At 60.7% G+C, this 57,671-nt stretch carries 43 protein-coding genes, 1 pseudogene and 1 CRISPR repeat array (1 of these 45 running past the window's edge); of the genes and pseudogenes, 31 read left to right on the top strand and 13 right to left on the bottom strand.

Annotated features, from left to right (window positions below; genetic code table 11):
* Positions 1-815 precede the first annotated feature (815 nt).
* From NAT23_RS05340 to NAT23_RS05360, 5 genes are all read left to right on the top strand, one after another.
* Positions 816-1,199 carry a hypothetical protein gene (locus tag NAT23_RS05340; protein WP_251926214.1) on the top strand — a complete coding sequence of 128 codons (384 nt, stop codon included), beginning with the start codon at positions 816-818 and terminating at the stop codon, positions 1,197-1,199.
* Between the two features lie 196 nt (positions 1,200-1,395).
* The gene (locus NAT23_RS05345) at positions 1,396-2,064 is read left to right on the top strand and encodes an AEC family transporter (RefSeq protein ID WP_251926215.1); all 669 of its coding nucleotides are present in this window, start codon (positions 1,396-1,398) and stop codon (positions 2,062-2,064) included.
* Positions 2,065-2,118: 54 nt separating this feature from the next.
* The gene (locus NAT23_RS05350; RefSeq protein ID WP_251926216.1) at positions 2,119-2,259 is read left to right on the top strand and encodes a hypothetical protein; all 141 of its coding nucleotides are present in this window, start codon (positions 2,119-2,121) and stop codon (positions 2,257-2,259) included.
* 202 nt (positions 2,260-2,461) lie between these two features.
* Entirely contained in the window at positions 2,462-4,333 is a 1,872-nt protein-coding gene (gene fliD, locus NAT23_RS05355) for a flagellar filament capping protein FliD (protein WP_251926217.1), read from the top strand.
* A 387-nt stretch (positions 4,334-4,720) separates the two neighbouring features.
* A complete protein-coding gene (locus tag NAT23_RS05360; RefSeq protein ID WP_251926218.1) occupies positions 4,721-6,091 on the top strand; it encodes an N-acetylmuramoyl-L-alanine amidase in 1,371 nt (456 codons plus the stop codon).
* Between the two features lie 31 nt (positions 6,092-6,122).
* Here NAT23_RS05360 and NAT23_RS05365 read toward each other — a convergent pair whose 3' ends face one another.
* Complete coding sequence (locus tag NAT23_RS05365) at positions 6,123-6,356, bottom strand: hypothetical protein (protein WP_251926219.1); 234 nt, start codon at positions 6,354-6,356, stop codon at positions 6,123-6,125.
* Between the two features lie 99 nt (positions 6,357-6,455).
* Positions 6,456-7,643 (bottom strand): MFS transporter, encoded by a 1,188-nt coding sequence (locus NAT23_RS05370; RefSeq protein WP_251926220.1) that lies wholly within the window; start codon positions 7,641-7,643, stop codon positions 6,456-6,458.
* Positions 7,644-7,805: 162 nt separating this feature from the next.
* Here NAT23_RS05370 and egtB point away from each other — a divergent pair, with 162 nt between their 5' ends.
* The gene (gene egtB, locus NAT23_RS05375) at positions 7,806-9,104 is read left to right on the top strand and encodes an ergothioneine biosynthesis protein EgtB (RefSeq protein WP_251926221.1); all 1,299 of its coding nucleotides are present in this window, start codon (positions 7,806-7,808) and stop codon (positions 9,102-9,104) included.
* Positions 9,105-9,216: 112 nt separating this feature from the next.
* Positions 9,217-10,239, top strand: coding sequence for an L-histidine N(alpha)-methyltransferase (egtD, locus tag NAT23_RS05380; protein WP_251926222.1), 1,023 nt, complete (start codon positions 9,217-9,219; stop codon positions 10,237-10,239).
* Positions 10,240-10,969: 730 nt separating this feature from the next.
* Here the strand turns inward: egtD and NAT23_RS05385 are convergent.
* The 6 genes and pseudogenes from NAT23_RS05385 to NAT23_RS05410 form a co-directional block, all read right to left on the bottom strand.
* On the bottom strand, positions 10,970-11,839 hold the full coding sequence (locus NAT23_RS05385) for an ATP-grasp fold amidoligase family protein (protein ID WP_251926223.1): 870 nt from the start codon (positions 11,837-11,839) through the stop codon (positions 10,970-10,972).
* A gap of 309 nt (positions 11,840-12,148) precedes the next feature.
* Positions 12,149-12,964: an ATP-grasp fold amidoligase family protein gene (locus tag NAT23_RS05390; RefSeq protein ID WP_251926224.1), complete on the bottom strand. Its 816-nt coding sequence runs from the start codon at positions 12,962-12,964 to the stop codon at positions 12,149-12,151.
* An 851-nt stretch (positions 12,965-13,815) separates the two neighbouring features.
* Positions 13,816-15,393: an aldehyde dehydrogenase (NADP(+)) gene (locus NAT23_RS05395; protein ID WP_251926759.1), complete on the bottom strand. Its 1,578-nt coding sequence runs from the start codon at positions 15,391-15,393 to the stop codon at positions 13,816-13,818.
* Positions 15,394-15,459: 66 nt separating this feature from the next.
* Positions 15,460-16,572: pseudogene (gene araD1, locus NAT23_RS05400) on the bottom strand (AraD1 family protein); the annotation flags it as partial.
* Positions 16,460-18,214 carry an IlvD/Edd family dehydratase gene (locus tag NAT23_RS05405; protein ID WP_251926225.1) on the bottom strand — a complete coding sequence of 585 codons (1,755 nt, stop codon included), beginning with the start codon at positions 18,212-18,214 and terminating at the stop codon, positions 16,460-16,462. The gene NAT23_RS05405 and the pseudogene araD1, both read right to left, overlap by 113 nt.
* Positions 18,215-18,246: 32 nt before the next feature.
* Positions 18,247-19,644, bottom strand: coding sequence for a GntP family permease (locus NAT23_RS05410; RefSeq protein ID WP_251926226.1), 1,398 nt, complete (start codon positions 19,642-19,644; stop codon positions 18,247-18,249).
* A gap of 184 nt (positions 19,645-19,828) precedes the next feature.
* Here NAT23_RS05410 and NAT23_RS05415 point away from each other — a divergent pair, with 184 nt between their 5' ends.
* From NAT23_RS05415 to NAT23_RS05430, 4 genes are all read left to right on the top strand, one after another.
* Positions 19,829-20,794, top strand: coding sequence for a LysR family transcriptional regulator (locus NAT23_RS05415; RefSeq protein ID WP_251926227.1), 966 nt, complete (start codon positions 19,829-19,831; stop codon positions 20,792-20,794).
* 38 nt (positions 20,795-20,832) lie between these two features.
* Positions 20,833-21,558 (top strand): trimeric intracellular cation channel family protein, encoded by a 726-nt coding sequence (locus tag NAT23_RS05420; protein ID WP_251926228.1) that lies wholly within the window; start codon positions 20,833-20,835, stop codon positions 21,556-21,558.
* Positions 21,559-21,630: 72 nt separating this feature from the next.
* Positions 21,631-22,038 carry a thiol-disulfide oxidoreductase DCC family protein gene (locus tag NAT23_RS05425; protein WP_251926229.1) on the top strand — a complete coding sequence of 136 codons (408 nt, stop codon included), beginning with the start codon at positions 21,631-21,633 and terminating at the stop codon, positions 22,036-22,038.
* A gap of 9 nt (positions 22,039-22,047) precedes the next feature.
* Positions 22,048-22,692: a DNA-3-methyladenine glycosylase gene (locus NAT23_RS05430; RefSeq protein WP_251926230.1), complete on the top strand. Its 645-nt coding sequence runs from the start codon at positions 22,048-22,050 to the stop codon at positions 22,690-22,692.
* Positions 22,693-22,835: 143 nt separating this feature from the next.
* On the opposite strand, the gene NAT23_RS05435 is transcribed toward NAT23_RS05430, so the two are convergent.
* The 4 genes from NAT23_RS05435 to NAT23_RS05450 form a co-directional block, all read right to left on the bottom strand.
* On the bottom strand, positions 22,836-23,792 hold the full coding sequence (locus NAT23_RS05435; RefSeq protein WP_251926231.1) for a PLP-dependent cysteine synthase family protein: 957 nt from the start codon (positions 23,790-23,792) through the stop codon (positions 22,836-22,838).
* A gap of 288 nt (positions 23,793-24,080) precedes the next feature.
* The gene (locus NAT23_RS05440) at positions 24,081-25,325 is read right to left on the bottom strand and encodes an NAD(P)/FAD-dependent oxidoreductase (RefSeq protein WP_251926232.1); all 1,245 of its coding nucleotides are present in this window, start codon (positions 25,323-25,325) and stop codon (positions 24,081-24,083) included.
* Positions 25,326-25,382: 57 nt separating this feature from the next.
* Positions 25,383-26,297, bottom strand: a complete 915-nt coding sequence (locus NAT23_RS05445; RefSeq protein ID WP_251926233.1) for an MBL fold metallo-hydrolase — start codon at positions 26,295-26,297, stop codon at positions 25,383-25,385.
* A gap of 216 nt (positions 26,298-26,513) precedes the next feature.
* The gene (locus NAT23_RS05450; RefSeq protein ID WP_251926234.1) at positions 26,514-27,140 is read right to left on the bottom strand and encodes a TetR/AcrR family transcriptional regulator; all 627 of its coding nucleotides are present in this window, start codon (positions 27,138-27,140) and stop codon (positions 26,514-26,516) included.
* Between the two features lie 74 nt (positions 27,141-27,214).
* On the opposite strand from NAT23_RS05450, the gene NAT23_RS05455 reads away from it, so the two are divergent.
* From NAT23_RS05455 to NAT23_RS05550, 20 genes are all read left to right on the top strand, one after another.
* Positions 27,215-28,336, top strand: a complete 1,122-nt coding sequence (locus tag NAT23_RS05455) for an HlyD family secretion protein (RefSeq protein WP_251926235.1) — start codon at positions 27,215-27,217, stop codon at positions 28,334-28,336.
* 6 nt (positions 28,337-28,342) lie between these two features.
* Positions 28,343-29,866 (top strand): DHA2 family efflux MFS transporter permease subunit, encoded by a 1,524-nt coding sequence (locus tag NAT23_RS05460; RefSeq protein WP_251926236.1) that lies wholly within the window; start codon positions 28,343-28,345, stop codon positions 29,864-29,866.
* 173 nt (positions 29,867-30,039) lie between these two features.
* On the top strand, positions 30,040-30,576 hold the full coding sequence (locus NAT23_RS05465) for a (2Fe-2S)-binding protein (RefSeq protein ID WP_251926237.1): 537 nt from the start codon (positions 30,040-30,042) through the stop codon (positions 30,574-30,576).
* Positions 30,577-30,578: 2 nt separating this feature from the next.
* Positions 30,579-31,577, top strand: a complete 999-nt coding sequence (locus tag NAT23_RS05470) for an FAD binding domain-containing protein (RefSeq protein ID WP_251926238.1) — start codon at positions 30,579-30,581, stop codon at positions 31,575-31,577.
* Positions 31,574-33,790 carry a xanthine dehydrogenase family protein molybdopterin-binding subunit gene (locus tag NAT23_RS05475; RefSeq protein ID WP_251926239.1) on the top strand — a complete coding sequence of 739 codons (2,217 nt, stop codon included), beginning with the start codon at positions 31,574-31,576 and terminating at the stop codon, positions 33,788-33,790. Before NAT23_RS05470 ends, NAT23_RS05475 begins: the two co-directional genes overlap by 4 nt.
* A 50-nt stretch (positions 33,791-33,840) precedes the next feature.
* The gene (locus NAT23_RS05480) at positions 33,841-34,506 is read left to right on the top strand and encodes a (2Fe-2S)-binding protein (RefSeq protein WP_251926240.1); all 666 of its coding nucleotides are present in this window, start codon (positions 33,841-33,843) and stop codon (positions 34,504-34,506) included.
* A complete protein-coding gene (locus NAT23_RS05485; protein WP_251926241.1) occupies positions 34,506-35,510 on the top strand; it encodes an FAD binding domain-containing protein in 1,005 nt (334 codons plus the stop codon). Before NAT23_RS05480 ends, NAT23_RS05485 begins: the two co-directional genes overlap by 1 nt.
* Positions 35,507-37,705, top strand: coding sequence for a xanthine dehydrogenase family protein molybdopterin-binding subunit (locus NAT23_RS05490; protein WP_251926242.1), 2,199 nt, complete (start codon positions 35,507-35,509; stop codon positions 37,703-37,705). Before NAT23_RS05485 ends, NAT23_RS05490 begins: the two co-directional genes overlap by 4 nt.
* Positions 37,706-37,837: 132 nt before the next feature.
* On the top strand, positions 37,838-40,021 hold the full coding sequence (gene yccS, locus NAT23_RS05495) for a YccS family putative transporter (protein WP_251926243.1): 2,184 nt from the start codon (positions 37,838-37,840) through the stop codon (positions 40,019-40,021).
* A 166-nt stretch (positions 40,022-40,187) separates the two neighbouring features.
* A complete protein-coding gene (gene cas3 / locus NAT23_RS05500; protein WP_251926244.1) occupies positions 40,188-42,860 on the top strand; it encodes a CRISPR-associated helicase Cas3' in 2,673 nt (890 codons plus the stop codon).
* An 84-nt stretch (positions 42,861-42,944) separates the two neighbouring features.
* Positions 42,945-44,657, top strand: coding sequence for a type I-E CRISPR-associated protein Cse1/CasA (gene casA, locus NAT23_RS05505; protein WP_251926245.1), 1,713 nt, complete (start codon positions 42,945-42,947; stop codon positions 44,655-44,657).
* Positions 44,654-45,319 carry a type I-E CRISPR-associated protein Cse2/CasB gene (gene casB / locus NAT23_RS05510; protein WP_251926246.1) on the top strand — a complete coding sequence of 222 codons (666 nt, stop codon included), beginning with the start codon at positions 44,654-44,656 and terminating at the stop codon, positions 45,317-45,319. Before casA ends, casB begins: the two co-directional genes overlap by 4 nt.
* 87 nt (positions 45,320-45,406) lie before the next feature.
* Positions 45,407-46,501, top strand: coding sequence for a type I-E CRISPR-associated protein Cas7/Cse4/CasC (cas7e, locus tag NAT23_RS05515; protein ID WP_251926247.1), 1,095 nt, complete (start codon positions 45,407-45,409; stop codon positions 46,499-46,501).
* A gap of 11 nt (positions 46,502-46,512) precedes the next feature.
* Positions 46,513-47,295 carry a type I-E CRISPR-associated protein Cas5/CasD gene (gene cas5e / locus NAT23_RS05520; protein ID WP_251926248.1) on the top strand — a complete coding sequence of 261 codons (783 nt, stop codon included), beginning with the start codon at positions 46,513-46,515 and terminating at the stop codon, positions 47,293-47,295.
* Positions 47,295-47,993: a type I-E CRISPR-associated protein Cas6/Cse3/CasE gene (cas6e, locus tag NAT23_RS05525; protein ID WP_251926249.1), complete on the top strand. Its 699-nt coding sequence runs from the start codon at positions 47,295-47,297 to the stop codon at positions 47,991-47,993. Before cas5e ends, cas6e begins: the two co-directional genes overlap by 1 nt.
* Before the next feature lie 3 nt (positions 47,994-47,996).
* Positions 47,997-48,917, top strand: coding sequence for a type I-E CRISPR-associated endonuclease Cas1e (cas1e, locus tag NAT23_RS05530; protein ID WP_251926250.1), 921 nt, complete (start codon positions 47,997-47,999; stop codon positions 48,915-48,917).
* 1 nt (position 48,918) lies between these two features.
* Positions 48,919-49,215: a type I-E CRISPR-associated endoribonuclease Cas2e gene (gene cas2e, locus NAT23_RS05535; protein WP_251926251.1), complete on the top strand. Its 297-nt coding sequence runs from the start codon at positions 48,919-48,921 to the stop codon at positions 49,213-49,215.
* Positions 49,216-49,325: 110 nt separating this feature from the next.
* A CRISPR array of direct repeats spans positions 49,326-52,957; the repeat unit is 29 nt; unit sequence CCGTTCCCCGCAGGCGCGGGGATGAACCG.
* A gap of 574 nt (positions 52,958-53,531) precedes the next feature.
* The gene (locus NAT23_RS05540) at positions 53,532-54,911 is read left to right on the top strand and encodes a GntP family permease (RefSeq protein ID WP_251926252.1); all 1,380 of its coding nucleotides are present in this window, start codon (positions 53,532-53,534) and stop codon (positions 54,909-54,911) included.
* Between the two features lie 12 nt (positions 54,912-54,923).
* Positions 54,924-55,700 carry an SDR family oxidoreductase gene (locus tag NAT23_RS05545; RefSeq protein ID WP_251926253.1) on the top strand — a complete coding sequence of 259 codons (777 nt, stop codon included), beginning with the start codon at positions 54,924-54,926 and terminating at the stop codon, positions 55,698-55,700.
* A 53-nt stretch (positions 55,701-55,753) separates the two neighbouring features.
* Positions 55,754-56,773 carry an L-idonate 5-dehydrogenase gene (locus tag NAT23_RS05550; protein WP_251926254.1) on the top strand — a complete coding sequence of 340 codons (1,020 nt, stop codon included), beginning with the start codon at positions 55,754-55,756 and terminating at the stop codon, positions 56,771-56,773.
* Positions 56,774-56,926: 153 nt separating this feature from the next.
* Here the strand turns inward: NAT23_RS05550 and NAT23_RS05555 are convergent, their stop codons facing one another.
* Positions 56,927-57,671, bottom strand: the 3' portion of a protein-coding gene (locus tag NAT23_RS05555; protein ID WP_251926255.1) for a YncE family protein. The gene runs 389 nt beyond the window's last position; only the last 745 of its 1,134 coding nucleotides appear in the window; its start codon lies beyond the right edge, outside the window — the gene reads right to left on this strand; it ends in the stop codon at positions 56,927-56,929.

Consider the following 57,671-nt stretch of genomic DNA (forward strand, 5'->3'; position numbering starts at 1 on the left):
GAATGCGTGGCTCGCATCATCATGATGGCGGCCCGGTCTTCAGCAGAAAGATGGCGATAGCAGTGGTTCATGGCAACACCGTACCTGATGGCTCACGTGTTGCACTTGGTCATTGAGACCGCCGTCTATACCCCTGGGAATATTGCATTTATAGTAGCTTTCCTAGCCTGGATACCTATTAGTGTTATTAACCATTGATCCAAGTTTAAGATGACTATCAGGCCTCTCAAATTATGAGCGCTCATAGAATCATCACATCAAAAGCAAAAGAATAGGAAAATGAGTAGTATTGTAGAACACCTTAGTATCATTTCCGGTGCAGCAATGATTGGCCTCGGACTGATTGGAATAATCTTGTCCCCGTTCTTCATTAAGGCGACAGATCGATTGTTTACGGGAGAAAGCGACAATATAAATGTTTGGTTTCCGCTTTGCTTTTGGGGGATGTCTCAATATGCATGGCATCTATTGCTATTCAAAAAGGATAAATTTGAGGCGGAGTGCCCTATTTATCTAGAAAAAACAAAATCACCAATAAATAAGTACGCTTTAATAAAAAATCTTACTTTTCACTATTTACATACCTGCAAACATCGCACTTTTAATCACAGCTACACTGTATGCCCTAAGAGTTCTTTTATGAAGTCTGAAGTATCGCACTCCGAAAATAATTTAGCTTAGACCGGCTGATTGTATTGCCAGCATAGTTGTTTGTGCTTACTTAGGCAGCGTTGTAGAAAATAGCTTCGGAGACAAGTCAGGTGAGCTGATTTACAACGCGTTGCGGAACGAGAAAAACGACCAAGAGAAGAAAAATGAAAGCCCTGATTGATGTCGCTAATTATATAGGCATGAGTAGCGCAATAATAATGGGTATATTTTTTATAATAGGACTCCCTGTTTCATTTTTTACGATAAAAGAAACAGACAAGATGTTTACTGATAAAAGTGATAGCTCAAAAATGTGGTTCCCAACTTGTATTTGGGGCATGTCCTCTTACGCTTGGGATCAGGCATTTAAAAAAGACAGCCTTCATAAAAAATATAAAGCACTGAACTGCAACATAGAAAAAAGTCCTAAGAAATTTATATTCATAAAATATATCTTGCTCTGCATATATCTACCTGCAAGCTTGGGCCTCTGTGTGACGGTTATAGCTTATGCTGCTAAATGTGTCCTAGAGTTATTTTGTAAATAAGATTATTAAAGTGCTGGCTCGAATCGTGAAACGGCAACTTTTCCACGGGTGACCTGGAGGTATCAAATTGGTCTAATTTAATGGCGACGGGTTGGGCGTGGGCCACGCCTAGAGACCATCGCGCCTCGTCAACTCAGCCGGCTGGTTTGGTTCGCGTCTTAAATTCACCCATGGCTCAAGGATCGACCAACTTACGATGAGTGCACTACTTCCGCTTTTTTACATGATTGGTGGGTTGATGGTCGGGAAGTACCTACCCGACGTGAGCGCACTGCTTTCGAAGGTGCTCACCCGGGTCTTGATCCCGTATGTGATTGTCTTCAACCTGGCAACCTATGAAGCTGGCACCGGCACCATCGCGGTTGCCTCGCTCCTTTTCTGCCTTACCCTGTTCGGCGTGGGCACGCTGATCTGGAAGGATCGGCTCACGCCGATACTTTTCAGCTACCTCAATATCGGCTGGTTGGGCTTGCCGGTCGCCATGGCGATGTTCGAGGACGAGGCCAGTCGCGTTCTCATCGCGGCCTACATTGGCAGCTCCATCTTTGGAAACGTCGCCGCCGTCATGGCCATGCAGACCGAGGCCCGCTGGAAAGACGTCTTCAAGCGAACGCTACGCTCGCCACCGGTAATGGCGGTGCTTGTCGGGGTGTGCCTGCACGTCATGGCCCCCGCGCTGATCGAGGTTTCAGTGATCGAACAGCTCTACCCGGTGGCGAAGCTACTCATGTCCGTGCTTGGGATGTGCATTCTGGGCATCTGGCTGTATCAGTCCAGAATCACTCGAGCATCGATTCAACGGGCCGTTCCGATTGCCGTGGCAAGAGCGTTGCTGGGTACGGGCATTTTGGCGGTTTTCTGGTAGGTACTTGGTATAACAGGCCTTCTGCCTACACAAAGTCTGCTTGCTCTGTTGGTTTTGCCGCTGCTTCCTCCGGCCGCCAACATCGTTGTGCTTGAAACGTTCTACCTCAATACAGGAACGTCAGCTCAACGCATCGCAAGCAGTACGCTTGTGTCGCTTATCATGCTTGGCGTACTGGCGCTGCTGTGTGCGTAACGGGGCCTGCCTTTGGAAAGACGCTGTACTTTCGAGTGGCGCAACAATAAAAATTCGGCATTACTTTCAATGGCCTTTATAAATTACTTGTTAATTTAAGTTTGCCTAAAGAAAGGGCCTGCTATTTCGGCGTTATTGAATATACGTATCGTCTTAATAGTGAGTGAGGTAAGTAACCCTCATTCCTTATGAGGGGTCTTGAATGGCATCAATTAAATCGCTTGGCGTGGGGTCGGGCCTGGACCTTTCCAGCCTGCTTGCCAATCTCAAACAAGCCGAGAACGCTCGGCTTCAACCATTCCAAATCCAGCAGCAGAAGAATCAGGTACAGCTCTCCAGCTATAGCGGCCTGGTCAGCACGATAGACCGCCTGAAGGAACAGGCGGCCAAGCTGTCCGATGCCGAGGTTCTCAATACCCTTGGGCTTCAATACGACAGCAAGCATCTCGATGCCGCCCTGACGGGGGCGGCCCATGAGGGAAGCTACTTCCTGAACGTCAAGGCAGTGGCTCAGGCGCACTCCATTGCAAGTCAGGGCGTGGGGTCGATCCACGAATCTCTTGGAAAGGGTGGGCAGCTCACGTTAAGCCTGGGGGGCCGAGACGGTACGACGCACTCCAAGGTCGTTCTCGACCTGAGTGAAGGGCAAAGCACTCTGAGCGGCCTGCGCGATGTTATCAATCGCTCCGGACTCGGTATCTCCGCCTCCATCATGAATGACGGCAGCAACACGCCGTATCGGCTGATGCTGACGTCCAGGGAAACCGGCACGAACCATCACATCGGCATTCACGTTCTGGACGCTGACCCGACGCACACCGCATTGAGCGAGTTTTTGAATTTTGACCCGGCAACCCAGGCCGTGGCCGCCAAACCAACGTTTCCGGCACACTCGGAAACGCCTCAATCCACGCCCGCGCCTAAATCCACGCCCGCGCCTCAATCCACACCTGGGACACCGGCCCGTGCCGATGACGCCTCAGCCGTGCCGGCAAGCGAGACCGGTTCGGAATCCGCGGGGGCGGCAACGTCGTCAGAGACCGCCACGGCAGGTACAGCGAGCGCAACGACAGCGTCTGAGCCGGCTCCCACGGCGCCAAAGAACTCGCCGAGCCGTCTCGGAAAAATCAGCGATGGTGTTGGCACGATTGGCGAGGGTGTCGGTGAGGTTGTAGGCGGTATCGGAGACGCTATTGGTGGAAAGACGCCCACGCCACCACCGACCGAGCCGACAGCGCCGGAGGAGCCAACGCCCGAGACACCGCCCACGGAAACACCGGAAACGCCGCCGCCGGGCACACCGGAAGCGCCGGGAGTGGAAGACCCTGAATCGCCGGTGCCTTTCCCTACGTCGGGCATGTTTCAGACCGTGGCGGCCAGAGATGCACGCGTGAATATCAACGGGCTGGATATCGTGCGGCAAAACAACGTCATCGAGAATGCGATCGAGGGCGTGATGATCAAGCTGAAAAACGTCACCGAAACCCCACAATCGTTGGTGATCGCTCCTGATTCCGAAGCGGTGAAGAAGACACTCGATGACTTCATCGAGACCTACAACAGCTATCGAACACAGTCCAACGCCATGACTGATTTCAACGGGAGCAAGGGCGGAGCACTGATCGGTGATGGCACCCTGCGAAGGCTCGAAAACCACCTGGTGGATGCGTTGCTGACGACAGGCAGTGGCAGCTTGAAAAATCTGTCCGACATCGGCGTCAAGCTTTCCAGCAAGGGCATGCTGGCGATTGACTCAAGTGCGCTCACCGAGGTCGTGAATACGAAGCGAAAGGACCTCGAGCGAATGATGATCGATGGCGGCGTGTTCGAGCAGATTAATCAGACGCTTGACGCCTACAGTGGCGCCGATGGACTGATTGCACAGATGAGAGACAGCGTGAAGGATCGTATCTCGAGCACGGATACCCGGATCGGTGCGATGAAACAGGCGATCGAAGCCACCATGGGTCGGTATCAACGGCAGTTCGAAACACTTGATAAAACCATGTCCATGATCTCAAGCACCCAGAACTATCTGGATCAGCAGCTCAAGGCGATGAACAGGAAGGGTTAACCCGATCGATCGTGACGGCGTTGGTCATCAAAAATGAGTTGCTGCATCTCTGAGCTCCAGGCAGTGAAGCATCGCTTGAGCGCTCGGAGTTCCTGGTGCCGGAAAAAGGATTCGAGCCACCGGGCTATGCATTACGAATGCGTTGCCCTGCCAACTGAGCCATATCGGCCAGACGTCCATGGGTCCGTTAGGCTCCATGAGGCTTTCAGTTGATGGCCAGAGCCTTGAACTTTATGGAGAAATAAGCGCCAAAGGAGTGCGCTAACGCAACATGGACTGACAGTCTGGTCAGAATTGCTGACAGAAAGGCCGTAGGCGCAGTTGCACGGAGAGTGTTACCGTCGCCGCTTTTGTGCGGTCCAAGCAGATAAATAGAAAGCTAGTGATATGTCGAACGTAAAACAGGCAGTGATCGGAGCGCTGGTCTCGTTGGTTATGGTGGCGGGGTCAGCGTTTGCAGGGCAGGTATCGGGCATCGATATTGAACATGGCAGCGGGTCAACTGCCATCGATATCACTACCAACGAGACGATCAAACCGTCGATGTTTACTCTGAGTAACCCCGCGCGGCTGGTGGTGGATCTTCCAGAGACGACCCTAGGCGAAAGCAAGGTTCCGGCCGAGCAGTTCGACGGCACCGTCATCAAGAACATGCGCTCAGGGGTGCGCAAGGGCACCGATCTCCGGCTGGTGTTCGATCTGCGCTCGACGCCTGGTACCCCAGAGCTTTCCACCGAGCGGGCCGGCGGGCATCAGACCACCCGCATCACCATGACCTCGACCGACCCGATCGAGGCCATCGCCGAGCGTCAAAACACGTCACGTACCGTTGCCAAGCGCGCACGCGGTGAAGGCACTCGTGACGTCGTCATCGCGATCGACCCAGGCCACGGCGGCCACGATCCCGGAGCGCACGGGGCGGATGGCGTCAAGGAAAAAACAGTAGTGCTCGCGATCGCTCGCCACATCGTTGCCACATTGAATCAACGCCTTGGGTTTCACGCGTTTCTGACCCGAACCGGCGATACTTTTATTCCGCTGGAAGATCGCGTCGAGATCGCACGTCAGCACAAGGCGGATTTTTTCGTGTCGGTGCACGCCAACACGGTCGACTCGCCGCAGCCACGGGGCACCATGGTCTTTGCGCTTTCCCCGCATGGCGCCACGTCAACCATGGCAAGCTGGATGGCGGCGAAGGAAAACCATTCGAGCATGGTGGGCGGCGATGGCAGTTCGCTCTCGCTCAAGGGGCGCAGCAAGGTCATTCGACAGACGCTGGTGGATTTAAGCCTTGAGAGCAAGATCAGTGACTCGCTGGTTGCAGGCGGGGATGTGCTCAACGCGATCAAGACGGTCAATCCTGTGTTCAAGTCAGACGTGGAACAGGCCAATTTCGCGGTACTGCGCTCGCCGGATATTCCTTCGCTGCTGGTCGAGACCGATTTCCTATCCAATCCGACCGGAGAGCGCCGACTGGCCTCGGCCAAGTTCCAGCGCAAGATGGGCCGGGCTATTGCGCTTGGGCTTGAGCATCACTTCACCTCGTTGCCGCCGATGGGCACTTTGCTTGCCTGGCAGAAAAACCACCCCGACGAGGCGCCGCCGGGCGCGGGCCGCTACAAAGTCCGCTCGGGTGACTCATTGTCGGTGATCGCGGCGCGACTTGGCACCAGCGTTACTGCGCTTCGCAAGGCCAATGATCTTTCAGGCGGGGCGCCCATCCATCCCGGTGATGTGCTGAGCGTGCCGCAGGCGTGAGGGCGTAAACCGAAAGACTCGGGCGCTCGGCTCAATGGTCCTGATGGTGGCGGTGATGGCGGACTCGCAGATTGCGGCGCTTGGTCGAGAGCGCAAGGGTGATCAGCGAGCAGACAAACGCCGTACCGGAAAGCGCGATCACCTGCCAGCGCGTGGCGGTGGGCCAATCGAGGAAAGCGTAGGCGCCGAGGGCGTCGCCGGAAACGAGGTAGCCGAACAGCAGCACAATGGCGCCGATGAAGGTGGCGTAAGTAAAGGTGTTCATGATGGACTCCCGACGGTGCGCGGTGGTGTGTCCCGTGGGGCGTTACACCCCACAAGGCCTTTGAAGCTATTACGGCACCGCCAAAGGGAGATTGAGCGTTCAGCGCACGCGTGAGCGCAGTTGGATCTTGGTCGGGCGGCCGATCAATACGCCGAACACGACCTGGAAGCCGAGCAGAACCATCATCATGACCAGCGAGGCGTTCCAGTCACCGGTGGCCTCCTTGAAGGCACCGAACACCAGCGGGCCGCTGGCGGCCATCAGATACCCGATGCTTTGTGACATGCCCGACAGCGCCGAGGCATCGGCCGAGCTTTGCGAGCGCAGCACGATCAGCGTCAGCGCAAGCGTAAAGCACCCCCCCTGACCCGCCCCGAGACACAGCGCCCAAAAGAGCGGCAGCGTCGAGGGAGACCACATCAGACCAACAAGCGCAACGCCGATAAGTCCGGTCAGCGTCAGTGCCAGCGCGCTGTGACGCTCGCACCGCGCCGCGATGCGGGCAACAAGGTAGCTGACCGGCATCGAAATCAGGTTGGCGGTCGCCAGCATCCAGCCGGCCATGTCATGACTCACGCCCCCCTCGGTTGCAAGGGTCGGCAGCCAGGTTTGAAAGGTGTAGAAGCTAAACGATTGCACCCCGAGAAACAGCGTCAACATCCACGCGACTCGACTCCCCATCATCGCCCGGATGGTGGTGGCCTCGGTTGTGCTCGCTCGCGTGTCGGCGTGAGTACTTCGAATGCCCCACAACGCCGCCGGGACAACGGCGATCACGGCCCACAGCCAGATCGGCGCTGACCAGCTTCCGGCAAGCTCCATGGTAGAGACGGCAAGGCCGGAGGCAAGCGTCGCGCCGACCCCCATTACCATTGTATAGATCCCCATGGTCTGGCCCAGCCGGTCAGGGCGGTCGCGCTTGACCACGCTCGGCATGAACACGTTCGCGCAGGCAATACCGAACCCGACTAAAAGCGTGCCGATCAGCATGATGTCGTAGTGGGCGACCCCTCTAAGCACGCCGCCGAGGGCGACGGCGGCCATGGCGATCGCGAGTGCCCGATCGAGTCCGAGACGGCCGGCCAGCGTTGGCGCAATGGGCGAGAGCAGTCCGAAGCACAGGATGACCAGCGTCGTTAAAAGGCTCGCCTCGCTGGAACTGAGCGAGAGCGTCGACATGATCGGTGCCAGTACCGGCCCCAGCACGACAATCGGCGCACGCAGCAGGAGGGCCGCGAGCATGAAGGCAATGAGCCAGAAACGGCGGGAGCGAAGGAGCGCGGACATGAGCGTATCTAGTTGGTGACCATAAGCGCGCAACGGTAGCACAGTTTAGTGTGGCCGATAGCCATGCACCGGGTTACGAATTGCTACGTGCAATGGAAAGGCAGCTTGCTACGCTGAAAATTACGCATACATCAACGGTACGAACCCGGATGGGAGACCCCGATGGAACACCTCGGTTCGACTCGGCCGACCTCAAGTGAGGCGCAGGCGCGCTCGAAGCCCTGGCTTGCTCGGTATCAACACGTTCGGGCAACCATGGAGGCGCTCTGTGAGCCGCTTGAGCATGAAGATTACGTGATTCAAAGCATGCCGGACGTAAGCCCACCGAAATGGCATCTGGCCCACGTCAGCTGGTTTTTCGAAGCCTTTCTCCTGAAACCCTATCTTTCCGGCTACACCCCGCTCGATCCCGCCTTCGATTATCTGTTCAATTCCTATTACGAAACCCACGGTGAGCCGTTTCCACGACCAAAACGGGGGCTGATGTCGCGCCCGAGCGTGGAGGACGTGCAGCGGTTTCGAGCCCACGTTGACGAGGCCATGACCCGGCTTTTGAGCGCACCGCCACCGGAGCAACTCGATGAGCTGCTGACGCGTCTGGAACTTGGGCTTCACCATGAGCAGCAGCATCAGGAGCTTCTGGTCATGGACATCAAGCACATACTTGCCCAGAACCCACTGCACCCGGTCTACGCCCCGAATGCGGCGCCGGCATCAAGCATACCGGCGCCCGCGCTTGAGTGGGTCCGCTTTCCCGAAGGCGTGCGTCAGATTGGCCGCATGCCCGGTGATGGATTCACCTTCGACTGTGAAACCCCGCGCCACCGTGTCTATCAGCACGGCTTTGAGCTTGCCAATCGTCCGGTCACCAACGCCGAGTACATGGCGTTCATGGCCGATGGCGGCTACCAGCGCACCGAGCTCTGGTTGACGGAAGGGTTTCACGGCCTCGATCAGCAGCCGCAGCACGCGCCGCTTTACTGGGTCTGTCGCGACGGCCAGTGGCATCACATGACGCTTGGCGGCTTGACGCCGGTCGACCCGGAGGCGCCGGTGTGCCACATCAGTTTCTTCGAAGCTGATGCCTACGCCCGCTGGGCGGGGTGTCGTCTGCCGACCGAGGCCGAATGGGAGATCGCGGCGCAGGACGCGCCGGTTGACGGCCAGTTCATGGACGCCGGTCATTATCAGCCCAGAGCGCAGCCGGTCAACGGCACCTTCAGTCAGCTCTTTGGTGGCGTGTGGGAGTGGACGGGCAGCGCGTTTCGTCCATACCCCGGCTTCACTCCGCTACCGGGAACGCTTGGTGAGTACAACGGAAAGTTCATGGCCAACCAGATGGTGCTGCGCGGTGGCTGCTGTGCGACCCCTGAAGGTCACATTCGTGAAAGCTATCGCAACTTCTTTCCCACATCAGCGCGCTGGCCGTTTACCGGCGTAAGGCTTGCCCGAGACGCATGAGGTTATAAGGGCCGGTGTGATGATGTGCCCCCTGACACGATAAAAACGAGCGCTACGACAAACGCGAGAATGCAATTACGAGCTTGACCCCGTGACGTAATGACGACAACCCATGAGCGAGGCCCCCATGACCAGTGCCGTATGTTTTCATGATCAGCATTACACGCTTGATATAGGACAGGATTTTCTGGACGACGCCATAGCCGGTCTGTTGAATTCCCCAAAATGGGCCTCGCCCAAGTACTTCTACGATTACCGAGGGTCTCAGCTGTTTGATGCGATTTGTACGCAGCCCGAGTATTACCTCACCCGGGCCGAGGAGAAGGTGCTTACCGACCGCGCCAGTGAGATCGCTGAAGTGGTGGGGGAGAACGCAACCCTGATCGAGCTTGGCAGTGGGGCGAGCCGCAAGGTGCGAACGCTTTTGGAAGCGGTCAAGCCCAGGCACTACCTCGGCGTCGATATCTCACGCGACTTTCTGATTCAAAGCACCGAGCGGCTGGCGGCGGATTACCCCTGGCTTGACGTGCACGCTGCCTGGGCGGATTTTACCTCCCCGATGCACCTGCCCAGCGGGCTCGATGCCGGTGGTCGGCCGGTGGTGTTCTTCCCGGGGTCGAGCATCGGTAATTTCACTCCGGCGCTGGCGCGCACGCTTCTGAGCAACCTTGCCAACATGCTGCCGCCCGGGGGCGGGCTTTTGATCGGTGTCGATCGCATGAAGGACAGGGAAATTCTCGAACAGGCGTACAACGACGCCGCCGGTGTAACGGCAGCATTCAACCGCAACCTCTTGACCCGTTACGAGATCGAGCTTGGCAGCGACATTGACCCGGAGCAATTTGAGCACCGTGCGTTTCTGAACGAGGCCGAGCAGCGCATCGAAATGCATCTGGTCAGTCGCAAGGCGCAGACCGTTGCGTTGGGTGGGCTTCGGATCCCGTTTGACGCCGGTGAAAGCATTCACACCGAGAATTCCTATAAATACAGCGACGAGGATTTCAAGACGCTCGCCGCTCATGCGGGGTTCGAATCCCGTGCGCTGTGGCACGACCCGGACCGCCTTTTCAGCGTTCACTATTTCGAGCGAGGCAGCACGCTTGAGTTCCTGCCGGAATCGTTGATTCCAGGCTAGGTTCTCGCCTGTATGCCTTTGCCCCGGCTTTCATCGAGCGGCTTTTATGGCGCGATTTCATGGCGCGGCTTTCATGGCGAGAAGGCATGCGCGGATGGCTCGATATACAGGGCAAACGGCTTGGAATTGAGAGGGGCATTGCGGCAATTTAGATGCGGTAAAGCCAGGCAAAGGAAAAATAGGACCAAATCGGTCTTAAATGACTTGCATCCTTTAATGAGAATGGTTATCTTTTGTTTGCGGTGGCGGCAACGCCCCGCAGGATCCACTCGATTCGGGTGATCCACCTCCTCATCAAGCTAGTCACGGTCCTTATCGAGCCATCCTCTTGGATGGCTTTTTTTTTTGCGCGTGCGTCAGAGCGCTCATCAAGAACACGCGCGGCACTCTTCATCTTCAAGACCCGAAAATAGGCCACCGTGTCTGGACGTGCGTGTACGTCTTGTATGAATGCGCCATCAGGCCGTTTGAGCGCGGTGCGGCGACACGGTGTGGGGGCTATGAGCGTACGCGAGGGGAGGGTTACGTTCGCTTTCAAAAAAAAGAGGACCAATTTGGTACTCAATGGTTGCGTTAATAAATGAGAATGGTTATCTTTTATTTGCGGTGACGGAAACGGCGCCGCAGGGCCCACGAATCAGGGCGATTCGTACGGTCCATCTCCTCATCAAGCTAGTCACGGTCCTTATCGAGCCATCCTCTGGATGGCTCTTTTTTTTGTCTTTACCGCTTAAGCCTTGATCTGCGCGAGTGCATCGTTTGAGGGCGCCGTGAGGGCATGAGCCGTATCCGGCCATGGAAACAGGCTACCGAGTCGCTTGTCCCACGCATCATCGATGAAGGTGATGTTGCCTCCGGCCGGGGTAAACGTGATCTCGCCGAAATAGATTCGATGATCTAGAAGATAGACATCGATGCGTGCGTACCCAAACGGGGCAGCCAGTGTTTCGGCCAGCGTCATCATGGTGTCCAAATTGGCTGGTCGACCGATGACCTCGGAGTTGGTGCTGGGAGGCCACGGGCTGAACGCATTGAACGGCGCTGGCGTCCAATCGGGCATGAAGAAATTCTGGGTGCGGTGGTCGAACCGGCCATCGATGACCTGAATGAATTGATACTGCTCGCGTTCACCGTTGAACACATGGATCTTGTAGTCCGCCGGCGGCTGATTATCGCCTCGAAGCATGAGCTTCTCGAACAAAATGCGAGGGTCAATGCGCGCATAGTGTTTCTCATACGACGAATAGGAGGTTTTAAGCCAGTCATTGGCAAGCGTTGCCAAGGCTTCCCAGTCCTCGAGGTGTTTATTGCGCACGATTTTGACCTGGCCTGCGCCGTGGTTGGATTTCATGACAAAAGCATCGGGCAGGGACGCGATCAGATCAGCCGTCACGTGTTGTGTGCAGGCGTAAAGCGGAATCAGATACGTGTCGCCAATGGTTTGAGCCACGTACTCACGCACGAGGTATTTGTCGGCGAGTGTGGTGAACATGGCTTGAGGGCGCTGCATGCGGCAATAGAGCTTCTCGGTAAACCGCTTGGGCGCATCCAGATCGAGCCACTTTTTCCGGTGGCGGGCATAAAGAATGCGGTAACGCATTCGTTCTGATAGCAGCTGGGTTGCTAAGCGACGCATCTGAATTTGAGTGGCCATGGAGGTTTAGGAGTGTCGTGGGAGTGTTGTCTAAGTTTAAAGAGGGTTTGTAGGCATGAGTATGATGACGTCTACCAAAGGATATATGGCGATTACAAAATTAATAATAAAGTGCCTGGGCTTTTTAATGATTTTATAAAGAAACGCTGATTAAAAGTTCTAACAGGGCACGTTAGTGAGATCAGGGCCGGATCATAATAAAAAAAGGCCTGCACCCAAGAATGGGGTAGGCCCTTGCGAAAGCGGGGTTATGCGTTAGTTGGTACGCTGATGTAGCAGTCCGGTCATGTGCTTGAGACGGCGGCTGAACCGGTAACTACTCGTTAGTGGAGTACCGAATTCCGGCTCATCGGGCCAGGCGAAGTAGCTGCCAAGCACGGTGTCCCAGTACGGGCTGATAAAGCGAAGATTGCCTGCGCCCGGGGTAAAGGTCATCTCGCCGAAGTAGATGGCGCCCTCGAAACAATAGAAATCGACGCGGCAGTAGCCGAACGGGCCTGCAAGTGTCTTGGCCTTTTGAATCATGTCGTTGAGCGCTTTCGGCGGCTCGAGGATCTCGGGGGCGTCGCTTTTCGGAAGCCGGCTGTCATGATCGAACGGCACCTTGCCCCAGGTTTCGGAGAACAGGTTCTGCGTGGTCTCACCAAACCGGCCGTCGATGACCTGCACGAAGCAGTAGTTGTGGCTGCCGTTATTGAATACGTGCACCTTGTAATCCGCCGGGGGCTGTCCGTTTTTCTGGCTCAGAAGACGCTCAAACAGAATACGCGGCGTGATTTTCTTGTAGTGCTTTTCGAAGCGGTTATAAGGCACTGTCAGCCAGGCATTGGCCTGCTCCGCCAGAGCGTCAAGGTCTTCGGCGTTCTTGTCGCGCACGATGTAGACCTGGCCTGCGCCGTGCGTCGACTTCATGACGAACTGGTTCGGCAGATCCTCGAACGTCTCACGGGTGACGTGGCGCGTACTTTTGTACAGCGTGATCAGCGGATCATTGCCCAGCTTTTCCTGAACATAGGCTCTTACCGCAAACTTGTCGGCAAGGCGCGAAAATTCAGGCAATGGGTTCTGCATCCGACAATACAGCTTTTCGGTAAAGCTTGTCGGCGCTGAAAAGCTCAATCGTCTTTTATGATTGAGGTAATAGAGAACTCTGTAGCGCATCCGCTCGCTCAGCAGTGTTAAAAATATTTGGCGCATGATAGTACCCGCTTCCCTGGAACATGCCTGCGCATTCATAAACGCTGCTTTGGTTATCTGAATGCCGAGCAATGTATGAACACCGTCTCGTTACTTAACGAAACGATATAAGGGTGCGGGCGAGAAAAATGTGCCGTTTTGCTTACAAAGCGGCTTGTCTGAAGGCAAACAGTAGTAATTAACTAATGTAACTAATCAGCGGTTTTTAATGTCTCTAATGCATGGTTCTTTAGCGCTATTTTGCTCTGAGCTAAATTTTCCCGATAAGCAGATATCTCAAGTCATTAAGTACTATCCGACCTCTGGTACTATTTCGCGTCTTATCTAGTTGATAATATTAGTTAAATTTAAAATTGCCGTTAATGACCTCAATGATCAAAGCGCGCCTGAGTAAATGCTTTGCCGATGTGACGCTGCCTCAACGCGGTTAAGGTCGGTTTTAGAAAGGGGGATTCATCTCTCATCGTATAGGCCTGTGTGATGAGAATTCATGATAATGGAGGCCACCGGTAAAAAATTCCGGCGACACTGACACGATTTAGCCATGCCCACCCGTTAATCAAGAAATGCTTATATTTTCGACCTGAGTATGATCTTGAGAAAGATTGTGAAACGGGTTTCATTTGATGGAAATAGAATGTAATCACGTCGTAACTCCCCGCTGCGGGACGTTACGGCATGATGTGTTCAATTACCGGGCAGATAACCCTGCCCGGTAGATAAAACTACCGTGCTCGTTGACCATCGACCAAGCGAGTCAGCGACAAGGGATTGCCTTCGCGCAGTGCCGTAGGCAGAAGCGCGTCAGGAATATCCTGATAGCAGACCGGACGCAGAAAGCGCTCAATAGCCTTGGTGCCGACCGACGTGGTGCGGCTGTCGGATGTGGAGGGGAACGGGCCGCCATGCACCATGGCGTCACACACCTCGACCCCGGTCGGCCAGCCATTGGCCATCACTCGGCCGGCGCGGCGCTCAAGCGTCGGCAAGAGCTTGGCGGCGTCGTCGTGGTCGGCCTCATCCATCTGAAGCGTTGCCGTCAACTGCCCCTCGAGGGCGCGGGCGAGCGAGTGCATTTCTTCCTGTGAGGCGCACTCGACAATCAATGAGCTGGCGCCGAACACTTCTTCCTGTAACGCACGATCATTAAGCACGGCCTCCGCCCGGGTAATGAAAAGCCTAGGCTTGCAGGCATTCGGTGCGCTGGTGGTCTCGCCGTGGGCAATCTCGCGCACATTCGGGTGACCCGCCAGTGCGGCCGCGCCTTGCTCATAGCTTTTGTGGATGCCGGGGGTGAGCATGGTGTGCGCCGGCTGTTCTTTAAGGGCCTGAGCCGCATGCTCGATGAAGCGATTGAGCGCAGGGCCTTCACGTGCGATCAAAAGCCCGGGGCTTGTGCAGAACTGGCCGGCGCCCATATTGAGCGAGCCGACGAACCCCTCGGCGAGTGCCTTGGTGCGGGCCTCAAGCGCCTCGGGCAGTACGAACACCGGGTTGATGCTGCTCATCTCGGCGTAGAACGGAATGGGCTCTGCGCGGGTGTGGGCCAGATTCCAGAGCGCAAGCCCGCCCTTGCGTGAGCCGGTAAACCCGGCGGCCTTGATGGCCGGATGGCTGACCAGCGCCTGGCCGACCTCGGTGTCGGCGTCATAAAGCAGTGAAAACACGCCTTCCGGCAGGTTGCAGCGGTTGACGGCGGTGGCAATGGCGCGGCCGATCAGCTCGCAGGTGCCTGGGTGGGCGTTGTGCGCCTTGACCACCACCGGGCAGCCAGCGGCCAAGGCCGAGGCGGTGTCGCCGCCGGCCACCGAGAAGGCCAATGGGAAGTTGCTGGCGCCAAACACGGCCACCGGGCCGAGGGCGATGCTGCGCTGGCGCAGGTCCGGGCGGGGCATCGGTGCGCGCTCGGGTTGGGCCGGATCGATGCGCGCGTCAAGCCAGTTGCCGTCACGCACGACCCGGGCGAACAGGCGCAGCTGGTTACAGGTGCGTCCGCGTTCGCCTTGAATGCGGGCTTCAGGCAGGCCGGATTCGGCGACCGCGCGTTCGGTCAATGCATCACCAAGCGCGTCGATCTCCTCGGCCACCGTCTCGAGAAAGCGTGCCCGGTCCTCGAGCGATGTCTCCCGGTAGGTGTCTAATGCTTCCTCGGCCAGGCGGCAGGCGGTGTCGACGTCGTTGAGTGTACTTGCCGACCACGTCGGGGTGAGCGACTCGCCGGTGGCCGGGTTGAGGGCCGTGATCGGCGCGCCTGAGCCTTGGGTGATGGTGCGTCCGATCAGGTGATGGCCTTCGGGCTGCATGGTGCGTCCTCCGTCAGAGGTGGATGAAAGCGAAGTGGTGGTGCTTTGAAGGGCGTTGACGCGAGCCGGCGGCGTGTCGTCGAGCCGGGTCAACGGGTTTCGAAGGGCTCGGCCGAGCGGGGGCAGTTCGATCTCGAAGCGGTCGCCCGGCTCGGTGCGAATCTGGTCGCCGAAGCTGAGCGTTGCGGTGCCGAAAAAGTGCAGATTGACATCGCCCGGCCGGCGAAACAGCGCGTACTTGAAGTGGTGGTACTCAAGGTTTGCAAGGCTATGGGACATGTTGGCCTCGCCGGTCAGAAACGGCTTTTCCCAAAGCGTCTGGCCGTCTCGAACGATGCGACTGGTGCCCTCGAGGTGCGCCGGCAGCTCGCCGACCACAAGTTCCGGGCCGATGCTGCAGTGACGAAGCTTCGAATGGGCAAGCCACAGGTAGTTCTGACGCTCGGTCACGTGATCGGAGAATTCGTTGCCGATGGCGTAGCCGATGCGCCAGGGCTTTCCTGTGTGGTCATTGACGTAGATGCCGACAAGCTCTGGCTCTTCACCGGCATCAAGACCAAATGCCGGCCCCGGCAGCGGCTGCTCGGGCGCGACCACGATGCTGCCATCGCCCTTGTAGAACCATTCCGGCTGGGCGCCGACCTGGCCCTGTTCCGGCTTACCGCCGTCAAGCCCGAGCCGGAACATCTTCATCGAATCCGTCAGCTCGCTGTCCTCGAGCGCGCCATGCATGGCCGCCCGGGTGTCGGCGCTGCCTAGGTGCGTAAGCCCAGTGCCGGTCACGTAGCAGTGGGCCGGGTCGGGGTGGGTAATCGGCGGCAGCAGCTGGCCGGCCTTGATCAGGGTGTCGTAATCAAGGGGCGTGTCGAGCAGCAGTCCTTCAACCACGGCCTCGATTGGCTGCTGGCTGTCGATGGCGAGTCGCACAAGCGACAGCGTGCCGCCGTCGAGGTCGATCTCACGTACGGTCGAGGCGTTTTCGACGAGGCCGGCCCGGGGGCCGGCGGCGCTCATGAACTGGATCAATCGCATGGTGTTGCTCCTTTGCGCCGAATAAGTGGCGGGCTCAGTGGGAATGGCGCGGAACGTCCGCACCGCGGCAGCCGCGCAGGAAGTCGAAGTCGCACCCTTCATCGGCCTGCAGAACGTGTTCGATGTAGAGCCCGCGGTAGCCGCCATCGCTTGCGATGGTGCGCGAGGCCTGGGTCGGGTCGCTGGCCTCCAGACGGCGCGCGATTTCGTCCTCGGCCACGTCCAGATGCAGGCGGCCGGTGTGGCAGTCGAGCTCGATCCAGTCGCCGTTTTCGACCGCAGCCAGTGGCCCGCCGGCCCCGGCCTCGGGGGAAACATGCAAAACGACCGTGCCGTAGGCGGTGCCGCTCATGCGGGCATCCGAAATCCGCACCATGTCGGTCACGCCCTGCTCGAGCAGCTTGGCAGGCAGCCCCATGTTGCCGACCTCGGCCATGCCGGGGTAACCGCGGGGGCCGCAGTGCTTCATGACCAGAATGTCGTCCTTGGTGACATCAAGCTCGGGGTCGTTGATGCGGGCCTTGTAATCCTCGAGGTTCTCGAACACCACGGCGCGGCCGCGGTGCACCATCAGCTCGGCCGTGGCCGCCGACGGCTTCAGCACCGCGCCCTTGGGGGCGAGGTTGCCGCGCAGGATGCAGATGCCGCCATCGTCGATCAGCGGGTTGTCGAGGGGGCGAATGACCTCGTCGCTGTAATTGGGCGCTTCCTTGACGTTGTCCCAGAGCGTCTTGCCGTTGGCGGTCAGCGCGCCGGGGTGGGGCAGACGGTCACTTTCCCCAAGGCGCCTGAGCACGGCCGGCAGGCCGCCGGCGTCGTAGAACTCTTCCATCAGAAAGCGCCCGGAGGGCTGAAGGTCGACCAGCGTCGGCGTGCCTCGGCCGATGCGGGACCAGTCGTCCATTTCAAGGTCGACGCCGATGCGCCCGGCAATGGCCTGCAGGTGAATCACGGCGTTGGTGGAACCCCCGATGGCGGCGTTGGTGCGAATGGCGTTTTCGAACGCGCCCCGGGTCAGGATTTTCGAAAGCTTCAGGTCTTCATGAACCATGTCGACGATGCGGTTGCCGGACAGGTGCGCCAGCACATAGCGCCGGGCGTCGACGGCCGGAATGGCGGCGTTGTGGGGCAGCGTCACGCCAAGAGACTCCGCCATGCAGGCCATGGTCGAGGCGGTGCCCATGGTGTTGCAGGTGCCGGCGGAGCGGGACATGCCGGCTTCGGCGCTCATGAACTCATCGAGGCTGATCTTGCCGGCCTTCACCTGCTCGGAGAGCTGCCAGACGATGGTGCCGGAGCCGATGTGCTTGCCGTGGTGCTTGCCGTTGAGCATCGGCCCGCCGGAGACCACGATGGCGGGCACATCGCAGCTTGCCGCCCCCATCAACAGCGCAGGCGTGGTCTTGTCGCAGCCGGTCAAGAGCACCACGCCATCGATGGGGTTGCCACGAATGGCCTCCTCCACGTCCATGCTCGCAAGGTTTCGGGTCAGCATCGCGGTCGGGCGCAGATTCGACTCGCCGTTGGAGAACACCGGAAATTCCACCGGTAGACCGCCGGCTTCCCAGATGCCGCGCTTGACGTGCTCGGCGAGCTGACGGAAGTGGGCGTTGCAGGGCGTGAGTTCCGAGAAGGTATTGCAGATGCCGATCACCGGCTTGTTGTTGAATTCGTGATCGGGAATGCCCTGGTTTTTCATCCAGCTTCGGTACATGAAGCCGTTCTTGTCCGCGGTGCCGAACCATTGGGCGCTGCGGAGCTTAGTGGTCTTGGGATCTTGGTGACTCATGGGTGCCTCCTCAGGCAGGGTACGGTCGAAAATCAGGCGATGAACGCGAACAGAAGCCAGGCCAGGCCAAAGGCCATGAGCGAAATACCCACCGACACCACGCTCCAGGTCGTGAGCATCGTGCGGGTCGAGACGCCCAGAAACCGTCCGACCAGCCAGAAGCCGGAATCGTTGACGTGGGAATAGCCGATGGCGCCGGCGACGATGGCGGTGACAATGCAGGCGGCCGGCAGGCCCGCGAGTTCCGGTGCGGCAAGTACCGCCGGAGCCATGATGCCGGCGGCGGTGGTACCGGCAACGGTTGCCGAGCCCTGGGCGATGCGGATGACCGAGGCGATCACATAGCCCGCAACGATCAGCGGCATGCCGATCTCATTGAGGCTGCCGGCCAGGGCCGTGCCGATGCCGCTTTGGGTCAATACGGTGCCGAACATGCCGCCGGCGCCGGTAATCAAAATGATCGAGCACACCGGGGCCATCGCGTTTTCGACGATGTCGTTGATGGCGTTCATGCCGCCGTTCCGGGCGCGCTTCAATACCAAAAGCCACATCGCGACCAGGGTGCTGATCAGAAGCGCCATCGGGGTTTCACCGATCAGCATCAGCACATCAAGCAGGGGGTTATCCTCAGGCAGCGTGCCGCTCGAGATCAGGGTAGAAAGCCCGGTGTTCATGAAGATCAGAAGAAGCGGCAGCAGCAGAACCAGCAGTACGGTCGAAAAGGCCGGCGGCTCGGCGTCGTCTGTGTGGGCATCACCCAGCATGTCCGGCACGCTCTGGTAGGGCGTGCGGTTGGCCAGAAACACCGAGAGGCGATAGCCCATCACGTACCAGGTCGGAAGTCCGACCAGAAGGCCCACGAACAGCACCTGGCCGATGTCGGCGTGAAGGAAGACCGCCGCAGCCACCGGACCCGGGTGCGGCGGCATCAGGGCGTGCATGACCAGCCCCGCGCCGCCGACCGGCAGGCCGAACAGCAGGATCGAGCTTTTAAGCTCGCGGGCGATGGCGTAAATGATCGGCAGCATCACCACGTAGGCGGCGTCGAGAAAGATCGGGAAGCAAAACAGCAGCGCGGCGACCGAAAGCCCGAAGGGGGCGCGGTCACGGCCGCAGGCGCGGATGAGCGTATCGGAGAGCACACGCGCCCCGCCGGAGGTAGCGACAATGCGCCCGAGCACGGCGCCGAACCCGATCAGCAGCGCAACGTTGCCAAGCGTCTTGCCGAAGCCCCCGATCAACGTGTCCATCAGGTTGGAAACATCGATGCCGGTGGCGATCGCCGTGCCGATGCTGACCAGCACCAGGGCGAAGAACGGGTGCAGCTTGATCCGAATGATCAGGGTCAAGAGCACCGCGATGGCTACAGCGCAAATGATCAACAGCGTCGGCGTCGAGAGTGCCGTGTTGGCAGCCTCTTGTGGGTTCATATCGATCTCCCGATCCTTGAATGGGCGTCGCCACCGCGTTTTGCTCGGTGATGACGAAACGCCGAGCCGCCAGGTGGCGAGGGCGTGCCGGGAAACATACGCCCAAATGGCTATATCAGAATAATGTTGAAAATGACTTAATCCGATACCGTTTACGTTATGACTCGAGGGAATGGGCCACGCCATGGGCGATCTGGATGAGCATTGGTTTTTCAAGGCGCGACTAAAGTTGCGCCACCTTTACCTGTTCGTCGTAGTGGGCGAGCAGGGCAATCTGCATAGGAGCGCGGAGCTGATGGGCATTTCCCAGCCCGCGGCCTCGCGGCTTTTGGCCGAGATCGAGCAGCGCCTCGGGCAATCGCTGTTCGACCGTCACGGCCGGGGGCTTGAACCCAACGCCTACGGTGAGCTGATGATTCGTCGCGCCCGCGCCGTGCTCGATGAGCTGATTGGTGCCGGCATGGAATTCAATGCGCTTAAGGCCGGGCTTGCCGGCGTAGTCAACATCGGCGCGGTGATGGAGCCGGCCATTTCACAGGTGCCGCTTGCCATTGAGCAGGCGCACAACACCAGCCCGGCACTCAAGCTGACGCTTCAGGTCGCCAACAGCCACACCCTGGTGCAGGGGTTGATGGAAGGCCGGTTCGATTTCGTGATCGCCCGCGTGCCGGCGGGCTTTCCCTCTGAGGCGTTCGTGTTCGAGGAGATCGATGAGGAAGAGCTTTGCTTCGTGTGCAGCCAGCGTCATCCGCTCGCTGCAAGCGACGACCCCGACCTTGCCGAGCTTGCAGCCTCGCCCTGGTCGATCCAGCCGCCCGGCACGCTCATGCGTCAGCGCATCGAGGATCTGTTTCGCCATCGGGGCGTGGCGTTTCCGTCCTGGGTGGTGGACACCTCGGATTTGCCGGCGGCGCTTGCCCTGGTCGACCGCTCCGAGTTCATTACCGTCACCATTCGTCGAGTGGCCGAGCTTCTGTGTGACCCGACCCGCTTTGCGATCCTGAGTGCGCGCAGCCGCTTGAGCGTGCAGCCCTATGGCTTGGTGAGCCTTCGACGCACCAGGCTCTCGCCGGCGGTGGCCCGGGTCATGGACATCTTTCGACACAACATGGCAGCGTCTCGCACCGACACGCTGCCCGGCGTACATTGAGCGCCATTCGTTAACGGGCGACCCAGGGGGAGAGGGACGTGCATCACTGGATATATCTGCTGGATCTGGCCGGGGTGGTCGTGTTCGCGCTGTCCGGTATCGCGCTTGCGTGCCGCGTACGGATGGATCCGATCGGCATGCTGGTGCTGGCGGCGGTCACCGGCATCGGTGGGGGCACGCTGCGGGATCTGCTGCTCGGGGTGCGTCCGGTGTTCTGGGTGACCGACCCGACCTACCTCTGGGTCATTTTGGCCACGGTGATCGTGTCGATGGTGGGGCTTCATTTCGTCCACCACCTGCCAAAGCGGCTGCTGTCGATTCTCGACGCCTTCGGGCTTGCGCTTTTTACCGTGCTTGGGGCCAACAAGGCGATGATGCTTGACTACACCGGCATCGTCGCGGTGCTGATGGGGCTTTTGACCGGTGTGGCCGGGGGCGCCTGCCGAGATGTGCTGGCCGGGCGTATTCCGATGGTGCTCAGACAGGAGATCTACGCCACCGCCTCGATTCTGGGGGCGGCGGCCTATGTGGCGCTGGTTGAGGTCGGCGCCTTCGAGGGCCTCGCCCTTGCCCTTGGGCTCGGGGTCACGCTGATGCTTCGCTTGAGCGCGATCTACTGGCATCTGGCGCTGCCGACCTTCGTGTGGTTGCCGCGGCCGGAGGAGGAGCGCTACGACCCCGAGCGTGACCCGTTGCCGCCGGGGGATCAGCGTCGACACAAGCGGGTGCAGGTGGTGGCCTCCCGCCCGCGGCGCCGGCAATGACAATGATGAGAACGCAGGGGGCGTGCCAAGCGACTACGCTTGGGGCATCACTTTCGACTCGAGGCTTTCATCATGCCGGAGCTTACGCTGTTCTATGATGGCGCCTGCCCCCTGTGCGTGCGCGAAGTGCGCCACCTCACCCGGCTGGATATCCACGGGCGCATTTGCTGTGAGGACATCCAGCAGCCGGATTTCTCAACGCGCTACCCCGACATCGACCCGGACGAGGCTCGAACGATCCTGCTGGCTCGTGACGGCAACGATCACACCTTGAAGGGGCTTGATGTGACGCATCGCGCCTGGTCGCTGGTCGGGCGGGGGGCGCTTACCGCGCCGCTTCGCTGGCCGCTCGTGCGTCCGGTCGCCGACCGGGTCTATCTATGGTTTGCCCGTAACCGCTACACCATCTCCGGCGTGCTGACCGGCAAGCGCCGCTGCGACAGCTGTGCGTCCGGCCAGTGCGACATCGATAAGAACTAGGAAATGCTCTTGTCCGCGTTTGAACTGACTTCCGAGGCGCCCTCTTCGGGGGCTGCCCAACCCACGCCGCTCGAGCGCGCGTTCTACGCCCGCGATACACTCGAGATCGCCCGTGAACTGCTCGGCTGCCGGCTGGTGGTCGAGCGCGACGGCGAGCGCCTGGTCGGGCGCATTACCGAAACCGAGGGCTATCTCGGCTTTGCCGACACCGCCTGCCACTCCTCCCACGGGCGCACGCCCCGTACCGAGGTGATGTTTGGCCCGCCGGGGTACGCCTACGTCTACCTGATCTACGGCATTCACGACATGCTCAACCTCGTCGTTGGCCCCGAGGATGATCCCTGTGCGGTATTGATCCGCGCCATCGAGCCGCTCGAGGGCGAGGCCACCATGATCGCCCATCGGCGAGGCAAGAAGGGTCGGGAGCTTGCCAACGGGCCCGGCAAGCTCACCCAGGCGCTCGGCATCACCAAGGCGCGCTTCAACCGCCATGACGTCTGTCTCGGTGACGGGCTTTGGGTCGAGCCGGGCGAGCCGATCGACGACGCCGACGTGGTGACCGGCCCGCGCATCGGCATCGACTACGCCGAGCCCGAACACCGCGACGCCCCGTGGCGGTTTCTGGTCAAGCGACGCAAGACGGGGCGTGCGTGACTTATCCTTTGGCGCTTACAGGCGCCCTCACAGGCTTAATTTGAGCTCTGAACGAGCAGTATTTTTTGATCGAAGCCAGAAGCCTGCGTTTCGCTGTCAGGCGACTGTGGGTTTAAGCCGCTCGAGGGAGGTGAATGGAGTCACTACCTCTCTACTTTATCGAATAGCCCACCGGACATATATTTGAGCCCCGTGTCGCATGCAACGGTTACAACGGTTTTTCCAGGCCCAAGTTCCTTAGCAATTTTGAGTGCGGCCGCGACGTTAATTCCCGTGGAGGTTCCTGCGAGAATGCCTTCTTGTTCAGCGAGGGCTCTGCACATCTCACGGCCTTCGGATTCGTCGATGTCCCATACTTCGTCATAGAGCTGTGCGTCTAGAAACGGGGGAATGAATCCAATACCGATTCCCTCGACGTGATGTTCTCCCGGGTAGCCCTTGGACATCATCGGCGATGAGGCCGGCTCTAATACGTAGATTTTCGTTTCGCGATCAATGTTCTTTAAAACGTTGGCAACGCCCATGATCATCCCGGCAACACCCGCCGCACCACAAAAAGCATCTACGCCTTGGGGAAACTGCTCGGCGATTTCCTGACCAATTACTTCGTAACCGATCAAGGCATCACGGTTGGAGAATTGATCCGTAAGATAAAAATCCGGTTGCTCTCCGTATTCGACCGACCGACTCACCATTTTTGGAATTAAATCTGCGCCGATCTTGCCGGATTCGCTATGCACCAGCTCTAGGTCCGAACCGAATGCCGCCATCGTTTTCAGCTTTTCCGAGGCAAAGGCATTGGAGGAAATGATCTTGAAGGGATAGCCTTTTACGGCACATACAAAGGCAAGCGAGGAGCCAGTACTGCCTCCGCTGGCTTCTACCACCGTCATCCCTTTTTTTAGATTTCCTTTTTGCTCAGCCCCCTCGATCATGGTTTTTGCCATGCGGTCTTTGTAAGAGCCGGTTGGGTTGAAATACTCTAGTTTCACATAAACATCGGCATGCTCAGGCGTAATAAGCTTATTAAGCTTGACCACGGGAGTATTGCCGATCGCCTCTAACATACTGCTGCAGTTTTTAAGGGTGCTTTCTTTCATGCAATCACCTAAATTCTGTACGAATAAAACATGGGATATACGGTAATAGTAAGTCTACACATTGTATGAACTTCAACCCGGCCGGCAGCCACTCGAACCAGCGGAGGTGGGAGCTGAGTTACGTCCCACATCTTGAACAGGATCTAGTAACACATGCACTCCACTGTAGAAATACGCCAAGATTAAGTCTCAGGTTGAAGCGCAAAAGGGCAACCTAATTAACGTTACAGTGCATCTTCGGTTATAGCATTGCCCTCGGCGTGCGATAACAGCACAAGTGAGTCTTGATCAGACCCGTGCCTTTGGTTTGGCCAGCCATTCGTGGCCCTTGAGCATTAGATTCCAATAGATAAACGGTAATTGCTGGGCCTTTATATGCCAGCCAAGCTTGGTTGGCCGAGTTGCCTGATTAATCCAAGAGGGAAACGAGGGTTGCAGCTTGCCTGCGTAGCCAAACTCGGCCAACACTACGCGGCCGCGTTCAACTGTGAGCGGGCACGCCCCATAGCCTAAATACCCAGAAGGCAGTGGCTTTCCATCCATTGCAGCCAATAGGTTGTCTGCAACGACTGGCGCTTGCTTTCGAACAGCCGCGGCGGTCTTAGCGTTGCCTGTTCCGCTTGCATCCCCAAGCCCGAAAATGTCGCTGAAACGAGCATGCTGCAGCGTCTCTGCGTTGAGATCCAGCCAGCCACTCTCATTGGCTAACGAGGATTCACGTACTAGGCGGGGTGCTCGCTGAGGGGGGACAACGTGGAGCATATCGAAGTCCATCTCGACTTCTTTACTGCCTTCGTCGCTGGTCTGGCGAAAACGTGCCTTTTGAGCAGGGCCGTCCACCGCAATGAGGGTATGTTGGAACTGTGTTCGAACCCCATAACGTTGTACGTATTCATTCAGCGCGGGTACGAACTCCGGGACGCCGAACATGACCCCACCTGCGTTGCAAAAATGGACATCGATGTGTTCGAGAACACCCTGTTTCTCCCATTCATAGCAGGAAAGGTACATTGCCTTTTGGGGAGCACCCGCGCACTTGATCGGCATTGGCGGTTGGGTAAATAAGGCCTTGCCTGAGCGCATCGACTGCACGAGCGACCATGTGTATGGCGCGAGATCGAAGCGGTAGTTAGAGGTTACCCCGTTTTTACCGAGCGTTTCCTCTAGGCCGTCTATTGCTTGCCAGTCAAGCTCGAGACCCGGTGCGATCACTAGCATGGTGTAACCGAGCGTCGTGCCGTTGGCGAGCGTGACTTGGCGAGACTCCGGGTGCAGCTGTTCTGCCGCAGTTTGGTGCCACGTCACGAACGCTGGCATCAACGATTGCATCGAGCGTCTGGTTTGCTCTGCAGTGAATACCCCGCCACCGACCAGCGTCCAGCCAGGCTGGTAGTAGTGATCTCTTGCGGGCTCTACGATAGCGATATCGAGGTCGGAACGACGTTTATAAAGGCTTGCGGCGACGGCAAGACCTCCGGCGCCCCCACCGATGATGACGATATCGTGGTGCCGTTCACTCACTGCTTCATTCATTAAGAGGGCCTCGTTGATTGATGAATGATGACTAGGCATGGCCTTTGGGGGGCCTGCTCATTCCCAAGCCGCTGTTTTAAGCGCGTCGAGTGGAATCTTTAGGTACCGCTTTCCGTTACTCTCAGGTTTAGGAAGACGCCCACCCAGTATGTTGACCTGCAGCGCGTGTAAAATCAGTTTTGGCATGGGCAGCTCGCTGTCTCGTTGAGTGCGCAGAGCAACGTATTCAGCTTCGCCTATTTTGCCGAGCTGATGCTTATTGTGTTCGCGCTGCTCTTTCACCGTGCTTTCCCATTGCGGCTCACGGCCGTCGGGCATGTAATCGTGACCGGTAAAGAGGCGTGTTGTGTCGGGCAGGGCCAAAATCGCTTGGATCGAGTGCCACAACTGATTGGCGCTGCCTCCGGGAAAGTCAGTGCGAGCCGTACCAAAATCGGGCTGAAACAGCGTGTCGTGTACGAAGGCGGCATCGCCGATGACATAAGTGACCGAGGCCAGCGTATGCCCTGGCGAGTGCATCACTTGGCAGCTAATGTCTCCCAGCTTGAACGTGTCTCCCTCGTCAAAAAGAGAATCCCACTGGCTTCCGTCGTCTTCGAAATCGGTGAAGTTGTAGAGTGTTTTCCATAAGGATTGGACTTGGGTTACCGGTTTGCCGATGGCGGTCGGCGCGCCGGTCTTCTCATGCAGATAACGTGCGGCAGAGAAATGATCTGCGTGCGGGTGCGTATCCAGTATCCATTCGACCTCGAAATGTTTGCGCGCAATATAGGCCAGTAGCGTGTCTGCCTGGTGCGTTGCCGTGGAACCGGACTTTTCATCGTAATCGAGTACGGGATCGATGATTGCGCAGCGACGCGTTCTAGGGTCGCTAACGACGTACTGAATGCTAAAGGTGCGGGGGTCGAAAAAGCCGGCGACATCGGGTGCATCACCATGTCGACTGCCTGATGAAAGAGCGAAGGTGTTCATGAGGGCTCCTTAAAGAAGTACATCCTCAGGATAACCTATAAAAAAGTTATAACGATAGATTTTTTGGGTATCGTTAGAGGTTTAAAAATGCGTTCCAAGCATAAGTTTTATCGCAGAAACACACTCTCTAATCTGACCTGCTTGCTTGGCTGCCCCCGTTGAGGGCGCACAAGAAGCCATCTGATGGCATCAACTTTATGCCTGCAAACAGCACACTTAGGGCTGGCTAGAGCTTAAAAATCGACGTACGGCAGAGTTGACTTTACGTGTGCGCTCGGCCGGGGGAAGCGTCGGGATCTGGCCGACCATGATCTGGATGTGCAAGTCGCCGACCAGCATGCCGGTGAATTCGCGGGAGGCGAGGCGGCAGTCGTTGATGGCCAGGCGCTTGAGTGCGACCTGATGGGCGAGGTAGTCGGAGAGTTCGCCGAGCGTTCGAAACGGGCCGCTGTCGAGAAAGCGGCGGGCAAGCTCGGGATGACGGTGAAGATCGTTAAGCACCAGCCGGTAGAGCGCGAGTGCCTCGGGCTCGAGCAGAAAATCGATCAGGCGATGGCCAAAGCGCGTGAGCCCCTCCTTTGGCGGTAGGTCATTGGCCAGTGCGTCCTGAATCGGTTCGAACACGGACATGGCCCGGCGCTCGATGACCGCAATGAAGAGCCCCTCCTTGCTGCCAAAAAGCTTGTAGAGCGTTGCAAGCGACCCGCCGGCGCGGCGAACCACTTCGTTGACGCTTGCCGCTTCAAACCCCTGCTCCGTGAACACCTCGAGCGCAGCATCGAGAAACCGCTGGGCGCGCTGCTGCCCCTTGGGCGTTACGGTGGTACCGGGTGGCGGCGTCATCGATGGCTCCTGCTGGTGTCCTCAAAAAGTGTAGCGTATGCTACGTTTTTTTGAGTCCAACTGGAACGAGCGTCATGGCATCGATTGCACGCACCTGGATCAAGCGACTGATCATCGCCCTCATCTTGCTGGTATTGATCGTTGCCGGCGCCTTCTGGGCTTGGCACTGGTGGCAGACCGGCCGGTTCTTCGAAGAGACCGACAACGCCTACATTCATGGCGACAGCGTGGCGGTTCGAAGCGAGGTGAATGCACGGGTGCTCGGGGTGCCGGTGGCGCACAATCAGCGCGTGCACGAAGGCGATACGCTGGTGGCGCTGGACCCGACCGATTATCAGGACGACCTGAAGCAGGCCCGCGCCAAGCTCGCCCAGGCAAGCGCAGCCGTGGTGAAGGCGCAGCGCAACATCGAGCTGCAGCAGGCGGTCATCGAGCAGCGACAGGCCGATATCGCGTCTTCCCAGGCGCAGTTCACCCAGGCGCGCCAGACACTGTCACGCACGCAGAAACTGGTTGATCGTCAGTATTCCTCACGCCAGCAGCTTGATGAAGATCAGGCCAATTTCGATGTAGCCAAGGCCAACGTGACCTCGAGCAAGGCCGCTCTTGCATCAAACCAGCGTCAGCTCGCGGTCTATCAGGCGTCGCTCGATGACGCCCAGGCCAACCGGGACAACGCCCGCGCCGCGCTCGAGGCCGCCGAGCACCAGCTTGCCAAAACCCACATCACCGCGCCCTTCGATGGCGTGGTCGGTAATGTCACGGTGGAAAAGGGCACCTACGCGCAGCCGTCGCTGACGCTGATGACCCTAGTGCCGGTGGATCATCTCTACGTCGTTGCCAATTTCAAGGAAACCCAGATCACTCGCATGCGCATCGGGCAGTCGGTTGATGTTCACGTCGACGCCTACCCGGACACCGTCTTCAAGGGCGTGGTTGAAAGCCTTGCGCCGGCGACCGGGGCGCAGTTCAGCCTGCTGCCCCGTGACAACGCGACCGGCAACTTCAACAAGATCGTGCAGCGGGTACCGGTGCGGATTCGCCTGCTTGGGCCTGAAAAGAAACTGGCGTTTTTGCACGCGGGGCTGTCGGTGGAGCCTCGGGTCGATACGCGAGAGGATGGCCGAGGATTGTACCTGGGCCCCGTGTCGCGCTCGCCCATCGCCCGCGACGTCACTCCGCGCAATCAGGACTGAGTCTCTATGAGCCCGGTGCAGGAGATGCCGTCCTGGCGAGTGCGTATAGGCTTCGTGGCGGCGGTGTTTGGAATGTTCATGGCCATTCTGGACATCCAGATCGTTGCCAGCTCGCTCAACGAGATTCAGGCCGGAGTGTCGGCAAGCCAGGATGAAATCTCCTGGATTCAGACCTCGTATCTGATCGCCGAGATCATCATGATTCCGCTGGCCGGGGTGATGATGCGCATCTTCTCGACCCGCACTGCCTTTGTCATCTCAAGCGTTGGCTTTACCCTTGCAAGCCTTGGCTGCGCGCTGGCGAGCTCCATCAATGAGCTGATCGTCCTGCGTGCGATTCAGGGTTTCATGGGCGGGGCAATGATCCCGATCACCCAGGCGGTGAGCTTTACCATCTTTCCCCGACACAAGATGGGGTCCGTGCAGGCGGTGATCGGACTGGTGGCGACCATCGCGCCGTCGATCGGTCCGACGCTTGGCGGCTACATCACCCAGCACATGAGCTGGCACTGGCTGTTTCTGATCAACGTGATCCCGGGCATCCTGGTGTCGATGGGCGTGTGGTTCATGCTCGACATCGACCGCGCCGACAAGAGCGCGCTCAAGCGGCTCGATCTGATCGGGCTGGTGTTGATGGCGATCTTTCTGGGCTCGCTCGAGTTCGTGCTGGAAGAGGGCCCGGACGACGACTGGTTCAGCAGCTCCCTGATTCTGAATTTCGCTCTTCTCTGCGCGATGGCCGGCATCCTGTTCTTCTGGCGGGTATTCACCGTCGATCATCCGATCGTCAACCTTCGACTCTTTCGCGAGCGCAATTTCGCAACCGGAGTAGGGCTGGTGTTCGCCGTCGGCGTCGCGCTCTATGGTCTGGTGTATCTGCTGCCGCTCTATTTCGGCACGGTGCGGGAATACAACAGCATGCAGATCGGCGAGGTCATGTTCGTGACCGGGGCGGCGATGTTCGTGATGGCGCCGATTGTCGGGCGCCTGACCGATGTGGTTGATCTGCGCCTTCTGATCGGGATCGGGCTCTTGATGACGGGCATCGGGTCGTTCATGAACGTCAATCTGACCACCGAATCGGGCTACTGGGAGTTCTTCTGGCCTCAGGTGGTGCGCGGTATCGGCATGATCATGTGCATGGTGCCGACGTCTCGGATTGCGCTTGGCAATCTCTCACCCCAGAACATCGGCGATGGCAGTGGCATGTTCTCGGTGATGCGAAACCTTGGCGGTGCCATGGGGCTTGCGCTATTGGACACCGTGCGCGATCACCAGCGCGACTATCACTGGACGCAGCTGATCGCGTCGGTCAATCAGGGGCGTGAGGTGGTCGTCACGCAGCTTGCCCAGTATCAGCAGCAGTTCATGGGCGTGGTCAGTGACCCTCAGGCCGCTGCAATCAAGATGATCGGTGACCGCGTCGCCACTCAGGCTGAGGTGCTGGCGTTCAACGACATCTTCCTGTGGCTCGGTATTCTCTATCTGGTTGTTTTTCCAGCCGTCTTTCTATTCAAGAAGCCCACCTGATCCCACGGGGTCGCACGAGCGATCCTCGCGTCCCGCCCAATCCTTGTCTACGCTCGAAGGCAGTCGTTTGCGCGCAAACGATCCGACCGTAATGAAAATCGCGAAGGCGAGGACCGCCTTCGCTCTACGTGGCACGAAAAATAATAACCGCCACGCGACCGATGAGGACTGTCATGGCAGACGCAACACTCGATGCGACGGTGGGGCATGTCGACCCCGATGACACGTCGTCTCTTCAGACGATAGAGCTGACCGTCAACGGTCAGACGCACACACTTACTCTCGAACCCAATGTTGTCTTGCTCGATGCACTGCGCGAGCGCCTGAACCTGACCGGCGCCAAGAAAGGCTGCGATCACGGTCAGTGCGGCGCATGCACCGTAGTGATCGATGGCCGCGCGATGAACAGCTGCCTGCTGTTGGCCGCGCTCGCCGAAGGTCAGGACATTACCACCATCGAAGGCCTGGCCGATGAAGACGGCACGCTGCATCCGATTCAGCAGGCCTTTCTCGAGCACGACGCCTATCAGTGCGGCTACTGCACGGCAGGCCAGATGATGATGGCGACCTCGATCTTGAACGATAAGGACATCGCCAAGGACCCTGCGTCGATCAAGGAGGCCATGAGCGGCAATATCTGTCGCTGCGGCGCCTACAAAAACATCCTCGATGCCGTGCAGAGCGCGCATCGCACCATCGAGGGGGCGTGATCATGCAGAGTTTTGAACTGATCCGCCCGGAAAGCGTAAAAGACGCCATCGGGGCCCAGTCCGAGCGCTCCGCCTTTATTGGCGGTGGCACGACGCTGGTTGATTTGATGAAGCTTGGGGTCATGCAGCCCGATCACGTGGTGGACACCAATCGCCTTGGTCTTGATGAGATCGAGGCGCTTGACGATGGCCGGCTCAAGATCGGTGCCCGGGTCAGCAACAGCCGACTCGCAATCGACGCCCGCGTCGAGCGCGACTATCCGGTGCTGTCCCAGGCGCTGCTCTCGGGCGCCTCCACCGGTCTTCGCAACATGGCAACGACCGCCGGCAACGTCATGCAGCGAACACGTTGCCCGTATTTCCGCGATCCGGCCAAGCCCTGCAACAAGCGCGAACCGGGTACCGGCTGCAGCGCGATGGACGGCATCAACCGCAATCACGCTGTCCTCGGAACCAGCGAGCACTGCATCGCGACCCACCCCTCCGACATGTGCGTGGCGATGGCCGCCATCGGGGCAACTGTGGTGGTCGAGGGCCGCAAGGGCACCCGTGAGATTCCGTTCGAGGACTTTCACTTGCTCCCGGGCGATCACCCCGAGCGCGAGCACGACCTGCGCTCCGATGAGCTGATTACCCACGTGGTGCTCGACGCCCCGCTTGAAGGCGCGGTCTCGACCTACCTGAAGCTGCGCGATCGTGCCTCCTATGAGTTTGCGCTCGCCTCCTGCGCGGCCATTGTCACTCTTGAGGGCACCAAGGTGACCGCCGCACGCATCGCGCTCGGCGGCGTTGCGACCAAACCCTGGCGCGCCGTGGACGCCGAAGCGGCGCTGGTGGGTGAAGAAGCGACTGCGAAGATGTTCGAGCAGGTTGCGCTCTTGGCGTTCCAGCGGGCGATGCCGCTTGAGCACAACGCGTTCAAGGTTGAGCTTGGCCAACAGGCCATCGCGCGCGCACTGCGGGATGCGGTGCAACAGGCAAGCCAGGGAGAGCACCAATGAGTGAGACACTGAACACCCAGAAACCCCGCATCGACGGCGCGCTCAAGCTGTCGGGCGGGGCGGATTACACCGCCGACATCAACCTCGACGGCCAGCTCTATGGCTACCCGGTCGGCAGCGCCATCGCCAGCGGTGAGCTTGAAGGGCTGGAGCTTGAAGAGGCGCTTGGCATGCCCGGCGTGGTCGATATTTTCCACCACGACAATTTCGACCGCACCCTCAAGCACTCACCGAACAGCTTCGCCGAAAAGAATACGGTCAGCGAGCCGCGCCTGCCGTTCGAGGACACCACGATCCACTACCACGGCCAGTACATCGCGCTGGTAGTGGCCGACACCTTCGAACACGCCCGAGCCGCCGCCCAGAAGGTCAAGGGCAAGTACCGCGCAAACGATCAGGTCATAAGCCAGTTCGATGAACTCGACGCCGACAACGTCGCCGGTCTGCCGGGTGTGCTTCAGGAGGGCGACGGTCAGAGCCGAGGCGAGGCCGATACGGCGTTTGATGCGGCCGAGGTTACCCTCGATCACCACTACTCGATCGCGACCGAGACCCACGCGGCAATGGAGCTTCACGCCTCGACCGCTACCTGGTCCGGCGATCATCTGACCGTGTACGAGTCCACCCAGGGCGTGGTGTTCCAGCGTCACGCGCTGTCGCACGTGTTCTCGATGCCGCCGGAGCAGATCAATGTGATCTCGCACTTCATCGGCTCGGGCTTTGGCGGCAAGCTTTTCATGTGGCCGCACGCGATCATGACCGCGGTGGCATCACGCCGGCTGAAACGCCCGGTCAAGACGGTGGTGCCGCGTCAAAGCGTGTTCACCTCCGCCGGCAGCCGCCCACGCTCGATCCAGCGCGTCCGCCTTGGCGCGCGCGCCGACGGCACGCTGACCTCGATCCGTCACGATGGCAGCAACGAAACCGCCTTCGTCGGTATGCACAACGACACGGTGATTTCCGCCACGCCCAGCATGTACGCCTGCGAGAATGTGTCCGTGACCAACCGGGTCGGCGAGGTCAACCACGGCATGCCGTGCCCGATGCGTGCGCCCGGTGAAGCGCCTGGGCTGTTCGCGCTGGAAACGGCGATGGACGAACTGGCCTGGCAGCTCGAGATGGACCCCGTTGAGCTTCGCAAGAAGAATTTTGCCGAGCGGGATCCAGCCTCCGATCTGCCGTGGTCGAGCAATCACCTGATCGAATGCTGGGACAACGCCGCCAAGCGCTTTGGCTGGGAAAACCGCACCGCGGAAATCGGCGCGATGCGCGAAGGCGACGAGATCATCGGCTACGGCATGGCCTCGCAAAGCTGGGAAGCCATGCGTCTTCAGTGCTCGGCGCGGGTGACCTTTCTGTCCGATGGCCGTCTGCAGGTCAGCTGCGGTACGCAGGACATCGGTACCGGCACCTACACCATTGTCGCCCAGACCGCGAGCGAGCTGAGCGGCGTGCCGATCGAGGACATCGACGTGCGCCTTGGCGACTCGTCGCTGCCCTCCGGGCCGCTGTCCGGTGGCTCGTTTGCCACCGCAACCGTGTTGCCGGCGGTCAAGGCCGCACTCGATGCCGCCACCCAGGCGCTGATCGACAAGGTTACTCAGGACGGCCAGGCGTTTTCCGACGTCGACTCGGGGTCGATCGAGTTAAGCGACCGCGCTCTGACCTATGGGGATCGCTCGATTCCGGTCACCACGCTTTTGGAGGAGCTGGGCATCGGTCAGGTCACCGCCGAAGCCTCGGCCGAGCCTGGCGATGAGCAGAGCGAGTACAGCTTTCGCTCGTTCGGCGCCGTGTTCGTCGAGGTGCGCTGGGATCCGGGCATTTCCCGGCTCAAGGTCGAGCGGATCGTCTCCACCATCGACATCGGTCGCGCCATTAACCCGATGACCGCGCGCAATCAGGTCGAGGGCGGCCTGGTGATGGGTCTGGGCATGGCGCTGTTTGAGCAGACCGAGTACGACAAGAGCGGTTATCTCTACAACGCCAACCTGGCCGATTACATCGTGCCGGTGCACGCAGACATTCCGCCGATCGACGTCGAACTGCTCGACTATCCCGATTACCACCTGAACGCCTTCGGCGCGCGCGGCGTGGGCGAGATCGGCCTGACCGGCATTGCCGCCGCCATTTCCAACGCGGTGTATCACGCGACCGGCAAGCGCATTCGCGACCTGCCTATCTCCATCGAGCGATTACTGATGGCCAACTGAGTCCAGTCCGGACGGCGGCGCCTGCCGCCGCTCGGGCTTCGGAGGATTCCATGACCGAGTATTTCGACCCGAAGACACAAGGCGGGGCGACGTCCAAGTCACGCCGAAATTTTCTGAAGACCGTCGGCGCCTCCGGCGTGGCGGCCGCCTCCACGCCTCTCTGGGCCCAGGCCACTCAGGCCCGCGCCGCCGAGACGCCGGAAGGCGATCCCGCCAAGGCGTCCGCGCCGGCCCCTGGCATGAGCCGCATCCAGCTGAACGTGAACGGCGTCGAGCGCACCGTGGACGTGGCGCCACAGATGGTGCTTCTGGACGTAGTGCGTAACGAGCTTGGCCTGACCGGTACCAAGAAGGGCTGTGATCAGGGCCAGTGCGGCGCCTGCACGGTGCTGGTCAACGGTCAGGCGATCAACTCCTGCCTCTCGCTCGCGATCAGTCGCCAGACCGATGAGATCACCACCATCGAAGGGCTCGAGCGTGGCGGCGAGCTGCACCCGGTGCAGCAGGCGTTCTGGGAGCACGACGCCTTTCAGTGCGGCTACTGCACTTCCGGCCAGATCATGAGCGCGGTCGCGGTGTTGAACGACGACCGCATCGGCCAAAGTGACGCCGCCGTACGCGAGGCCATGAGTGGCAACATCTGCCGGTGCGGCGCCTACAAGAACATTCTTGCGGCCGTGCAGGACGCCCGAAAGGCCATGAAGGGAGGTGGGTAATGCGCGCCTTTGATTATGCTCGCCCCGGTGCGGTGGGTGCGGCCATCGCGGCCCACGCCAAGGCCGATTCTGCCTATCTGGCCGGCGGCACCACGCTTTTGGATCTTGCAAAGATCGACATCATGCAGCCCGAGCAGGTCGTCGACATCAACGGCCTCGGGCTTGATCGGATCGAGCGTCTCGAGGACGGTCGGGTGCGTGTCGGTGCGCTGGTTACCAACACCGCGCTTGCCCGGCATGAACTGATCGAGACGCACTATCCGGTGCTATCGCAGGCGCTGCTCTCTGGTGCCAGCACCCAGCTTCGCAACAAGGCCACCACCGGCGGCAACGTGATGCAGCGCGTGCGCTGCCCGTACTTCCGAGACGGCGCCTCGCCCTGCAACAAGCGCGAGCCCGGCAGTGGCTGTTCGGCCATCGGCGGCGTTAACCGGGAAACCTTTGCGGTGCTCGGCACCAGCGAGCAGTGCATCGCCGCCCATCCTTCGGACATGTGCGTGGCGATGGCCGCCATTGGCGCGACGGTTTCGGTACACGGGCCAAAGGGGACCCGCGAGATCGACTTCGGCGCGTTTCACCTGCTGCCCGGCAGCACACCTGAGCGTGAACACGCCCTCGAGCCTGATGAGCTGATCACTCACGTTACCCTCAACGCGCCGGAGCGCGACGCGCGCTCCGGCTACCTAAAGCTTCGAGACCGCGCGTCCTATCAGTTCGCGCTGGCTTCGTGCGCCGCGCAATTGACGCTCAAGGGCGGTGTCATCCGCTCGCCGCGCATTGCGCTTGGCGGCGTTGCCACCAAGCCCTGGCGGGCGCTTGAGGCCGAGCGGATCCTCGAGGGCAAAGCGCCGTCGAAGGCGCTGTTCGAGCAGGCGGCGAAGGCCGCATTCAAGACCGCGACGGCCTATGAGCACAACGCCTTCAAGATTCCGCTCGGTCAGCACGCCATCATTGCCGAGCTCGGGAAACTGACCGGGCTTGCGACCACGCAGGAGGCCTCATGAGCGATCAGACACTGGGCGCCGGCCCGAAACGCATCGACGGTCGACTCAAGGTGACAGGTAAGGCCCCGTACGCCGCCGACCACGCCCTTGATAATACTGCCTACGGCTATGGGGTGTTTTCGACCATCAGCCGCGGTCGCATCGTCTCGCTCGAGCTTGACGCCGCCCGCGCGATGCCGGGGGTGATCGAGATTTTCCACCACGGCAACTTCCCCGCGCTTCACCACACGCCGTCGTCGATGGCCAAGGGCAACAAGGTCGAGGAGACCCGGCTGCCGTTCGAGGATGAGCAGGTCTACTACGACGGCCAGTTCGTGGCGCTGGTGGTGGCCGAGCGCTTCGATCAGGCCCGCGCCGCGGCCCGCGCGGTCAAGGTGCGCTATGAAGAAGAGATCCCGCGGGCGAATCTCGAGCAGGGCGTGAAGGCCCATGGCACGAAAAAGGGCAAGGGCAATCACAGCCGGGGCGACGCCGACGGCGCGTTCGAGCGCGGCGCGCACCAGATCGATGTGACCTACACCACGCCGGTCGAGACCCACAACCCGATGGAAATGCACTCGACGCTGGCGCACTGGCCCGACGGCCGCCTGCAGGTGTTCGAATCCTCTCAGGGCGTGGTGCAGCAAAAGGGGGCGATGGCCAAGATCTTCAATCTGGCGCCGCACAAGGTCGAGGTCATCTCGACCTTCATCGGCTCAGGCTTTGGCAGCAAGCTCTGGATGTGGCCCCACGCCGTGGCCGCTGCCGCCGCCTCGCGTGAGATCAAGCGCCCGGTGGAGCTGGTGGTGCCCAGACAGCAGATGTTCACCACCACCGGCCACCGACCGGAAACCAAACAGACGCTCAAGCTTGCCACCGACGATCAGGGCCGTTTGATTGCGCTCAGCCATCATTCGGTGTCGACCACCTCCTATACCGATCAGTATGTCGAGACCTGTGGCAGCGTGACCAAGAGCCTCTACAGCTGCGACAACGTCTCGATCACCCATCGAACGACCGAGGTCAACCGCGGCACGCCGACCTCGATGCGTGCGCCTGGCGCCGCGCCCGGCCTGTTCGCGCTGGAATCCGCCATCGACGAGATGGCGCTCGAGGCCGGCATCGATCCGCTGACCTTCCGGCTCGATCAGTTCGCCGAGCGCGACGAAAGTCAGGACCTGCCGTTTTCGAGCAACCACATCAAGGAAACGGCCGAGCGTGCGGCTGAGCAGTTTGGCTGGCATCAGCGCAACCCGACGGTCGGCAGCATGCGAGACGGCCGGGAAATCGTCGGCTACGGCATGGCGGCCTGCAACTGGGAGGCGATCAAGCGCCCCTGTGACGCGCATGTCGCGCTGCGCGCCGATGGCACCGTTTACGCCTCCTGCGCCACCCAGGACATCGGTACCGGCACCTACACCATCGTCGCCCAGACGCTGGTTGAGCTGACTGGCGTACCGTTTGAGCGCATCGAGGTCGAGCTTGGCGACACCTCCTACCCCAAGGGGCCGATCTCCGGCGGCTCCTGGACCACGGCGACCACGCTCCCGGCGATTGCCGAGGCCACCCGCCACGCGATCGATGAGCTTAAAACCCGCGCGGTGCGTTCGGGCGGGCCGTTCGAGGGCGTGGATGTCGAGGCGCTGACGTTCGACAATGGCGTGCTGTCATTTGATGGCAAGCGCATGCCGTTTGCCGAGGCGCTCTCAACGATGAAACTTGCCAACGCCGAAGGCGAGGCCCACACCGAGGGCGCGGATACCTCGAAATACTCCTACCGCTCCTTCGGCACCCACTTCGTCGAGGTGCGCTGGGACCCGCTGCTTGCCAATCTTCGCGTGGCGCGAGTGGTCAGTGCCATCGACGTGGGGCGGGTGATGAATGAGAAGACCGCTCGCAACCAGGTCGAGGGCGCCGTGGTAATGGGCATTGGCATGGCGATGTTCGAGCGTACCGAGTACGACCCGAGAACGGCGCGGGTCGTGAACAACAACTACGCCGAGTATCTGGTGCCAGTGCACGCCGACCAGCCCGAGGTGGATGTGATTCTGCTCGATTACCCCGACACCGCCTTCAACGAGTTCGGCGCGCGGGGCATCGGTGAGATCGGCATCACCGGGCTTGCCGCGGCGGTAGCCAATGCGGTCTACCATGCCACCGGCGTGCGGGTGCGTGAGCTTCCGATTACCAAGGAGGCGTTGATGGGGGCGGTGTGATCGCCTCGTTCGACAGGACAACCGCCTTCGGGCGGTTTTTTCATGAAGCCCTGACCCGCACAGGGCTGTAGTGTTAGACTTTGGTCTATTTTGTCGCTGCCGACCGTTCACGATCAGAGGCGCTTTCCCACCGTGACTTCGATACTGCTTTCCCTTCAACGGCTCTGGGCCGTCAAACGCTTCTCCTCCGGGCTCAAGGTCTTCATCGCACTGAGCGGGGCGATGGTGCTTGGCTGGGGGCTTGGGCATGTATCGTGGGTCATCCCCTGGTTTCTGGGCATCATCGCCTGCGCGCTTTCGGAAACCGACGACAACGTCTGGGGCCGGATGCAGGCGGTGGGCGTCACGCTGGTGCTCTTTTTCATTACCGCGCTCGGGGTGCAGTGGCTGATGCCTCGGCCGCTTGAGTTCGTCGCGGGGCTGACCCTTGGCAGCTTCTGTCTGACGATGGGGGCCGCCGTCGGCGAGCGGTACGGCACCATCTTGCGGGCCACGCTGATTCTTGCGGTCTATACGATGATCGGGGTCGACCAGAGCCAGGTCGAGCGCGTGTGGTGGTTCGAACCGGTCATGCTGACCCTTGGCGCGGCCTGGTATGGGGCGCTGTCGGTGCTCTGGTGTGCGCTGTTTTCCCGCCAACCCGTGCAGCAGGGGCTCGCCGAGCTGTACCGGCAGCTAAGCGAGTATCTGCTGCTTAAAGCCTCGTTGTTCGAGCCGTCCAACAACAAGGACGTCGACGACATTCGGCTTTCGCTTGCCCGCCAGAACACGCAGGTGGTGATGGCGATGAACCAGGTCAAGGAATCGATCATCAACCGGCTCGACAGCAAGCGTGCCCAGCCGACGCTCAAGCGCTACCTGACGCTTTATTTCATCGCGCAGAGCATTCACGAGCGGGCAAGCTCGACCCACTACCCGTACCACATGCTGGCCGAGGCCTTCTTTCACAGTGATGTGTTGTTTCGCTGCCAGCGGCTTTTAAAGAGCCAAGCCTACGCCTGCCGGCAACTCGGGCGCTCGATTCGTCGCCGCGAGACGCTCAAGGACACCCGCCACACCCACGCGATGAACGATCTGAACACCTCGCTTGCCTATCTGCACCAGCATCGCGCAAGCTTTGACGCCACGCCTCTTGGGGCCGTCGATGCGCTGGCGCACAATTTGAGCGTACTGGAACAGGAACTTGGACGTGCCCACGACCCGGCCGACATCGAACCGGAAGCCGACAGCACTCTGTACGACCGCTCGCCGCAGTCGCTTCGAGACGCCTGGGCGCGTGTGCGTGAGCACCTGACGCCGCGCTCGAGCATCTTCCGTCATGCGCTTCGGCTCACGCTCGCCCTGGTGGCCGGCTACGGGGTAGTGGTGGTGACCGACATCGCGCTCGGCTACTGGATTCTTCTGACGACGCTGTTCGTGTGTCTGCCAAGCTACGGCTCGACCCGGCTGAAACTGACCGAACGCATCAGCGGTACCGTGCTCGGCCTGGTCGTTGGCTGGGCATCGTTGACGCTCTTTCCCTCGCCATTGATTCAAAGCGGCATCGCGGTGGTGGCCGGGGTAGTGTTCTTCGTTTACCGCCAGAGCCGCTACATGCTCGCAACCGGGGCCATCACGCTTTTGGTGGTGTGCTGCTTCAACCAGGTGGTTGATGGCTACACCGTACTGTGGCCCCGCTTGATCGATACCGTGATCGGAAGCGTGCTGACCGGGCTTGCGGTGTTTCTGGTGCTGCCGGACTGGCAGGGGCGGCGCATCCATCAGCTCGCGGCGGACGCGCTCAAGCACAACGGCGGCTACCTGCGTCAGCTCATTCGCCAGTACGGCGCCGGCAAACAGGACAATCTGGCCTATCGGCTGGCGCGGCGCAACGCGCATAACGCCGACATGGCGCTGACGTCGGCGCTTTCGAACATCGCGCTGGAGCCGGGGCACTTTCGCAAGGACGCCGAGGCGTGCCTACCGCTGATGGTGACCGCGCATACGCTTTTGAACTACCTTTCAGCGCTCGGTGCGCACCGCGACGCGCTGCCGGCCCACCCGCATCTGGAACTGCTTGACCGCGCAAGCGACTACCTAGCGCGCGCGCTTGAAGACATCGCAACGCATCTGCTCGAACGGCGCCCGGTGCCCACCTCGGATGAAGAGGGCCAGGGGATCGAGGCCGAACTCAAGGCCTCCACCCAGGAGATGCAGGCGCCGTATCAGCTGGTGCAGATGGAGCTTCTTCTGATCTGCAGGCTTTTAAGCACCGTGCGCCAGCAGGCCGTCACCCTTCAGCAAAGCGTGTCCGGCGCGAGCGTGCGTGCGGCCTAGCTGCTTCATGGGATTTAGCATTGGGCGAAGCAGGAACAAAGGAAGAAAAACGCGAGAATAGTCGCCCTTCCATTTTGATTAGCAATTTCTGACTAAAGTAATACTGGCTTGTATAGGCCGATGTGAGAACGTCGGCGTTTCAGTCATTACTTGAAGGAAATGCATTTTGCCTTCTGGCTTGCGAAATGCCTCGACGTATCACCGCTATGCCGGTAAAGCGTTGCCGGATCACTCGGGCGATGCCCATCATCTTCTCGCGTATCACAACCTCGATGTTGCAGCCGTTGGCTGGCACTTGCTGGCGCCCGGTCGCCCCCTGACCCAGCAGCTTGCTGCGCAGTTGGACATCGAACCTGAGTCGCTGCAGCGCCTGCTGGTGTTTCTGCTTGGCCTTCACGATCTCGGTAAGTTTTCCCGCGCCTTTCAGGAGGTGTTGAAGCTCGAGTCCGACGGCATGGCAGCGCCGCAAGGCAAGCACTACAAGCAGCGTCACGACCGCCTGGGCGTATTGCTCTGGGATACCTGTTGGAACGCCTGGCGAAAGAATGGCGTCTTGCACTGGCCGGAGGGGGCGGCGCCCGCCAGAAAGCTATTGGAACCGATGGAAAGCCTGCTGGCGCCATTCTTTGGCCACCACGGTCAACCCGTGGCAACCGGCCAGCTCACGTTTGCAGACTTCTTCGTTGACGACGGCGAGCTTGACGATGCCACCGCTGCCGGTAACTTCGTTGCCGATTGGGCCGCGTTGGTTGCCCCTCACTGGCCCGTCGACCAGCTGCTGGATGAAGGCTGGCTCGCGCGCTTCAAGACGCTGAGCTGGACGATAGCCGGTTGGGCAACACTCAGCGACTGGCTGGGCTCGAACCGTGACCACTTCCCTTACTGCCAGAACCCCATGGCACTGGCTGACTACTGGCCACGAGCGCTCGAGCAGGCCGAGGCGGTTCTGAACGCCACCGGCTTTGCCCGCCCGCCGCAGCCAGTGCCTTATGCCGGACTTAAACAGTGGTTTACCAGCACCGTCACGCCGACCCCGCTTCAGCAGAAAGCGGAAGCGCTGGCGCTACAGGATGGGCCGCAGCTGTTCATCCTTGAAGATGTGACCGGCGCAGGTAAGACCGAAGCCGCCTGTATTCTGGCCCAGCGGCTGTTGGCCGATGGCCACGGCGAAGGGCTCTATTTCGCACTGCCCACCATGGCGACATCCAACGCCATGTACACCCGGCTGGGCAACCTTCACCACCGCTTCTACAGCGCCGACTCAAAACCTTCGCTGGTGCTTGCCCACGGAGCGCGGGAGCTAAATGAAGCGTTCGAGCGTGCGGTGACACAGCCCGACCGCGACGACTACGCCGCAATAGATGCCAGCGCCTCGACCCAGTGCAACCGCTGGCTGGCGGACTCCAACAAGAAGGCGCTTTTGGCGGATGTGGGCGTGGGTACCATCGATCAGGCGCTGATGGGTGGTCTGCCGTTTCGCCATCAGTCGCTGCGCCTTTTGGGGCTTTCGCGCAAGGTGCTTATTATCGACGAAGTCCACGCCTTCGACCATTACATGCAGACGTTGCTGCATCAGCTATTGGCTCACCACGCCCGCCAGGGCGGAAGCGCCATTCTATTGACGGCCACGCTCCCCCGGGCCATGCGCGAGGCGCTTGTAGCGGCCTGGCAGCATGGCCTAGATGCCGCCCCAAGTGTGCTTGAAAACACCGATTACCCGTTGCTCACCCATTGCGGAAAGAGCATAACCGGCGAAGTCCCGGTGCAGACGCGTCCGGAAGTCGTGCGCCGCGTGGCCATTACCTGGCTTGAAAGCGAGGACGAGGCCATCGAGCGCGTGCTGGCCGCCGTGGAAACGGAGGAGTGCATCGTCTGGGTGCGCAACACCGTGGACGATGCCATCCGCGCTTACCAGTCGCTGCGCGAGCGCCACCCCGATCCCGAGCGCTGCCTGCTCTTTCATGCCCGCTTTGCCATGGTGGACCGCCAGCGGATCGAGTCCGAGGTCATTCGTCGCTTCGGCAAGGAATCCACGCCGTCACTAAGGCGTGGCCAGGTGATCGTTACCACGCAGGTTTTTCAGGAAAGCCTGGACTGCGATGCCGACCAGATGGTCAGCGATATCGCGCCCATCGACCTTCTGATTCAGCGCGCCGGGCGGCTGCAGCGCCATCAGCGCGGCGAACGCCCTGATCCCGTGCTGCAAGTGCTGGCGCCTGCCTGGAGCGATACCCCCGGCACCGACTGGCTAAGCAAGGCGCACCGCGGCACACAAGCCGTCTACAAGGATACCTCGCTGATCTGGCTGACCCAGCGCGTACTGCGTGAGCAGGGCGCCATCACCATGCCGGGCGAGGCGCGCCGCTTGATTGAGCACGTTTATGCCGCATCAAAGGATGATCTCCCCGAAGCGTTTGACCTGGCGCACTTCGAGCGCACCGGCATGGATAAATTCGCGGTGTCTGTAGCCACTCACAACGCGCTCAACCTGGAAGACGGCTACCGCCTCGATAGCGATTTCGACCCGTGGCAGGAGGAGCGCGAGATGGGAACGCGACTCAGCGACGAGCAAAGCGTTGAGGTTGTGCTGCTCAAGCGCCAGGAAGATGAGCTGGTTCTCTGGGTTAAGGGGCATCGCCACGCCGACCGACTCAGCCGATGTCGCCTGAGGGAGAGCCAGGTCAGAAAGCTCGCCGTATTGCCGGAGCGCTATGCCGAGCAGTGGGAAGCGTTACAGCACCGCCACCGTGGGTTGCGCTTCGTTCATCCCTGGCTGCCGGAAGAGGACACAACCTGTAGTTATGACGCGCAGTGGGGCGTGAGTTTTGAACAAAAGTAAACGCTGCCATGTGAATGGAAAATAGGTAGGGCCGGGTAGTTAAACCAGCATGATTGATATCAAAACAACGTAGGTGAGGTGCCGATGAATCTACTCAAAGACCCTTGGTTGCCGTTTCGTAATCGAGATGGCCGAATTGAATACCGCCTGCCCTCGGCGCTCGCTGATCCCGATGTTCTTGATCTCGCACTCCCCCGCGCCGATTTCCAGGGCGCCGCCTGGCAGTTTCTGATCGCGCTGTTACAAACGGCGATGACGCCGAAGAATACCGACGCCTGGCTTGATCGTTACCAGACCCCGCCCAGCGTGGCCGAGCTCGATGATCTACTGGCGCCTTTTGCCTCGGCCTTTGAGCTGGATGGCGACGGCCCGCGTTTCATGCAGGACCTGGACCCGCTTGATGACGTCAAGGACGCGCCGGTCGCGGGCCTTTTGATCGATTCCCCCGGCGCCAACGGCATCAAGAATAATACCGATTTCTTCGTCAAACGTGGCCGGGTTGAAACGGTTTGCCCCGAGTGCGCGGCGCTGGCGCTTTATACCATGCAGATCAACGCGCCCGCCGGTGGCGCCGGCATTCGCGTCGGCCTGCGCGGTGGCGGGCCGCTGACCACGCTGATCTTGCCGGAAGACGAGAGCAAGCCACTATGGGCGCGGCTCTGGCCCAACGTCATGCCCGCCGATGCCGTGGGCCAGCCAGGTCAGACCTGGCGTGTGTCTAAAGCCGATGATTCCGATCTGTTCTTCTGGATGAGCGATACCCGCGTCAGCGACAAGAAGGGCACCGAGGTATTGCCCGAGCAGGTACATCCGCTGCACGCCTTCTGGTCGATGCCCCGACGCTACCGATTATTGTTCGATGAAACGCCAGGCACCTGTGACCTTTGCGGCCGCGAGGCAGCGACCCCGGTGCGCCGCCTGCGCGCCAAGAAGCAGGGCGCCAACTATGACGGCCCTTGGCGGCACCCGCTTACTCCCTACCGCCGCTTGAATCCCAAAAAGCTCGATGAGTTGCCGCTTTCCAGCAAGGGCCAGCCCGGCGGGTTGGGCTACCGCCACTGGCCGGGGTTGGTGCTGGAAGATGAAGCCGGTAGCGGCGCCCTGCCTGCCCGGGTCGTGACTCACCATCTAAAAAAGTACCACCAGGTGGAAGCCGCTCGCGACGATGGGGAAGCGTTCGATGCGCTTTTTCGCCGTACCCGGCTCTGGGTGTTCGGCTATGACATGGACAACATGAAACCGCGCGGTTGGTACAGCGTGGCGATGCCGCTGGTGGGCGTGCCCGAGCGGCAGCAGGAAACGCTGCGCGGCTGGGCCAAATGCTTCGTCGACTTGGCCGCCAATATCAGCTGGACGCTGCGCAATCAGCTCAAGCGCGCCTGGTTCAAACGCCCGGAAGACGCCAAGGGCGATATGAGCCAGATCGACGCTCAGTTTTTCGAGGCGACCCAGCCGGCATTTTTCACCGCCCTGCGTGAGATGGGCGAGGTGCTGCGCGATGATATCCCGAGCGATGGAGCGCCGCCTACGCTGTCTTCTGAGACTCACCGCCAGTGGTATCTGGCGCTCAAGCGTGAAGCCATGGCGCTATTCGATGCCCAGGCCATCAGCGGCCCGCTGGAGGGCATGAAGATGCAGCAGCTTGAGCGCATCACCAGTGCGCGGCGCTACCTGCTGGCGTATCTGAACGGTAGCGGCAAGAAGGTTGGCAAGACGGTGCAGACGTTTGCCCAAGCGGGTGGCTTCGAGTTGAAAACGTCGTTAGCTGAAGAAAATTCGGAGGGAAGTGCAGCATGAGTGAGGCAGAACGACAAACATCGCCAGCGGCAGAGGCTACGGTCACAACGAGCGATAAAGTGAAGGAATATCGCCACGCACTCACATCAGATGAGGCTTATACGCTGCGCCTGTGGTGGCAGCGATTGACACTCGACCCTCCTGCGCTCAAAAAAATCACCGGGAAGCCGGCTTTTCCACGCGGCGTACGCGCCGCGCTGCGCCGCTGCGACACTATCGAGTCGGTCATGTTGACCGAAGCGTTTCGCCATCTCTGGCAGGCGCTCGAATCGAAGGCCTGGCAGAAGACACCGCCCAAAACTTCCCGCGATCAGCGCATCAAGACATGGGCCGCCATTGCTGCCGTCGCGAGCGAACTGCGCGCCGAGACCTTCGACGCCCCGTTGGGTAAACGGCTGGGCGAGAAACGCCCAAATACCGGCGATACCCCGCGCATGAGCGATCTGCGCTTTCAGCAGTTGCTCGACTGCCATACGCCTGAAGAACTGATGCGCCGCTTTCGCCGGGCGCTCAAGCTGGCTGATAACACAGGCGTCAGCATTGTTCATCTGGCCGACATGGTCGCGCTCTGGGCGCGCGAGCAGCGAGGTCAGTACCGCGCCGAGGCCACCCAGCGTTTCGCCTTCGTCATGAGCGATGCCTACTTTCAGGCGCGCGCTTAAACCGGGCGCGAGCGACTGAGCGGTCACGACCACTTATCCATACCCACTTTTTGGCACTCGGCACATTTTTTATTCAGGGAACCTATCATGAGCCACTTTATCCAGCTCCATCTGTTGACCTCCTACCCGCCCTCCAACCTCAACCGCGACGACCTGGGCCGTCCCAAAACGGCTTTCATGGGCGGCGCGCGGCGGCTGCGCGTCTCCTCGCAAAGCCTCAAGCGCAACTGGCGCACCTCTGATCTATTTGAATCAGCGGTCGAGGGCCACAAGGGCACGCGGACCAAGCGTTTGGGCAAGCAGGTGTTTGACCGCATGAAAGATGCTGGCGCTGATCCGAAAGTCGCCGGCAACAGCGCCGAGAAGATCGCTGGCGTTTTCGGCAAGCTGCGCAAGGTCGATAAAGGCGAAAAGCACGAATACGAAATCGAGCAGCTGGTGCATGTCGGCCCGGATGAGCTGACCGCGCTGGAAACACTCGCCGATAACTTGGGCGCCGAGAACCGCGAACCGACAGATGACGAGCTCAATGGCCTGCTCGCCCAGCGTCCCACCGCCGTCGATGTGGCGCTGTTCGGGCGGATGCTCGCCGCGGCACCGAGCTACAACGTCGAAGCCGCCTGCCAGGTGGCGCACGCCATCACCGTCCACGCCGCCGAGGTCGAGGACGACTACTTCACCGCCGTCGATGACCTCAATACGGGCGATGAAGACCGTGGGGCGGCGCATATCGGTGAGGCCGGATTCGCCGCCGGACTTTTCTACCTCTACATCTGCATCGACCGTGATTTGCTGGTGGCAAATTTAAAGGGCAATTCAGAGCTTGCTGACCGTGCCATTGGCGCGCTGGTGGAATCCGCCGTAAAAATCTCTCCCAAGGGCAAGCAGAACAGCTTCGGTTCCCGCGCCCAGGCAAGCTACGTGCTGGCAGAAAAGGGCGACCAGCAGCCGCGTTCGCTGTCGGCCTCTTTCCTGCAGCCGGTCAACGGCGATGAGCAGGGCGTTGCGGCCATCCGCAAGCTGGAAACTCAGGCTCAGGCGTTCGATGACGCCTACGGTGCGGGGGCGGACCGTCGCTTTATTCTCTCGGCAACGCCGGAGTACGATACGCCATTTCTCAAAGGCGACATTCAGCGCGGTAACCTCGAGGCGCTGTTGACCTTCCTCAAGGGCGACGACTAAGCGGAGGCGATATGCCACACCATCTGGTTTTTCGCCTCTATGCGCCCATGGCAAGCTGGGGTGAGGCGGCGGTCGGCGAGACGCGGCCAACGGCCACCTACCCAAGCCGAAGCGCCATTGTCGGGTTGATAGGGGCGGCGCTCGGGATCAAGCGCGACGACGAGAACGGCCAACGCCAGCTGCGCGAAAGCCTGCAGGTGGCAGTCAAACAGCGCTCGCCCGGGCTGTTGCTGCGCGACTATCACACCGTACAGGTGCCGCCAACGCAGTCAAAAGTGACCCATCGCACCCGCCGTGAGGAGCTGTCGGTGCCCAAGGAAGCGCTCAATACCATTCTGTCGTCGCGCGACTACCGCTGCGACGGCCTGTGGAGCGTGGCACTGCGGCTGACCACGCACACCGCCTGGACGCTCGATGACCTCAAGGGGGCGCTGGAAAGGCCCCGCTTTGTGCTTTACCTCGGCCGCAAGGCGTGCCCCGTGGCCGCCCCCTTGTTGCCTACGCTGGTCGAGGCCGATACCTGGCGCCAGGCGCTGGATCACCGCTTTGAAAGCGCGCTGGATCCGGAGCGTAATTGGTTTGCGCTGGCGGGCAACGAGAAAAAGGACAAGGACGTACTGCGTCTGCCAGACCAGGTGCTCTACGCCTGGGAAGGTGATGCCGATGCGCTCGATGGCAGCGAGACAGTCAGCGAATCCAGCGAGGTGTGGGACGAGCCGCTGAACCGCCGTCGCTGGCAGTTTGGGCCACGTCTTGAGCATCGGCGCACCGTGAACGTGGAGGGAGAACGCTAATGTATCTGTCGAGTGTCAGGCTGGATCTCAATGCCCTCAGCCGAGCCGAGCTGTTCGACGTGCTGGACGGAGGCGCCTATACCGCTCACCAGTTGCTCTGGCGGTTGTTTCCCGATGTGCCTGAAGGCGAGCGGCCGTTCATCTTTCGCCAGGAAATGGAAGAAGACGCCAACGGCAAAAGCGCCGGGCTGCCCCGGTTCTACGTTGGATCAAGCCGTCCTCCTGAAGCTGTCGACGGCTTCGAGGTGCAATGCAAGCCATTTTCCCCACAGCTTGCCCGTGGTGAACGGTTGGCCTTTCGCCTGCGCGCCAATCCGACCGTTGCCAAGCCGGCGGGCGAGGGGCGCCGCTCTCACCGTGCTGATGTGTTGATGGACGCGCGCTACCCCTTTCTCAAAGGAGAACGCACGAGCCAGGCCTGCGTCGAGGCGATGGACACTGCGGCGCGTGATTGGCTCGCCAGGCGCGCTGAAAACCTTGGCTTTACGTTGCCGGCTACGCCGGAAGTGGGGGCTTACCGCCAGCACACACTGAGCAAGAAGGAAGGCGGCCAGCCCATCCGCTACTCCAGCGTCGATTACGAAGGCTTGCTGGAAGTGACCGACCCCGCGCTGCTCAATGAAACGCTGCGAGACGGCATTGGCCGTGCCAAGGCGTTTGGCTGTGGACTCTTGTTGCTGCGCCGCGTACCGGAGTGACCCATGAGCTTCATCCCTCTAAAGCCCATCCCGTTGAAAGACCGCATGTCGATGATCTTCGTCGGCATGGGGCAGATCGATGTGCGCGACGGCGCGTTTGTGGTCATTGATGAGGTCAACGGCGAGCGCATGCACATCCCCGTGGGCTCGGTGGCGTGTTTGCTGCTTGAACCCGGCACGCGGGTGTCTCACGCAGCAGTCAAGCTCGCGGCCACGGTGGGTACGCTGTTGATCTGGGTGGGTGATGCGGGCGTGCGGCTCTACAGCGCCGGTCAGCCGGGCGGCGCGCGCTCGGACAAGCTGCTCTATCAGGCCCGGCTGGCGCTGGATGAAAGCCTGCGCCTGAAAGTCGTGCGCAAGATGTTCGAGCAGCGCTTTGGCGAAGAGCCTCCGTCCCGGCGTAGCGTCGAGCAGCTCCGCGGTATCGAAGGTGCGCGGGTACGCAAGACCTACCAAACGCTCGCCAGGCAATACGGTATCAAGTGGCACGGGCGGCGCTACGATCCAAAGCAGTGGGACGCCTCCGACGTGGCCAACCAGTGCCTTTCGGCCGCCACTGCCTGCCTCTACGGGATTACTGAAGCCGCCATTCTGGCCGCGGGCTATGCCCCGGCCATTGGCTTTCTGCACACCGGCAAGCCGCTGAGTTTCGTCTACGACATCGCCGATATCGTCAAATTCGAGACCGTGGTTCCGGCGGCGTTTCGCATCGCCGCGAAAAACCCGCCCATGCCCGAACGTGAAGTGCGTATTGCCTGCCGCGACGCCTTCAAGCAGACCCGGCTTTTGCAGCGCATCATCCCCATGATCGAAGAGGTACTGGCGGCGGGTGAGATCGAACCGCCGACACCCCCGGCCGACGCCGTGCCGCCCGCCATTCCCGAGCCGGAATCGGTCGGCGACAGCGGCCACAGGAGCCAATGACATGGTCATGCTCGTCGTCGTCACCGAAGCCGTGCCACCCCGCTTGCGTGGGCGGCTCGCCGTTTGGCTGCTGGAGATTCGCGCCGGTGTCTACGTGGGCGATGTCAGCAAGCGCATCCGCGAAATGATCTGGGAGCAAATCGAGGTGTTAGCCGAAGAGGGCGGTAACGTTGCCATGGCTTGGGCCAGCAACCACGAATCCGGCTTCGAGTTTCAGACTTTCGGCGACAATCGCCGTGTCCCCATCGATCACGACGGACTGCGATTGGTGCGCTTTTTGCCACCTATAGATAAGTGATTGATTTGGCTGATCTTTAATAATTTGTAGCTGTATAAAAAATAAGCAAAATCGTCGGTGGGTTTATCGGGCACGATTTTTCTTATTTAAAACAAGTGACTACAATTAGACCGTTCCCCGCAGGCGCGGGGATGAACCGCGAGATCCACACCGAAGTGGTTGAATATGACCCCGTTCCCCGCAGGCGCGGGGATGAACCGTCGGAGCAGGGCAAACGAGGCCCAATGCAACGCCGTTCCCCGCAGGCGCGGGGATGAACCGTCCCAGTGTTTTATCTGGCTGGCTTGTTCCTGCCCGTTCCCCGCAGGCGCGGGGATGAACCGGCCTACGCTGAGCTTATGGGTGTCAGCTCTGCCCGTTCCCCGCAGGCGCGGGGATGAACCGGTTGACGAACTCGCCATTGATGTAAGCGTCAACCGTTCCCCGCAGGCGCGGGGATGAACCGGAGGTAAAGCGCGGGCCGGGTGATGAATCCGACCGTTCCCCGCAGGCGCGGGGATGAACCGGAATAAATAATGAATGATTTGATGATTGATATCCGTTCCCCGCAGGCGCGGGGATGAACCGTGGTTGAATATGACCGGGTATATGCCGACCTTCCGTTCCCCGCAGGCGCGGGGATGAACCGGTCACTAAAAGCTACAAACGCGCCATGGAAGTCCGTTCCCCGCAGGCGCGGGGATGAACCGGTAACCATAGCCGGTCAAACGACATTGCCATGCCGTTCCCCGCAGGCGCGGGGATGAACCGACACTTTAGGCACTGAATGCAGTGGTGGGTTGCCGTTCCCCGCAGGCGCGGGGATGAACCGGTCCGGCATTGATTGTGAAAGGGCGGATAAGGCCGTTCCCCGCAGGCGCGGGGATGAACCGAGAATTATTAAACTCACGCCCTATATGTTTTGCCGTTCCCCGCAGGCGCGGGGATGAACCGGATGGTGAGTCCCAGTTCCAGGTGCTGGCAAACCGTTCCCCGCAGGCGCGGGGATGAACCGTTTTCCTGCGCCAGATGAAAACCCTCGGGGTCCCGTTCCCCGCAGGCGCGGGGATGAACCGCCCCCGCCTGTCATTGGCGACGCTTCTTCCGACCGTTCCCCGCAGGCGCGGGGATGAACCGCAAAGGAGCGTGCCCCAAATGCGACAAAACCACCGTTCCCCGCAGGCGCGGGGATGAACCGTTTAATCGGTCTATCGCTCTCCACTTTCGCCCCCGTTCCCCGCAGGCGCGGGGATGAACCGCACAGAACAACGCAGGACATCATTGCAATCGCCCGTTCCCCGCAGGCGCGGGGATGAACCGTGTACCTATGATCGCAACCTGAGCAGGCAGGTCCGTTCCCCGCAGGCGCGGGGATGAACCGCATTAGCCGCTACGCTACGCTCATCACACAACCCGTTCCCCGCAGGCGCGGGGATGAACCGGCGCGCGTGTGGGACGAAGATCGAGTGAGCGACCGTTCCCCGCAGGCGCGGGGATGAACCGCAGTGATGAAGGCGCTCGACTCAGGCGTGCGCCCGTTCCCCGCAGGCGCGGGGATGAACCGCACCTAACTCTGCTCGAGGAGAGCCCGGAAATCCGTTCCCCGCAGGCGCGGGGATGAACCGGTTTCACTTCCACTCACGGCATGGATTACGCGCCGTTCCCCGCAGGCGCGGGGATGAACCGCTCGGGGCGCGGGTCGTTTACGTCGATGAATCCCGTTCCCCGCAGGCGCGGGGATGAACCGGGCGCCGGCACCAAAGTAGGCCGTGGCCGCATCCGTTCCCCGCAGGCGCGGGGATGAACCGATGATCAGACCATCGCCACCGATGCGTCGTATCCGTTCCCCGCAGGCGCGGGGATGAACCGAAATAGAATGGTGTCTGCCTCTTGCTCAATGGCCGTTCCCCGCAGGCGCGGGGATGAACCGCTGTAGCAACACGCCGCCATCTCAGGGTTATGCCCGTTCCCCGCAGGCGCGGGGATGAACCGCAGTCAATCAGGAATCGCTGGGGCAAGAGCTACCGTTCCCCGCAGGCGCGGGGATGAACCGTGGGCCGAGTTCGAAGAAGGGCTTGGCGATCGCCGTTCCCCGCAGGCGCGGGGATGAACCGAGCGCATCGGGACTCGCTGCGCGGGTTGATAGCCGTTCCCCGCAGGCGCGGGGATGAACCGTCTGGATCATCTTCGCGCAGTAGCTGGGCGTCCCGTTCCCCGCAGGCGCGGGGATGAACCGATCGATCACATCGAGCGAGGTGAGCCATGACGCCGTTCCCCGCAGGCGCGGGGATGAACCGCCATCGGCGGCTCTAACGAGATTCAGGCCCATCCGTTCCCCGCAGGCGCGGGGATGAACCGCATGGGTGACCGCTCTCTGATCGAGTTTATTGCCGTTCCCCGCAGGCGCGGGGATGAACCGGACGCTTCGATATGTTTATGCCCATCATCTATCCGTTCCCCGCAGGCGCGGGGATGAACCGCCGCCGCCGAGGGGCAACAGTGGGTGGTGGATCCGTTCCCCGCAGGCGCGGGGATGAACCGTCTTTTTCAGATGCCTTTATTTGTTTCGCGATCCGTTCCCCGCAGGCGCGGGGATGAACCGATGACAACGGCGTTATCTCCGAGTCTTTCGGACCGTTCCCCGCAGGCGCGGGGATGAACCGAGGTCGATAAATTTGGTGGTGGCATAGTTTGCCCGTTCCCCGCAGGCGCGGGGATGAACCGTTATCGGGAATAGCGATGCCGGTACGGTCGAGCCGTTCCCCGCAGGCGCGGGGATGAACCGCCGGGCGTTAAACGCTGATTGCACTTCAAGAGCCGTTCCCCGCAGGCGCGGGGATGAACCGTGAGCACCGAATCAATCATCGCGGCCGTGGCCCCGTTCCCCGCAGGCGCGGGGATGAACCGGCCGGATGGTTTCGGGAGGATAGGAGAGGATGCCGTTCCCCGCAGGCGCGGGGATGAACCGCCAGCCAGTGCCGGATGAGGTGATTATGGCTGCCGTTCCCCGCAGGCGCGGGGATGAACCGCGAGCAGATCAGGATGGTCGACGGCCTCGCGTCCGTTCCCCGCAGGCGCGGGGATGAACCGTCGTATCATCGGCTACCGGGCACCATGATGACCCGTTCCCCGCAGGCGCGGGGATGAACCATTGGCCTGCTTGCCGAACAGGGCAGAGCCAGCCCGTTCCCCGCAGGCGCGGGGATGAACCGCCAAGCAGTGCTCCAAAGTTTCCCCGCTCCAGCCGTTCCCCGCAGGCGCGGGGATGAACCGTTGACCTCGTTGTAGGTTTTGCCGAACTCGCCCCGTTCCCCGCAGGCGCGGGGATGAACCGTGCGCGGATACAGCCAGGAGTATGTCGGATCACCGTTCCCCACGCCCGTGGGGATGAACCGCACCCAACTACGCCGTATCAAGGGTCTGGATGCCGTTCCCCACGCCCGTGGGGATGAACCGCCACCGATGGCGGCATGGTGCTTAGGGTCGGACCGTTCCCCACGCCCGTGGGGATGAACCGTGGGGCGTGGTGTTGGCCCGTATTGACGGTATCCGTTCCCCACGCCCGTGGGGATGAACCGGTCGACCGTCCAAAGCTGGTCGGCGACGCCGTCCGTTCCCCACGCCCGTGGGGATGAACCGCATGGCAAAAGTAGGGATTCGTTTGAAAATTGACCGTTCCCCACGCCCGTGGGGATGAACCGGCCAGATTAGCGGCCTTGTGGACGGCCTGAAACCGTTCCCCACGCCCGTGGGGATGAACCGTGAATTAGCTGAGCGTTCATGGAGCGATGCTCCCGTTCCCCACGCCCGTGGGGATGAACCCTCGACCTCGCCATCCAACATGATGAAGCCGCTCCGTTCCCCACGCCCGTGGGGATGAACCGACAGAACACTGGTTCCGGGTCAGAGAGGGCGCCCGTTCCCCACGCCCGTGGGGATGAACCGGTTTCCGACCAAGGGCCGGGCTCGATTATTTGCCGTTCCCCACGCCCGTGGGGATGAACCGCAGCTTGAAAGCCGGCCTGAGTATCACGATCGCCGTTCCCCACGCCCGTGGGGATGAACCGTCATGAACGCCGGCGCTGTCACAGAGCTCGAGCCGTTCCCCACGCCCATGGGGATGAACCGGCGGCCAGCGATGGGCTGATCCTGCGCGTATTCCGTTCCCCACCAGCGCGGGGCTTACCGTTTAAGTCCATCGCTGACACCGTCACGTCATCCGGGATCACTATGCTGTTATCGCGATATCAAACCAAGGTCGTGTATCCACCACAGCCGCGTTCTGTACGATGTTATCGCTAACATAACTGAGCAACACCGATCGCGGGAGCACAACAATGGATGGATGGACTCAAACGATGTCGGCAGGGCCGCTGCTTGGGATCGCCGCAGGCGCCGTTGCGCTACTGCTGGTCATGGTCATCAAGTTCAGGGTTCATGCGTTTTTGACGCTGATTCTGGTCAGTCTTCTGACCGCATTTGTGACCGGTATTCCGGCAGAGGCCATCGTCCCGACCATGGTGGGCAGCTTCGGCAAGACGCTCGGCGCCGTGGCGCTGTTGGTCGGTCTTGGCGCGATGCTCGGCAAGCTGGTCGAGAATTCGGGCGGCGCGCGGGTGCTGGCCGACAAGATGATCGAGCTGTTCGGCGAGAAGCGGGCGCCGCTGGCACTCGGTGTTGCCTCGCTCCTGATGGGCTTCCCGATCTTCTTCGACGCAGGCCTCATCGTGATGCTGCCGGTGATCTTCGCCGTTGCCCGTCGTCTCGGTGGCCCGGTGCTTTTGTACGCCATTCCGGCCGCGGCGGCGTTTTCCGTCATGCACGTGTTCGTGCCCCCGCACCCGGGCCCGGTCACGGCGTCCGAGCTTTATAACGCCAATCTCGGACTGTTGCTTCTGGTCGGTCTGATCCTTGCGATTCCGATGTGGTGGGTGTCCGGTTACATGTGGGGTAAGGTCACCGCCAAGCAGCATCCGTTCACCATGACCGATTCGCTGTTCGGCAAGGTCGACGACGACAGCATTTCCAATCCGCCATCTGTTGGTACCGTCATCGGCATGCTGCTGCTGCCGCTGGCACTGATCTTCATGAACACCGGCCTCGATTTCATGCGCTCGCTCGGCATGGTCGACAGCGACCAGGGCTGGTATCAGCTGCTGTCCGCCCTTGGCAGCACCCCGATCGCGCTTTTGATCTCGACGCTGGTCGCGATGCTGGTACTCGGTCGCAGCCGCGGCATGGACGGCAACGCGCTCGAGAAAACCCTTGATTCCTCACTCGGTCCGATCTGTTCGGTCGTACTGATCACCGGCGCCGGCGGCATGTTCGGTGGCGTTCTGCGCGCCTCGGGCATCGGTGATGCGCTGTCCAACTCGCTGAGCGATCTCGGCCTTCCGGTCATCGTGGCGGCCTATCTGGTCGCGGTCATCATGCGTCTGGCCCAGGGCTCGGCAACGGTTGCGCTGGTGACGGCGGCGGGGCTCATGGCGCCGGCGGTCGCGGCGGGTGACTACTCCTCCATCGATGTGGTCGCGATCACCATCGCAACCGCCGCGGGCTCCGTCTTTGCCGGTCACGTCAACGATTCCGGGTTCTGGCTGGTCGGCCGGCTGTTCGGGATGGACGTCAAGACCACCCTCAAGACGTGGACGGTTCAGCAGGCGCTCGAGTCAGTGGTCGGCTTCCTGCTCGCCTACGCCGTTTACGCCGTTTTTTAAGAGAGAGACCTCATGACAGGCAGTACTTCCTTGTTTGATCTCGAGGGCCGTCTGGCCCTCGTGACTGGTTCTTCCCGAGGGCTCGGCAACGCTCTGGCGCGTGGTCTTGCCCGTCACGGCGTCCGTGTGATTCTGCACGGCCGCGATCAGGCCCAGCTTGAGGGCGAGGCGCAGGCGATTTCTGAAGAAACCGGCGTCGAGGTGCACACCACCTCGTTTGACGTGACGGATGCCGAAAGCGTTCGTACCGCGCTCGACGATCTGCTCGAGCGCGTCGGCGTGCCGGACATTCTGGTCAATAACGCAGGCCTTCAGCGCCGCGCCCCGTTCAATGAGTACGAGCCCTCGGACTGGGATACGGTGGTGGCCTCGAACCTCTCGAGCGTGTTCTACGTTTCCCGCGTGCTGACGCCTGCGATGAGCGAGCGCGGCTCGGGCAAGGTCGTCAATCTGGGCTCGGTGCAATCGAAGCTTGCGCGTCAGACCATCGCGCCCTATTCCGCCTCCAAGGGCGGTGTCGCGATGCTGACCCAGGGCATGGCGGCCGATCTGGCGCGCTTCAATATTCAGGTCAACTGCATCTCGCCGGGGTATTTCAAGACCGACATGAACACGGCGCTGTGGCAGGACCCGGCCTTCAATGACTGGGTCGAGGCACGCACGCCCGCTCAGCGCTGGGGCAGCCTCGATGAGCTTCTGGGCACGCTGATCTATCTCTGCTCGGACGCCTCCACCTTTGTGTCAGGCCAGAACATCTTCGTCGATGGCGGCATGACCTCGGTGGTCTAAAAGGGCCGCCCCTTGATGGTTTTTACGTATATTGCCCAGAACGGAGCGCAACGATGAAAGCACTGGTCATTCATGGCAAACAGGATCTGCGCGAGCAGGAGTGGAACACGCCCGAGCCCGACGCCGGGCAGGTGCGGGTTCGCATCAGCTGGGGCGGCATCTGTGGCTCTGACCTTCATTACTATCACGAAGGTGCCAATGGGGCATTCGTGGTGCGTGAACCCTTGATCCCGGGCCATGAACTGTCCGGTACCGTCGATCTTGACCCGTCGGGCGAGCTTGCGCCGGGCACGCCGGTCACCTTTCATCCGGCCACGTTCGGCGAAAGCCAGCCGGGTCTTGAAGGGCTGCCGCACCTGTGGCCGAAAGGCGCGTATCTGGGGTCGGCCTCCACCACGCCGCACACCCAGGGTGGCATGAGTGAGTACCTGGTGGTGACGCGCGGCATGATTCGCGTGCTGCCGGAGGGGCTTCCGCTCAAGCGCGCCGCGCTTGCCGAGCCGCTTGCCGTTGCGCTTCATGGCATCAATGTGGCCGGCGGCGTCGAAGGCAAGCGGGTGCTGGTCTGCGGCGCAGGGCCGATTGGCCTTCTGACGGCGGCGGCGGCGGTGATTCAGGGCGCGCAGTCGGTCACGGTCACCGACGTGGTCAATGGCCCGCTTGAGCGCGCCCGCGCGCTTGGCGTTCATCACACCATCCGCATCGGTGAGCAGACGCCGGAGACCGAAGCCTTTGACGTTGCGCTCGAGTGCTCGGGTGTGCCGGCCTCGATCGATACCGCCATCCGTGCGGTGCGTCGCGCAGGCGTCATCGCCCAGATCGGCATGATGGGCGCCGGCGCCCAGCCGCTGGAGCTTGCCACATTGATCTCGAAGGAAATCCAGCTGCGCGGCTGCTTCCGGTTCAATCAGGAAGTGGATGAGGCCATTGAGCTTCTTGCCCGTGACGCCCGGTTCGATCAGGTCATCACGCATGAAGTGCCGGCCACCAACGCAGTCGAGGCGTTCGCGACCGCCAAGGACGCCGAGGCGTCCGGCAAGGTGTTGATCGAGCTGTGGCCCGAAACGCATTGATGCCTGGGGACATGCTGCACGAGTACATGCTGCCCGAGCACAGGCTGCTTGGGTACGTGCTGACGTGATCGTGTGCTCGACCGTAAAAAGCCCGCCATTTGGCGGGCTTTTTATGGTCAGGGCGCTGTGCGGGCGCCTTGATGGCGCGGCGGACTAATTTTTCGCGGGGGAAAGCGTTGCGACGTGATCCGGTTTTTCCGCCTTGTAGACCTCGCCGACTTTTTTGATCGGCTGCTTGAGCGTAAGCCAGACGCGCTTTCCATCCGGTGACAGCGCAAGGCTATTGGGCATGGCGGTCTCGAGCGGCAGCTGCCCTTCAAGGCTTAACTCATCGGTGTCGATGATCGAAAGCTTCTTGGCGTCGCGCTGGCTCACCAATAGACGGTGCTCGGGGGCGTCGAAGGCAGCCGCCAGGCTGTCACCCCCGAGGTCGATCGAGGTGACCTGCTTGCCGGTTCGGGTATCCAACACAGTTACGGCGTTGCTTTTGGCGTGGGTCACGAACAGGTGGTGATTGGCCTTGTCCAGCGCCAGGTTAAGCGGGCTTTTGCCGCCGGTGGGCCACTGATCGACGAGGGTGTTGTCGGTGGTATCGACCACCCGCACGGCGTTGTCCTTGTAGGTCGAGACGAAGAGCCGGTCCGTGTCTGCGTCAAGCGCCAGGCCCGTGGCCCACTCACCAAACCCGGTAACGGTCTTTTCAAGCGCGAAGCGTTTGGTATCGACCACCCACAGCACGCTCTCGGTGCCGACACCTGAAATGTAGAGCGTCTGGCCATCAGGGGAGAGCACCAGCTGGCGTGGGTTCGGGCCGAACGGTTTTTCCTCGCCCTCGGCCGGCTCCGGCGCGGGCTTGGCCAGTTGCAGGGTTTCGGTGGCCCCGGTGTCAACGTTCAAC

Source organism: Larsenimonas salina, assembly GCF_023736155.1.
In the GTDB taxonomy this organism is placed as follows: Bacteria; Pseudomonadota; Gammaproteobacteria; order Pseudomonadales; family Halomonadaceae; genus Larsenimonas; species Larsenimonas salina.

What these genes read in the sequence shown, in the direction of transcription:
- NAT23_RS05340 (WP_251926214.1), top strand. Translation starts at nt 816, where the DNA reads ATGAAAGCCCTGATTGATGTCGCTAATTATATAGGCATGAGTAGCGCA.
- NAT23_RS05345 (WP_251926215.1), top strand. Translation starts at nt 1,396, where the DNA reads ATGAGTGCACTACTTCCGCTTTTTTACATGATTGGTGGGTTGATGGTC.
- fliD (WP_251926217.1), top strand. Translation starts at nt 2,462, where the DNA reads ATGGCATCAATTAAATCGCTTGGCGTGGGGTCGGGCCTGGACCTTTCC.
- NAT23_RS05360 (WP_251926218.1), top strand. Translation starts at nt 4,721, where the DNA reads ATGTCGAACGTAAAACAGGCAGTGATCGGAGCGCTGGTCTCGTTGGTT.
- NAT23_RS05365 (WP_251926219.1), bottom strand. Translation starts at nt 6,356, where the DNA reads ATGAACACCTTTACTTACGCCACCTTCATCGGCGCCATTGTGCTGCTG.
- NAT23_RS05370 (WP_251926220.1), bottom strand. Translation starts at nt 7,643, where the DNA reads ATGTCCGCGCTCCTTCGCTCCCGCCGTTTCTGGCTCATTGCCTTCATG.
- egtB (WP_251926221.1), top strand. Translation starts at nt 7,806, where the DNA reads ATGGAACACCTCGGTTCGACTCGGCCGACCTCAAGTGAGGCGCAGGCG.
- egtD (WP_251926222.1), top strand. Translation starts at nt 9,217, where the DNA reads ATGAGCGAGGCCCCCATGACCAGTGCCGTATGTTTTCATGATCAGCAT.
- NAT23_RS05385 (WP_251926223.1), bottom strand. Translation starts at nt 11,839, where the DNA reads ATGCGTTACCGCATTCTTTATGCCCGCCACCGGAAAAAGTGGCTCGAT.
- NAT23_RS05390 (WP_251926224.1), bottom strand. Translation starts at nt 12,964, where the DNA reads ATGCAGAACCCATTGCCTGAATTTTCGCGCCTTGCCGACAAGTTTGCG.
- NAT23_RS05395 (WP_251926759.1), bottom strand. Translation starts at nt 15,393, where the DNA reads ATGCAGCCCGAAGGCCATCACCTGATCGGACGCACCATCACCCAAGGC.
- NAT23_RS05405 (WP_251926225.1), bottom strand. Translation starts at nt 18,214, where the DNA reads ATGAGTCACCAAGATCCCAAGACCACTAAGCTCCGCAGCGCCCAATGG.
- NAT23_RS05410 (WP_251926226.1), bottom strand. Translation starts at nt 19,644, where the DNA reads ATGAACCCACAAGAGGCTGCCAACACGGCACTCTCGACGCCGACGCTG.
- NAT23_RS05415 (WP_251926227.1), top strand. Translation starts at nt 19,829, where the DNA reads ATGGGCGATCTGGATGAGCATTGGTTTTTCAAGGCGCGACTAAAGTTG.
- NAT23_RS05425 (WP_251926229.1), top strand. Translation starts at nt 21,631, where the DNA reads ATGCCGGAGCTTACGCTGTTCTATGATGGCGCCTGCCCCCTGTGCGTG.
- NAT23_RS05435 (WP_251926231.1), bottom strand. Translation starts at nt 23,792, where the DNA reads ATGAAAGAAAGCACCCTTAAAAACTGCAGCAGTATGTTAGAGGCGATC.
- NAT23_RS05440 (WP_251926232.1), bottom strand. Translation starts at nt 25,325, where the DNA reads ATGAATGAAGCAGTGAGTGAACGGCACCACGATATCGTCATCATCGGT.
- NAT23_RS05445 (WP_251926233.1), bottom strand. Translation starts at nt 26,297, where the DNA reads ATGAACACCTTCGCTCTTTCATCAGGCAGTCGACATGGTGATGCACCC.
- NAT23_RS05450 (WP_251926234.1), bottom strand. Translation starts at nt 27,140, where the DNA reads ATGACGCCGCCACCCGGTACCACCGTAACGCCCAAGGGGCAGCAGCGC.
- NAT23_RS05455 (WP_251926235.1), top strand. Translation starts at nt 27,215, where the DNA reads ATGGCATCGATTGCACGCACCTGGATCAAGCGACTGATCATCGCCCTC.
- NAT23_RS05460 (WP_251926236.1), top strand. Translation starts at nt 28,343, where the DNA reads ATGAGCCCGGTGCAGGAGATGCCGTCCTGGCGAGTGCGTATAGGCTTC.
- NAT23_RS05465 (WP_251926237.1), top strand. Translation starts at nt 30,040, where the DNA reads ATGGCAGACGCAACACTCGATGCGACGGTGGGGCATGTCGACCCCGAT.
- NAT23_RS05470 (WP_251926238.1), top strand. Translation starts at nt 30,579, where the DNA reads ATGCAGAGTTTTGAACTGATCCGCCCGGAAAGCGTAAAAGACGCCATC.
- NAT23_RS05475 (WP_251926239.1), top strand. Translation starts at nt 31,574, where the DNA reads ATGAGTGAGACACTGAACACCCAGAAACCCCGCATCGACGGCGCGCTC.
- NAT23_RS05480 (WP_251926240.1), top strand. Translation starts at nt 33,841, where the DNA reads ATGACCGAGTATTTCGACCCGAAGACACAAGGCGGGGCGACGTCCAAG.
- NAT23_RS05485 (WP_251926241.1), top strand. Translation starts at nt 34,506, where the DNA reads ATGCGCGCCTTTGATTATGCTCGCCCCGGTGCGGTGGGTGCGGCCATC.
- NAT23_RS05490 (WP_251926242.1), top strand. Translation starts at nt 35,507, where the DNA reads ATGAGCGATCAGACACTGGGCGCCGGCCCGAAACGCATCGACGGTCGA.
- casA (WP_251926245.1), top strand. Translation starts at nt 42,945, where the DNA reads ATGAATCTACTCAAAGACCCTTGGTTGCCGTTTCGTAATCGAGATGGC.
- casB (WP_251926246.1), top strand. Translation starts at nt 44,654, where the DNA reads ATGAGTGAGGCAGAACGACAAACATCGCCAGCGGCAGAGGCTACGGTC.
- cas7e (WP_251926247.1), top strand. Translation starts at nt 45,407, where the DNA reads ATGAGCCACTTTATCCAGCTCCATCTGTTGACCTCCTACCCGCCCTCC.
- cas5e (WP_251926248.1), top strand. Translation starts at nt 46,513, where the DNA reads ATGCCACACCATCTGGTTTTTCGCCTCTATGCGCCCATGGCAAGCTGG.
- cas6e (WP_251926249.1), top strand. Translation starts at nt 47,295, where the DNA reads ATGTATCTGTCGAGTGTCAGGCTGGATCTCAATGCCCTCAGCCGAGCC.
- cas1e (WP_251926250.1), top strand. Translation starts at nt 47,997, where the DNA reads ATGAGCTTCATCCCTCTAAAGCCCATCCCGTTGAAAGACCGCATGTCG.
- cas2e (WP_251926251.1), top strand. Translation starts at nt 48,919, where the DNA reads ATGGTCATGCTCGTCGTCGTCACCGAAGCCGTGCCACCCCGCTTGCGT.
- NAT23_RS05540 (WP_251926252.1), top strand. Translation starts at nt 53,532, where the DNA reads ATGGATGGATGGACTCAAACGATGTCGGCAGGGCCGCTGCTTGGGATC.
- NAT23_RS05545 (WP_251926253.1), top strand. Translation starts at nt 54,924, where the DNA reads ATGACAGGCAGTACTTCCTTGTTTGATCTCGAGGGCCGTCTGGCCCTC.
- NAT23_RS05550 (WP_251926254.1), top strand. Translation starts at nt 55,754, where the DNA reads ATGAAAGCACTGGTCATTCATGGCAAACAGGATCTGCGCGAGCAGGAG.